The 41527-nt window shown below is 70.6% G+C and carries 45 protein-coding genes; 21 read left to right on the forward strand and 24 right to left on the reverse strand.

From position 1 onward, the window contains the following. Nucleotides 1–384, reverse strand: a 384-nt coding sequence (locus MKK88_RS00480; protein WP_409566599.1) for an ABC transporter substrate-binding protein, incomplete at its 3' end; no start/stop codon positions are given. 285 nt (nt 385–669) lie between these two features. Between MKK88_RS00480 and MKK88_RS00485 the strand changes: the two genes are divergently transcribed. Genes MKK88_RS00485 through MKK88_RS00500 form a run of 4 tightly spaced genes read left to right on the forward strand, consistent with a single transcriptional unit; the run spans nt 670 to nt 4315 of the window. Further along, entirely contained in the window at nt 670–1695 is a 1026-nt protein-coding gene (locus MKK88_RS00485) for a cyclase family protein (protein WP_243996622.1), read from the forward strand. Nucleotides 1696–1707: 12 nt separating this feature from the next. Then, entirely contained in the window at nt 1708–2658 is a 951-nt protein-coding gene (locus MKK88_RS00490; protein ID WP_243996623.1) for a 3-hydroxyacyl-CoA dehydrogenase family protein, read from the forward strand. Next, entirely contained in the window at nt 2655–3413 is a 759-nt protein-coding gene (locus MKK88_RS00495) for an SDR family NAD(P)-dependent oxidoreductase (RefSeq protein ID WP_243996624.1), read from the forward strand. The genes MKK88_RS00490 and MKK88_RS00495 overlap by 4 nt, the downstream gene beginning before the upstream one ends. Nucleotides 3414–3430: 17 nt before the next feature. After that, complete coding sequence (locus MKK88_RS00500; protein ID WP_243996625.1) at nt 3431–4315, forward strand: 3-keto-5-aminohexanoate cleavage protein; 885 nt, start codon at nt 3431–3433, stop codon at nt 4313–4315. 153 nt (nt 4316–4468) lie between these two features. Here MKK88_RS00500 and MKK88_RS00505 read toward each other — a convergent pair whose 3' ends face one another. From MKK88_RS00505 to MKK88_RS00515, 3 genes are all read right to left on the reverse strand, one after another. Continuing rightward, a complete protein-coding gene (locus tag MKK88_RS00505; RefSeq protein WP_243996626.1) occupies nt 4469–5227 on the reverse strand; it encodes an N-acetylmuramoyl-L-alanine amidase in 759 nt (252 codons plus the stop codon). Continuing rightward, nucleotides 5224–5964, reverse strand: a complete 741-nt coding sequence (locus MKK88_RS00510; RefSeq protein WP_243996627.1) for a TerB family tellurite resistance protein — start codon at nt 5962–5964, stop codon at nt 5224–5226. Before MKK88_RS00510 ends, MKK88_RS00505 begins: the two co-directional genes overlap by 4 nt. Nucleotides 5965–6113: 149 nt before the next feature. Then, nucleotides 6114–6383 carry a hypothetical protein gene (locus tag MKK88_RS00515; protein ID WP_007560631.1) on the reverse strand — a complete coding sequence of 90 codons (270 nt, stop codon included), beginning with the start codon at nt 6381–6383 and terminating at the stop codon, nt 6114–6116. A gap of 226 nt (nt 6384–6609) precedes the next feature. Between MKK88_RS00515 and MKK88_RS00520 the strand changes: the two genes are divergently transcribed. Then, complete coding sequence (locus MKK88_RS00520) at nt 6610–7272, forward strand: urease accessory protein UreE (protein ID WP_243996628.1); 663 nt, start codon at nt 6610–6612, stop codon at nt 7270–7272. 354 nt (nt 7273–7626) lie between these two features. After that, a complete protein-coding gene (locus MKK88_RS00525) occupies nt 7627–8430 on the forward strand; it encodes an outer membrane protein (protein WP_243996629.1) in 804 nt (267 codons plus the stop codon). Nucleotides 8431–8685: 255 nt separating this feature from the next. On the opposite strand, the gene MKK88_RS00530 is transcribed toward MKK88_RS00525, so the two are convergent. Beyond that, the gene (locus tag MKK88_RS00530; RefSeq protein WP_243996630.1) at nt 8686–8898 is read right to left on the reverse strand and encodes a hypothetical protein; all 213 of its coding nucleotides are present in this window, start codon (nt 8896–8898) and stop codon (nt 8686–8688) included. Between the two features lie 191 nt (nt 8899–9089). Continuing rightward, nucleotides 9090–9212: a hypothetical protein gene (locus MKK88_RS33675; protein ID WP_279601997.1), complete on the reverse strand. Its 123-nt coding sequence runs from the start codon at nt 9210–9212 to the stop codon at nt 9090–9092. A 193-nt stretch (nt 9213–9405) separates the two neighbouring features. On the opposite strand from MKK88_RS33675, the gene MKK88_RS00535 reads away from it, so the two are divergent. Then, nucleotides 9406–10281 carry an SDR family oxidoreductase gene (locus tag MKK88_RS00535; RefSeq protein ID WP_243996631.1) on the forward strand — a complete coding sequence of 292 codons (876 nt, stop codon included), beginning with the start codon at nt 9406–9408 and terminating at the stop codon, nt 10279–10281. 87 nt (nt 10282–10368) lie between these two features. Here MKK88_RS00535 and MKK88_RS00540 read toward each other — a convergent pair whose 3' ends face one another. The 4 genes from MKK88_RS00540 to MKK88_RS00550 form a co-directional block, all read right to left on the reverse strand. Continuing rightward, nucleotides 10369–12000 carry a methyl-accepting chemotaxis protein gene (locus MKK88_RS00540; RefSeq protein WP_279601998.1) on the reverse strand — a complete coding sequence of 544 codons (1632 nt, stop codon included), beginning with the start codon at nt 11998–12000 and terminating at the stop codon, nt 10369–10371. A 571-nt stretch (nt 12001–12571) separates the two neighbouring features. Then, entirely contained in the window at nt 12572–12775 is a 204-nt protein-coding gene (locus MKK88_RS00545; RefSeq protein WP_243996632.1) for a hypothetical protein, read from the reverse strand. A 464-nt stretch (nt 12776–13239) separates the two neighbouring features. Continuing rightward, nucleotides 13240–13371 carry a hypothetical protein gene (locus MKK88_RS33680; protein WP_279601999.1) on the reverse strand — a complete coding sequence of 44 codons (132 nt, stop codon included), beginning with the start codon at nt 13369–13371 and terminating at the stop codon, nt 13240–13242. A 411-nt stretch (nt 13372–13782) separates the two neighbouring features. Then, complete coding sequence (locus MKK88_RS00550) at nt 13783–14991, reverse strand: hypothetical protein (RefSeq protein WP_243996633.1); 1209 nt, start codon at nt 14989–14991, stop codon at nt 13783–13785. Between the two features lie 1048 nt (nt 14992–16039). Here MKK88_RS00550 and dusA point away from each other — a divergent pair. Continuing rightward, on the forward strand, nt 16040–17059 hold the full coding sequence (gene dusA / locus MKK88_RS00555) for a tRNA dihydrouridine(20/20a) synthase DusA (RefSeq protein WP_313902286.1): 1020 nt from the start codon (nt 16040–16042) through the stop codon (nt 17057–17059). Between the two features lie 10 nt (nt 17060–17069). Here dusA and MKK88_RS00560 read toward each other — a convergent pair whose 3' ends face one another. Genes MKK88_RS00560 through cobS form a run of 3 tightly spaced genes read right to left on the reverse strand, consistent with a single transcriptional unit; the run spans nt 17070 to nt 18849 of the window. Further along, nucleotides 17070–17762 (reverse strand): TIGR02281 family clan AA aspartic protease, encoded by a 693-nt coding sequence (locus MKK88_RS00560; protein WP_243996634.1) that lies wholly within the window; start codon nt 17760–17762, stop codon nt 17070–17072. Continuing rightward, nucleotides 17759–17971 carry a DUF1289 domain-containing protein gene (locus tag MKK88_RS00565; protein WP_243996635.1) on the reverse strand — a complete coding sequence of 71 codons (213 nt, stop codon included), beginning with the start codon at nt 17969–17971 and terminating at the stop codon, nt 17759–17761. The genes MKK88_RS00560 and MKK88_RS00565 overlap by 4 nt, the downstream gene beginning before the upstream one ends. A 53-nt stretch (nt 17972–18024) precedes the next feature. Next, nucleotides 18025–18849 carry an adenosylcobinamide-GDP ribazoletransferase gene (gene cobS / locus MKK88_RS00570; RefSeq protein ID WP_243996636.1) on the reverse strand — a complete coding sequence of 275 codons (825 nt, stop codon included), beginning with the start codon at nt 18847–18849 and terminating at the stop codon, nt 18025–18027. 109 nt (nt 18850–18958) lie between these two features. On the opposite strand from cobS, the gene cobT reads away from it, so the two are divergent. Continuing rightward, a complete protein-coding gene (cobT, locus tag MKK88_RS00575; RefSeq protein ID WP_243996637.1) occupies nt 18959–19990 on the forward strand; it encodes a nicotinate-nucleotide--dimethylbenzimidazole phosphoribosyltransferase in 1032 nt (343 codons plus the stop codon). Nucleotides 19991–20171: 181 nt separating this feature from the next. On the opposite strand, the gene MKK88_RS00580 is transcribed toward cobT, so the two are convergent. Beyond that, nucleotides 20172–21764, reverse strand: a complete 1593-nt coding sequence (locus MKK88_RS00580) for an ABC transporter substrate-binding protein (RefSeq protein ID WP_243996638.1) — start codon at nt 21762–21764, stop codon at nt 20172–20174. Between the two features lie 116 nt (nt 21765–21880). On the opposite strand from MKK88_RS00580, the gene MKK88_RS00585 reads away from it, so the two are divergent. The 4 genes from MKK88_RS00585 to queC all read left to right on the forward strand — a co-directional run bounded on the left by MKK88_RS00585 (nt 21881) and on the right by queC (nt 24831). After that, nucleotides 21881–22570: a GntR family transcriptional regulator gene (locus MKK88_RS00585; RefSeq protein WP_243996639.1), complete on the forward strand. Its 690-nt coding sequence runs from the start codon at nt 21881–21883 to the stop codon at nt 22568–22570. Nucleotides 22571–22669: 99 nt separating this feature from the next. Further along, a complete protein-coding gene (locus MKK88_RS00590) occupies nt 22670–23635 on the forward strand; it encodes a dihydrodipicolinate synthase family protein (RefSeq protein WP_243996640.1) in 966 nt (321 codons plus the stop codon). A gap of 136 nt (nt 23636–23771) precedes the next feature. Further along, complete coding sequence (queD, locus tag MKK88_RS00595) at nt 23772–24128, forward strand: 6-carboxytetrahydropterin synthase QueD (RefSeq protein WP_243996641.1); 357 nt, start codon at nt 23772–23774, stop codon at nt 24126–24128. Continuing rightward, nucleotides 24118–24831 carry a 7-cyano-7-deazaguanine synthase QueC gene (queC, locus tag MKK88_RS00600; protein WP_243996642.1) on the forward strand — a complete coding sequence of 238 codons (714 nt, stop codon included), beginning with the start codon at nt 24118–24120 and terminating at the stop codon, nt 24829–24831. The genes queD and queC overlap by 11 nt, the downstream gene beginning before the upstream one ends. Here the strand turns inward: queC and MKK88_RS00605 are convergent. After that, entirely contained in the window at nt 24818–25384 is a 567-nt protein-coding gene (locus MKK88_RS00605) for a TetR/AcrR family transcriptional regulator (RefSeq protein WP_243996643.1), read from the reverse strand. The genes queC and MKK88_RS00605 overlap by 14 nt on opposite strands. A 127-nt stretch (nt 25385–25511) precedes the next feature. Between MKK88_RS00605 and MKK88_RS00610 the strand changes: the two genes are divergently transcribed. The 4 genes from MKK88_RS00610 to panB all read left to right on the forward strand — a co-directional run bounded on the left by MKK88_RS00610 (nt 25512) and on the right by panB (nt 28834). Next, complete coding sequence (locus tag MKK88_RS00610) at nt 25512–26480, forward strand: quinoprotein relay system zinc metallohydrolase 2 (protein ID WP_243996644.1); 969 nt, start codon at nt 25512–25514, stop codon at nt 26478–26480. Nucleotides 26481–26523: 43 nt separating this feature from the next. After that, complete coding sequence (locus MKK88_RS00615; protein WP_243996645.1) at nt 26524–27351, forward strand: quinoprotein dehydrogenase-associated SoxYZ-like carrier; 828 nt, start codon at nt 26524–26526, stop codon at nt 27349–27351. Nucleotides 27352–27354: 3 nt separating this feature from the next. Next, nucleotides 27355–27951, forward strand: a complete 597-nt coding sequence (locus tag MKK88_RS00620; RefSeq protein ID WP_243996646.1) for a rhodanese-like domain-containing protein — start codon at nt 27355–27357, stop codon at nt 27949–27951. A 64-nt stretch (nt 27952–28015) separates the two neighbouring features. Then, on the forward strand, nt 28016–28834 hold the full coding sequence (gene panB / locus MKK88_RS00625) for a 3-methyl-2-oxobutanoate hydroxymethyltransferase (RefSeq protein ID WP_243996647.1): 819 nt from the start codon (nt 28016–28018) through the stop codon (nt 28832–28834). 6 nt (nt 28835–28840) lie between these two features. Here the strand turns inward: panB and MKK88_RS00630 are convergent, their stop codons facing one another. The 4 genes from MKK88_RS00630 to MKK88_RS00645 form a co-directional block, all read right to left on the reverse strand. Beyond that, nucleotides 28841–29395 carry a sugar O-acetyltransferase gene (locus tag MKK88_RS00630; protein WP_243996648.1) on the reverse strand — a complete coding sequence of 185 codons (555 nt, stop codon included), beginning with the start codon at nt 29393–29395 and terminating at the stop codon, nt 28841–28843. A 139-nt stretch (nt 29396–29534) separates the two neighbouring features. Further along, on the reverse strand, nt 29535–31235 hold the full coding sequence (locus tag MKK88_RS00635) for an SDR family oxidoreductase (RefSeq protein ID WP_243996649.1): 1701 nt from the start codon (nt 31233–31235) through the stop codon (nt 29535–29537). Nucleotides 31236–31284: 49 nt separating this feature from the next. Next, nucleotides 31285–31710 carry a thiol-disulfide oxidoreductase DCC family protein gene (locus MKK88_RS00640; RefSeq protein WP_243996650.1) on the reverse strand — a complete coding sequence of 142 codons (426 nt, stop codon included), beginning with the start codon at nt 31708–31710 and terminating at the stop codon, nt 31285–31287. Nucleotides 31711–31819: 109 nt separating this feature from the next. Beyond that, nucleotides 31820–32815 carry an NUDIX hydrolase gene (locus tag MKK88_RS00645; protein WP_243996651.1) on the reverse strand — a complete coding sequence of 332 codons (996 nt, stop codon included), beginning with the start codon at nt 32813–32815 and terminating at the stop codon, nt 31820–31822. Between the two features lie 225 nt (nt 32816–33040). Here MKK88_RS00645 and thiE point away from each other — a divergent pair, with 225 nt between their 5' ends. From thiE to MKK88_RS00660, 3 genes are all read left to right on the forward strand, one after another. Next, on the forward strand, nt 33041–33745 hold the full coding sequence (gene thiE / locus MKK88_RS00650; RefSeq protein WP_243996652.1) for a thiamine phosphate synthase: 705 nt from the start codon (nt 33041–33043) through the stop codon (nt 33743–33745). Further along, nucleotides 33742–34554: a bifunctional hydroxymethylpyrimidine kinase/phosphomethylpyrimidine kinase gene (gene thiD, locus MKK88_RS00655; protein WP_243996653.1), complete on the forward strand. Its 813-nt coding sequence runs from the start codon at nt 33742–33744 to the stop codon at nt 34552–34554. Before thiE ends, thiD begins: the two co-directional genes overlap by 4 nt. Before the next feature lie 107 nt (nt 34555–34661). Continuing rightward, a complete protein-coding gene (locus tag MKK88_RS00660; protein ID WP_243996662.1) occupies nt 34662–35288 on the forward strand; it encodes a helix-turn-helix domain-containing protein in 627 nt (208 codons plus the stop codon). Between the two features lie 7 nt (nt 35289–35295). Here the strand turns inward: MKK88_RS00660 and MKK88_RS00665 are convergent, their stop codons facing one another. From MKK88_RS00665 to MKK88_RS00685, 5 genes are all read right to left on the reverse strand, one after another. Further along, nucleotides 35296–35877, reverse strand: coding sequence for an ABC-type transport auxiliary lipoprotein family protein (locus MKK88_RS00665; RefSeq protein ID WP_243996654.1), 582 nt, complete (start codon nt 35875–35877; stop codon nt 35296–35298). Nucleotides 35878–35998: 121 nt separating this feature from the next. Then, a complete protein-coding gene (locus tag MKK88_RS00670; RefSeq protein ID WP_243996655.1) occupies nt 35999–37081 on the reverse strand; it encodes an MlaD family protein in 1083 nt (360 codons plus the stop codon). 62 nt (nt 37082–37143) lie between these two features. After that, nucleotides 37144–37929 carry an ABC transporter ATP-binding protein gene (locus MKK88_RS00675; RefSeq protein ID WP_409566600.1) on the reverse strand — a complete coding sequence of 262 codons (786 nt, stop codon included), beginning with the start codon at nt 37927–37929 and terminating at the stop codon, nt 37144–37146. A gap of 35 nt (nt 37930–37964) precedes the next feature. After that, a complete protein-coding gene (locus MKK88_RS00680; protein WP_243996657.1) occupies nt 37965–39116 on the reverse strand; it encodes an ABC transporter permease in 1152 nt (383 codons plus the stop codon). A 51-nt stretch (nt 39117–39167) separates the two neighbouring features. After that, nucleotides 39168–40334 carry an MFS transporter gene (locus MKK88_RS00685; RefSeq protein ID WP_243996663.1) on the reverse strand — a complete coding sequence of 389 codons (1167 nt, stop codon included), beginning with the start codon at nt 40332–40334 and terminating at the stop codon, nt 39168–39170. Between the two features lie 133 nt (nt 40335–40467). Here MKK88_RS00685 and MKK88_RS00690 point away from each other — a divergent pair, with 133 nt between their 5' ends. Continuing rightward, on the forward strand, nt 40468–41496 hold the full coding sequence (locus tag MKK88_RS00690; RefSeq protein ID WP_243996658.1) for a hypothetical protein: 1029 nt from the start codon (nt 40468–40470) through the stop codon (nt 41494–41496). The last annotated feature ends 31 nt before the right edge of the window (nt 41497–41527 follow it).

Raw genomic sequence — 41527 nt, forward strand, 5'->3', positions numbered from 1 at the left:
CGGGGTCTTCAGCCGCGCCGCCCAGGGCATGAGCGCCAGCACGACCTCGGAGATGTAGCTCGCGATGACGAGGTTGACCTTGTCCTCCGAGACCGCCCGCTGGAAGGCGCGGACCGCATCCGAGGCTGACGACTTGTCGTCGTAGGTGACGACCTGGATCTGCCGGCCGTCGATCCCGCCCTTGGCGTTGATCTCGTCGGCGGCGAGCTGCACGGCCTGCGGGATCGAGGCCCCGGCCACGGACTGCGCCTCGGCGATCACGCCGATCTTGATCGGGTCCGCGGCGTGGGCCGGACCTGTGAGCATCGATCCCGCCGCCAGCAAAGCAGGCAGCATGCGCCGGATCTGGGCGCGCCGGACGACGGCACGCGCGGTCTCGGACATCGGCGTTTCCTCAATCTGTGCGCCCGAATTTTTTATTCGCGGGCTTGGCACTGACTGTAGCCGGGGCTCGACGGATCACAAGGGGCGGCCGCCGCGCCGCGGGTGACGTTTCCGGCGAGTCGTTCGCGCCCGGGGCTTCCGGGCTCCGCGGCCCGGGCCTAGGCTCGCGCCCGGCACCGCACGAATGCGGGCCCGATGGCCTCGAATAAGGGCGGATCATCCGGTGAGGAACGCACGCACGTCCGGGCCCGTCCCGGGCCGGGGCTCGGCCCCACGAGTCTGCGCATGAGTCTGCGCTGGACCCGACGGCCCGAGGGCTCGACCTGGGGCGATTTCGGCCCCGACGACGAGTTGGGCCGCCTCAACCTCCTCACCCCCGAGAAGGTGCGCCAGGGCGTCGCCGAGGTGCGGGAGGGCCTGACCTTCTGCCTCAGCCTGCCCCTGGACCTGCCGGGCGGCAATGCCCTCAACCCGCGCCGCCACCCGCCGCAGATCACTCCGACCCGGCGCGCCAACGGCCGGCCCAACATGAACTTCCCGGTCTGCGAGGAGGTCGACGGCGCCACCGACGTGATCTGCGACGACCGGGCGCTGATCCACCTGCAATACTCGACGCAGTGGGATTCGCTCGCCCATGTCGGCTCGCTGTTCGATGCGGACGGGTCAGGCGCGGCGCCGACCTTCTACAACGGCTTCCGCGGCGGCCGGGACATCGTCGGGCCGGAGCGCGCCGAGGCAGCGGACCAGCCCTCCCAGGCCAAAAAACTCGGGATCGAGCGGCTGGCTGAGAGGGGCATGCAGGGCCGGGCCGTGATGATCGATCTGCGCGCCCATCTCGGCGACGCCAAGACCAAGGTCGGCTACGACCAGCTCGCCCGGATCCTGGAGGCGGACGGCGTCGTGGTGGAGCCCGGCGACATGGTCTGCCTGCACACGGGCTTCGCCGAGCGGCTGATCGCCATGGGCGGGACACCCGACCCGAAGCTCGTCCACAATCTCTGCGCCGGGCTCGACGGGCGGGATCCGCGGCTCCTCGACTGGATCACCCGCACCGGGCTCTGCGCGCTGATCGCCGACAACTACGCCGTGGAGGCCTATCCGGCGGGGCCCGGCCCCGCCTGCTGCGCGACGCTGCCGCTGCACGAGCACTGCCTGTTCAAGCTCGGGGTCAATCTCGGCGAATTGTGGCACCTGACGCCGCTCGCCGACTGGCTGCGGGCGCACGGCCGCTCCCGCTTCCTGCTCACCGCGCCGCCCCTGCGCCTGCCCGGGGCGGTGGGCTCGCCGACGACGCCGATCGCCACGGTATGAGGGGAGGGCGGCATGACCGAGATCGCGATCGTCGGCGGCGGCCTGATGGGGCACGGCATCGCCCTGGTGCTGGCGCTCCGCGGGCACGCCGTGCGGATCACCGACACGGCTCCTGAGACCCGCGCGCGGATCCCGGCCCTCATGGCCTCCGCGCTCGCGACCCTGCGGGAGGCGGGCGCCGCCCCGGAGGGCTGGGATGCCGAAAGGCTCAGGCTGGCCGTCCGGGTCGAGGCGGAGCTCGAACCCGCCGTGGCCGGCGCCGGCCTCGTGATCGAGGCGATCACCGAGAACCCGGAGGCGAAGCGCGCCCTCTTCACCGAGCTCGACCGGCTCTGCCCGGCCGACACGATCCTCGCCAGCAACACCAGCTACCTCGACGTCTTCCCGCTGATCCCCGAAGCCCGGCAGGCGCGGGCACTGATCCTGCACTGGTACACGCCGCCCTACATCGTCGACCTCGTCGACGTGGTGCCGGGCCCCGGGACCGATCCGGCCATCGTCGCCGCGATGGCCGATCTGGTGCGCGGCCTCGGGCAGGTGCCGATCGTGCTGAAGCGCTTCATCCCGGGCTACATCGCCAACCGCATCCAGCAGGCGATCAGCGCCGAGGTGTTCCAGCTCCTCGACGAAGGCGTCGCCGCGCCGCGGGACATCGACGACGCGATCATCCACGGCCTGTCGTTACGCATTCCGATCCTCGGCCACCTCGCCAAGGCCGACTTCACCGGGCTGGAACTGACGCAGCGGGCGCTCGCCAATGCGAGCTACGCGCCGCCGCCCCCGCGCACCCGCTCCGAGACCCTGGACGCCCTCTGCGCCGAAGGCCGCACCGGGGTGATGGCGGGGCGCGGCTATTTCGACTGGGGCGGGCGCCCGCCCGAAGAGCTGTTCCGCGAGCGCGACCGCAAGCTCCTGGCGCTCAAGGCCGCGATGGCCGGGATCGGCCGGATGGAGGGGACATGATCGGGGCGGATTTTTCCGGACGGCGCGTCCTCGTCACCGGGGCCTCGTCGGGCATCGGGCTCGCGACGGTGGCGATGTTCGCGCGCAACGGCGCCACGGTGGCGCTGAACCATCTGCCCGACGATCCCCGCGGCCCCGAAGAGGTCGAACGGCTCGCCGGAGCGGGCTTTTCCGTCATCGCCCTGCCCGGGGACGTGTCCGAGCCCGGGGCCGCCGAGGCGATGGTGGCGGACGGGATCGCGCGGCTCGGCGGCCTCGACGTGCTCGTCAACAATGCCGGCACGGCGGGCACCACCACCCCCATCGCGTTCGAGGACCTCGACGCGATGACCGAGGATTTTTGGGCCACCATCCTGGCCACCAACTTGCTCGGCCCGTTCCGCTGCGCGCGTGCGGCGGCAGCAAGTCTCAAGAAAAGCCGGGGCGCCATCGTCAACACCGCCTCGGTCGCCGGGCTCGGGCGGCGCGGCTCGTCGGTCGCCTACTCGGCCAGCAAGGCCGGGCTGATCAACCTCACCCGCAGCCTCGCCCGGGCGCTGGCCCCCGACGTGCGGGTCAACGCGGTGGCGCCCGGCCTCGTCGCCACCCCCTGGACCCAGCCCTGGTCCGAGGAGCGCAAGGCCTCCACCGTCGGGCGCACCATGCTGGGTCGCATGGCCCGGCCGGAGGACGTCGCCGAAACGATCTTCTTCCTGGCCGCGGGGGCGGCCTACATCACCGGCGAGACCCTCACGGTCGATGGCGGGGCCCTGTGAGTTCGAGGACACCAGCGATGTCGCGCACCACCGTCATCACCTGCGCCCTCACGGGCTCCTTCGACACGCCGAAGAAGAACCCGGCGGTGCCGGTGAGCCCCGAGGCCATCGCGCGATCCGCCCTGGAGGCGGCGTCCGCCGGGGCCGCGGTGGTCCACATCCATGTCCGCGATCCCGCGACCGGCGCGCCCAGCATGGAACTCGCCCATTACCGCGAGGTGGTCGAGCGGATCCGCGACAAGAACGATGCCGTCATTCTCAACCTGACCACGGGGGCGGGGGGCCGGTTCGTGCCGGGCGACCCCGATCCGGCCAAAGCCGGCCCCGGCACGACCTTCGTGAGCCCGGAGGCGCGCACCCGGCACGTGGCGGCGTTGCGGCCGGAGATCTGCACCCTCGACATCGCCACGATGAATTTCGGCGAACACCTGTTCCTGAACACGCCCGCCCATCTGCGGGCCATGGCGGGGCAGATCCGGGAGGCCGGCGTGAAGCCCGAGATCGAGGTGTTCGACCTCGGCCAGATCGAGCTGGCCCGGCACCTGATCGCCGAGGGGCATCTGGCGCGCCCGCCCCTGTTCCAGATCTGCCTCGGCATCCCCTGGGGGGCGCCAGCGACGCCCGAGGCGCTGGTGGCGATGCGGGCGCGGCTGCCGGAGGACGCGATCTGGTCGGCCTTCGGGATCGGGCGGCAGGAATATCCGATGCTGGCGGTGGCGGCCGGGATGGGCGGGAACGTCCGGGTGGGGCTGGAGGACAACCTGTACCTGTCCCATGGCAAGCTCGCGCCGAGCAACGCGGCGCTGGTCGAGAAGGCGGTGAGTTTGCTCGCCCATATCGACCGCGAGCCGGCCACGCCCGATCAGGCGCGGGCGATCTTTGGTTTGGCGCCACGGGGATAGAGCGCCCGCCCGCCGAGCCAAACAGGGTCGTCGGATCGGATCCCGCGGGCGCCCCACCGGTTCGAAACGGGGACGCGCGTCACGGGACGGGGCGTTGCCGACCCTGGATCGCGCTCGGCCCATCACCGTGAAAGAGCTGGGCCCGAAGGCCCGTCAGCCCTGCTTCGGCAGGGCCGCGATGAGGTCGCGCAGGGTGGTGATGGTCGACGCGTCGGCCACACCGTCCACCCGCGCCTGCCGGAAATGGCGCTGGAACGCGGTGACCACCGCGTGGGTGCGCGCGTCGAACAGCCCGGTGACCGGCAGATCGTAGCCGTAGAGGGCGAACATCGCCTGCAGGGCCTCGACGGGCTGGCCGGCATCGCCCTGGGCGAAGAAGCGGCCGTCCCGCAGGCTCGTGGGCGGCACGTGGTGGCCGATGCCCGCCGCCGCGAGGCGGTCCCACGGAAACGTCTCGCCCGGATCCTCCTTGCGCTCGGGGGCGATGTCGGAATGGGCGAGAACCCGCTCGGACGGGATCGGCCAGCGGCCCAAAATGTCCCGGGCCAGCGCGATCACCGCCTCGATCTGCGCCTCCGGGTAGGGCGGCAGCCCGCCGGCATGGCCCGGATGGACGATCTCGATCCCGAGGGAGCGGGAGTTGATGTCGGTCTCGCCCCTCCACGTGCCCGCCCCCGCGTGCCACGCCCGGCGCGCCTCCGGCACCAGCTGGACGATGCCGCCATCCTCGAACACGAGGTAATGGGCCGAGACCTCGCTCAGCGGATCGCGCAGCCGCGCCAGGGCGGCGGCCCCGCTCCCCATGCCGGTGTAGTGGAGGATCAGCATGTCGGGCCGGCCCCCACGGCGCTCGCCATGGTTCGGCGAGGGGGCGACGCGGCGGGCGAGGGGGCTGTCCGCACTCAGGCTCACCGCACCCCCCGCTCCGCCACGATCCGATCATAGGCGGCGTTGATCGCGGCGAGCCGCCGGGTCGCGATCGCCACCGCCTCCGTGGGCAGGCCGCGGGCCAGCGCCCGGTCCGGATGGTGCTCGGCCACGAGATCCCGATGGCGGGCCTTCAGGGTCGCCGCGTCGGCCTCCCGGTCGAGGCCGAGGACGGCGTAGGGATCGTCCGGCAGCCGCACGTGCCGGGCGGCGATCCGCTGGAACGCCGCCTCGTCGAAGCCAAAGATGGCGGAGACCGACCGGAGGTAGCGCTCCTCCGCCTCGTGGAGCGCCCCGTCGGCGCCCGCGATCTGGAACAGGCCGTCGAGCACGTCCTCGAGCAGGGCCGGCTCGTCGCCGAAGGTCGCGGCGAGCTGGCGCGCATAGGCCTCGAACCCGTTCGTGGTCTTCTTGGCCAGATCGAACAGCCGCTCGACCCCCGGCCGCGCGGCGGGCTCGACCTGCACGACCCGGCCGAAGGCCTCCACCTCGGAGGGCAGCACGACGCCGTCGGATTTGGCCATCTTGGCGGCGAGCGCTACGAGCCCGGTGGTGAACACCACGTCGCGGGGCGTCCGGCCGAAGGGCGCGCCGACCCGGTCCAGCAGGAAATGGCCCGCGACGCCCCCGACCAGCGCCCCGAGGGGGCCACCGATCGCGAGGCCCAGGCCGGCCCCACCGATCTTGCCCCACACGCCCTGAGATTCGGCCGCCGACGTCATCGGCGACCCGGCTCAGGGGCGAATCGTGGACGCGGTGCAGTCATCGTGGGCGGCGTAGGTCCGGCACCGGGACGCCCCGGCTCAGGGCCGGAATAAACGCTCCTTAGGCCGGGCGGAAGGGCCGGGCCATAGCCCGGCCCCGCTTTGGCTCAGCGGCAGTAGATGTTGCCGTAGGCGTCGCGGTAGGTGCCGTAGGGGCAGCGCGGCGCGGTCGAGGCGCCCACGATGGCGCCACCGGCACCGCCGATCGCCGCGCCGGCGAGCGCACCGCCCGCGCGACCCGTCGCGGCCGCGCCGATCGCCGCGCCGGTGAGCGCACCGAGGCCCGCGCCGCCGAGCGCCCGGTCCTCGGGGGTGTTGCAGGCGCCGAGCGACAGGGCGGCGATGGTGGCGAGGGCGGCGGCAGTGAGCTTCTTCATGGTCCCCAGAACTCCCTTGTGCATCCGGCCTGTGCAGCCGGTCCGGCCAAAGGCCGTGATCGTGGCGGATCGCCCCGAGCTTAGCAGCAATGCAATGGCGACCCTACGGCTAAGGTTCCATCGGAGCGAGACCGGAGTTGCGCCCGGTTCCCGTCTCGCCCTATGCCTCGCGCCTTGAGGCGGCCCCGGCCGGGGACCGCGGCGCCCTGTCCGAGGATCCCATCCCATGTCGACGCCCGAGCCGACCTCCACGCCCACCGCCACCACGATCGTCCGTCGGGCCGCGGTGCGGGCAGACCGCGTCGTCGACACGGTGAGCCTCGACCATGACGCCCGGTCCGCGCTTCCCCAGACCCTGATGGCCGAGGGCGGGCTCGGCTTCACGGTGGCACTCACCAAGGAAGCGGCCCTGGATGACGGCGACGCGCTGCGCCTCGACGACGGCCGGCTCGTCGTGGTGCAGGCCGCTGCGCAGGATCTGTTCGTGGTGCGCGCCGAGAATCCCACCCGGCTGATGCGCCTCGCGTGGCAGCTCGGCGGCAGCCACGTGCCCGCCGAGATCGCCGCGGACGCGCTCTACATTCCGGCGACCCCCGCTGCGGCCGAGCTGGTGCGCGGCCAGGGCTGCGTCGCGAGCCCGGTCTCGCGGCCGTTCCGGCCCGAGCGTGCGGCCCACGATCACAGCACCTGCGGCCACGACCACGGGCATGACCATCACGGGCACGATCATGGCCATGACCATCACGGCCATGCCCACGAGAGCCATGCCCACGAGAGTCATGACCATGCCCATGATCATGGGCACGACCATCACCACCACGATCACGCGCACAATCACGGGCCCGACCATGGTCACGCTCATGGGCCGGGCTGCGGACACGAGCACTGAAAGCACTCGGACGCAGCGGTAGCGCGGGACTGGGATCGCGAAGTCCACGACCAGGAACGGCGCCCGATCGGGCGCCGTTCTTCATTCCGGGGCCGGCAAGGAGGCGTGGGGATATCGAATTCCGCCCGGGATGAGGTCCGTATTGTCAGATCATAACCCTATCGTTCATCGGCTGAAGCCGAAAAACTCTGGATCACGATTGAATTTTAACGGGGTTATGCGGGCCAATAGACTGGATATTATCCGGTAATTTGCCGAATATGCTATCGAATGAACTGTTGCATCACAATCACAGCTTCGCTCATGGGCCGTTGATACATCCGCTCCAGGAACTTCGTCTTTGGAACGGCTCACATGAACAAGCTCGTTGTCTCCGCGGCAGCCTTCGCAACCTTGACGGCTGCGGCCTCAGCTGCCGATCTGCCCCGTCGCGCGCTTCCGCCCGCGCCGATCCCGGTGCCGGTCTTCACTTGGACGGGCACGTATTTCGGCGTCAACGCCGGTTACATCACGACGACCCAGGATACCGCGCTGACGGCGGGCGTCTTCCCGGGCAATAACGGCGTTCGGACCGGGAACCGTCCGGGCGCCCTGCGGCTGCCGCAGGACGGATTCACCGGCGGCGGCCAGATCGGCTACAACTACCAGTTCACCCCCGGCTCGGGCTTCGTGGTCGGCGTCGAGACCGACGCGAACTACACGGACCTGAACCGCACCCGCCGCGTCGTCGGCCGGACCGGCGGCATCAGCACCTATCGGCAGGCGGGGGATTTCCTGGGCACCGTGCGCGGACGTGTCGGTTATGCCTTCGATCACGTGCTCGTCTACGGCACCGGCGGCTTCGCCTACGCGGCCGATACGGAGCGCGCCACCTTCCAGGCGCCGCAGCGTGATCCCGTCTTCTTCGGCAGCCGTTCGCGCATCGAGACCGGCTACGCGGCTGGCGGCGGCGTCGAGTATGCCCTGCCGACCGACTCGTTCCTGAACGTGTTCCGCTCCAACGCCGTCACGGTGAAGGCCGAAGCGCTGTACTACAACCTCGGCAGCAGCAGGGTTGCGCTGCCGGCGATCGGGCGCGGCCAAGGCGCCTACGTCACGCGCTTCCAGAACGAGGGCGTACTCGGCCGCGTGGGGCTGAATTACAAGTTCGGCAGCTGAGGCACACGCCGCCGAAGCGTAGGCCGCTTCGGCGCAGGAGGGGGTGTCAAACGGAGAGTGAGCGGCAAGCCCGCCTGCGAAGCGGTCGGGCACGGCTCTCATCGTCCCTTCGGGCGCGCAGAGACCGGTGCGATGCCGTACGGCATGCCGCCGCAGCCCTCGCCCGGACGGCCCCCGCCCGATCAGATGGACGACGCCCCGGATATTCCCGTCCGGGGCGTTTCGCCTGCACGGATCCCCTGCGGCGGCGCCGGCTCACAGGCGCTTCGGTACCGGACGCCGACAATAGGCGCGTGCCTCACGGGATCCGAGGCCATCCTGCGCCGAGACACACTGATCCAGGGTCAGTCCGATGCTGGCCGCGTAGGTTTCATTCGGTGACAGCGCGTCGCGGGCGAGGTTCGCGAGATAGATCAGGAAGGCGGCGGCCGCGAGCAGCGCGGCCACGACCAGGGCGCGGTTCAGCATCACGGCCGATGGCCAATGCTGGGCCACGATCCGCAGCGGCCGGTCATGGGAAACCGGCAAACAGGAGCGCCAGCGCGAGCAGCGCAAGCCCGGCGCCGATCAGTGCGCCTGCGACCCCATCGGACCCGCGCCGCCCCGGGCGGCCGATCCGGATCACCGGTCACGATCCGCATGCGTCTCCTGCGGCGGGCTCAATGCAGCAATCCCCAGAGCCCGGTCGCCAGGCCGAAGGTGAGCGAGAGCATCGCGGCGCAGAGCAGGACACGGTCGACCAGGCGCGCCGCCCGATCATCAGGCTGACATTCAAGACTCATGGCGCCTCCTCAGCGCCGAGACTGAGCGGTACCTGTTGCTGAGCTGTGTCGACGCAGGGCCCGGCGCGGGATTTCCGCCGCGGCGTCGCGCCTGTGGCCCATCCGCCGCACCGGCCGGACCGGGCATGGCGCCGCGGCGCGGAACACCGCCGAAGGCCTCCCGGTTGGACCGGCATTCAACCGGAGGCGCCACGTGACCACGGATCCGCTGCACAAATATCCCCGCCCGCCCTTCCCGGCGCAGCCGCAGAGCTTCCCCGGCAAGACCGGCGGCATGGAACCGAAGCCCGATCACGGCGAGGCGAGCTACGCGGGCTCCGGCAAGCTCGCCGGCCGGGCGGCCCTGATCACCGGCGGCGACAGCGGGATCGGCCGCGCCGTCGCGATCGCCTTCGCCCGGGAGGGGGCGGATGTCGCGATCTCCTACCTGCCGGAGGAGCAGGCGGATGCCGAGGCGGTGGGTCAATGGATCGAGAAGGCGGGCCGGCGCGCCCTGCTGCTGCCCGGCGACCTGAAGGACCCGGCCTACGGACGCCAGATCGTCGCCCGCACCGTGGAGACGTTCGGGCGCCTCGACGTCCTGGTCAACAACGGCGCGTTCCAGCAGCCGAACCAGGACCTTGACGCCATCGAGGACACCATCTTCGAGGATCATTTCCGCACGAACGTGTTCGGCCCGTTCTACGTGACCAAGGCGGCGCTCCCGCACCTCAAGCCGGGTGCCTCGGTGATCTTCACCTCCTCGGTCAATTCGAAGCATCCGATGCCGACGCTCATGGCCTACAGCGCCACCAAGGGCGCCCTGAGCAACATGGTGCTGAGCCTCGCCCAGCTGCTGGCCGAGAAGGGGGTGCGCGTGAACGGCGTGCTGCCCGGGCCGATCTGGACCCCGTTCATTCCCTCCGGGATGAGCCAGGATGCGGTGACGTCGTTCGGCAGCCAAGTGCCGTTCGGGCGCCCCGGCCAGCCGGCCGAGCTCGCCTCGGCCTACGTGATGCTGGCCTCGGAGGAGAGCAGCTACACCTCGGGCGCGCTCGTCACGGTGGCGGGGGCGATGCCGGTGCTCTGAGACGACCGCGGGCCGGGCGCAGCGCGTCCGCGCGGTCGCGTGGCATAAGCGGGCGGCGGGCCACCGGCGGCCCGCCATTCGCCCGGTTCAGGCGGCGCGCACCTCGGTGAGGAAGCGCAGGACCTCAACGCGCAACGCCTCGGCGCTGCGGCAGACGCCGTCGGCGGCCGATCCGACATCGCCGGCCACGCGGCGCGTCGATTCCGCCGCCGCCGAAGCCGAGACCACGTTCTGGCTCACCGCCCCGGTCCCCTGCGAGGCCGCATCGACGTTCTGGGAGATGTGCCCCGTGGCGAAGCGCTGCTGCTCGACGGCCGCCGCGATCGCGCTCGCGATGGTGTTCATCAGATCCACCGTCTTGCCGATCGATTGAACCGCCGCGACCGCCTCCGTCGTCTCCCCCTGGATGGCGTCGATCTGCGCGGTGATCTCCTCGGTGGCCTTGGCGGTCTGGCCGGCCAGTCCCTTCACCTCCGCGGCCACCACGGCGAAGCCGCGGCCCGCCTCGCCGGCCCGGGCCGCTTCGATCGTGGCGTTGAGCGCCAGCAGATTCGTCTGCTCGGCGATGGCCGAAATGATCCGCACGACCTCACCGATCCTCTCCGCCGCTCCGGCGAGACCGCGAATCTGCCGGTCGGTCCGCTCCGCTTCGCTGACGGCCTGCCCGGCGATCTCGGCCGACTTGGTGACCTGCCCGCCGATCTCCGAGATCGAGGCCGACAGTTCCTCGGTCGCCGCGGCCACGGTCTGCACGTTGGCGGCCGCCTCCTGGGCGGCGTCGGCCGCCGATCCGGCCTGCTCCGCCGCCTCCACGGCGGTCTCCGACATCGCCCGGCAAGCCTCGCGCATCCCGGCCGCGGCGCCATCCACCTGCTGCAGGAGCGCACTCGCGCTCTGGTCGAAGCTTCGCGTCAGATCCTCCATCCGGCGCGCCCGCTCCTCGCGCTTGGCCCGCTCGGCCAGCTGATCGGCCGCGAGGGCCTGCTCCTTCACCATGCTGTCGCGGAAGACCCCGGCCGCCGCGGCCATCTGGCCGATCTCGTCGCGCCGGCCCAATCCCGGGATCGCGGTCGCGATCTCACCCTCGGCGAGCCGGCGCAGGGCCTTGGTGAAGGCGCTCAGCGGCCTGGTGATGCTCCGGGCGACCAGGATGCCCGCCCCCGCGATCGCGAGGAACAGCGGCACCAGCCAGTACAGGGACTGGATCATCCGCTGGCGGCTCACCGCATAGACGTCATCGACGTAGAGCGCCGCGTTGATGGACCATTGCCACGGCGCGAAGCCCAGGGAGTAGGCCACCTTGGGTGCGGGCTCCGTCTCGCCGAGCCGCCGCCAGCTATACTCGGTGAAGCCGCCCCCCGCCATGCCACGCTCGATGATCTGCCCGACGAAGATCGTCTTCATTGCTTCGTCGCTGCGGCTCTTCGTGCCTTCGATCTTGGGATCGGGATGGACGAGGTTGCGTCCGACATGGCCGGGAGCCGTGCCGTAGACGAAGACGTAGTCGCTACCGTTGAACCGGATCGCCCGCAGGACATCGCCGGCCCGCTTTTTCGCCTCGTCCTGGGTCAGGGTCCCGGCTTCGGCCTGCTTGGCCAGCGCGACCACGATGCTGTGCGCCGCTTCGACCTGATTGCGGATGGCGGCCCGGCGATCCTCCATCATGATGCCTTCGACGGACCGGAACTCGACGGCCAAGATCGCCGCGAATGCCAGCAAGACACCACCTAAAATAAAGAATACTTTCTTGCCAATTGTCATAAACGCATATCCTTGAATAAGACTTCAGATTTATTGAGATTGCACCTTCTCCTCTCCCCAGCATATGCAAATCTTGTTTCTCGATTTCAAGTTCTTTCGCAAAATCTTACGGATTATCCATTGACAGGCGAGCCTGCTTACAAGCTTTCAACTTTCGCGAACCGCATCGACAAGACTGGATCCGCGGTCTGGCATGCCCATTTCAGTTTTGAGTCCAGCCTCGAGCCGTGCGTTGCATCACAGCCGGAACCAGGCGCCGGGGGCGAGCCGGGGCCAGCGGGCAGCGCTGTTCGCCGGGCGTCGCGCCGCGCTATCAGTGCCGGCAATCCCAACCCACCGGATAACACCCGACGCAGGCGACGCGCGGGACGACACGGATCGGGCACACGTGACCGCGACCGGCCTCCGCAGCGCAGGTCCGGGCTGGCGCTTTCCATCGCGCCGCTGATGGGCAGGAACGACGGAAGCCGTTTCACGCTCTGCAGAGACCGCTTCCTGCGCGGCATGCTGTCCTGATGCCGTACCGAAATCAGCCGCGGAGTGCCTCGGCCTCTAAAGGCGCGGTCTCCAGATCGCGCGACGGATCGACGTGGTCGTCGATCGGGCGCGGGTCGAGGTCGAGAACGGCTTGGCCGGGATGAACGGTCGGGTGCGGGTCGAGTGGGTCCCACGCGGCTGGTCGCGGGTCGAGCGCGACCTCAACGCGGATCGTCCAGCGTGGAGCACGAGCCAATATGGGCCGCCCAGCGTGCCCGGGAACGCGGGTCTCCAGCGCCAGACCGATGAGAACCGGCCGGGGAGCGGCGACCCCGACCCGCCATGCAACACGATCCAGGTGATGCGGCGGCGTCTCGACGAGCCTGAGCGGGATGCCCGGGCGGTACCGCGTCGGTCGTGCGGCTTCCAACCCGATCCGTCCTGCCGTTGGCGCCCCGGCTTCGGCTGGTGCGCGTTGTGGCCCTTCAGCCCGGGCGGCACCGCCGCGCAGGGCTTTCCGTTCGCGCGACGCTTCCTTCGAACGAACGATGCGACGCAGTTCTGCGCGGGACTATCGAGGCGTCTTCAAAGCCCGATGGCAACAGGACCCGCCGGGCCACGCCGCGGCGGGTTTTCTATAGCCGCGCTGAAACATCGACGGTGAGCGCGTCCGGCTCACCGCGGCGGACTTATGTCGGCCCGGGGCGAAACGACGGTCGATCAATCGTCGACGGTGACGAGCCAATCCTTGCGGTAATCGCCACGATAGACAACCTTGGCCTTGCCGCCAAAGCCGATGGCATAGTCCTGCGCTTCGGCTTCCGTAGAGAAGATGCAGAGCTTTGCAGACATCTGAGCGCTCCTGCGACTGAGTTCGCCCTCAAGATGGCGCATGCTGCGCCAACGACAATCCCGCCGCCGACGTCTCCCGCGATGGCTCGTCCGGGCCGCTCTGACCCGCGGGTGGATAGGCTCATCGCGCGCGCGAAGTCGCGTTGCGGCATGGTCCCGAACCGGGACGATCGGTGCCGGCCGACCGACATCAGCTGCTAATCGCCGCCTGCCACCCTGCCGTCGAGCCACGTTGCGTATCGGCTCGGCTCACACGCTGGTGAGATCGGACGCTCCCCCGCCCCGTGAACAGATCGGGGCGGGGCCGAGCGGGCGATATGTGGCGGCCTGCACGGAGCCCTTGATATTGCCCCCTCATGCGGCGACGCCGCGTCATCGAAGGCAGCCGATGAAATCCGACGACCGTTCGCTTCAGAACTCGCCGGCCAAGCCCGCACGGGCTCCGAGCGCGTTGTTGCCGCCATAGGCGACCCCCGCCGTGATCGCGACCGGCACACAGCAGGTGGGCAGCCGGTGCGCCACCGCCACGCCACCCGCCCATTCCCCGCGATAGGTCGCCCCATTCGTGGCCCAGGTGGTCTTGCCCGGCGCTGAGGGCATCGGGGCCGTCGCCATGGCGATCGCCATCGCGACGCCCTGTCGAGCCTCCTTGCGGGTCTGGATCGCGTAACGCTGCACCGCGTCGACTCGGCTGCCCAAATCCGCGATGCTCGATGGCCCGTAGGCCGACGCGGCGAGATTGCCGTTGGCGTCCGTGGTGACGAAGTTCGTCGGGCCGCTTTGCGCCGCCGCGCTCGCCCGCGAGGCGATGCCGGCCATCGTGTAGGTGTTTCCGGCCGTGCCGATCGCGACCTGATTGGCCCGCGTCGTCTTGACGTCGGTGCCGATCGCGACCGCATTCGCCTGATCGGCACGCGCGCCGCTGCCCAACGCGAGACCGCCATCCCCGCCCGCCGACGCGTTCGCGCCGATCGCCGTGGATCCCGACCCGGCTGCGTTGGCGGCGAAGCCCAGGGCGGTACTTCCGTCACCGCGCGCGGTCGACGCCGTGCCCACGGCCGTGCTGCCGATCCCCTGGGCGCTGGCCGCGTAACCGAGGGCGACGCTCCCGGTCCTCGTGGCGCTGGCGCCGGTCCCCACGGCCAGCGATGCCGTACCGAGTGCGCTCGCTCCGGAGCCGATGGCCTGCGCATCGTCGCCGCCGGCGCTCGGACCAGCCAAGCGGCTGGTGTTGTTGGCCGCGACGCCCGTGAGATCCGAGAACGAAGAGAGTCTAAGATCGGTGACGACAGATTGGCCCTGAGACTGCGTGACCGCACCCGTCACGCTTGACCCGCCCTGGCCCCCGCCGGGATCGACCGTCGTCCCCGTACCGGATGTCCCGAGCGTGATGCCTGTGCCGAGCAGACCGTCACCCGGTCCCGTCGTGCCGACAAGCAGTCCGGTACCCAGAACGCCGGTCCCGGTTGCTCCGACATTCAAACCGGTTCCCAGCACACCGCTGCCGGGTGCGCTGGTGCTGATCCCGAGCCCGGTCCCGACAAGGCCCGTCCCGGACGCACCGAGGGTGAGGCCGCTGCCGACCAGACCGCTGCCGAGAGTTGTGGTCCCGACGGACAATCTCGGGCTAAGAATGCCTCCTCCGGTTGTATCAAGGGTACCCCGGAGCAGTTGTGCATGGGCCGGAGAAGCAGCCAGGGCGCCGAGAAACCCGCTGGAGAGCAGAACGAGGCTGACGCTTGAGCGTCGACGAGAACAGTTCGTATTGCTGTCACGGCTCGACATGACGAAGGATTCCCCAAACATCTGCAAATCTCGCGCGGATGCAGTTCCCGACGCTCTCGGCCAACTGGGGGCAGCGCCGACTTGAACACCTTGTGGTTGAATAGTTGATTTCGTCTTAAGGTTGTAAATCCCGCTCTATACAACCTGATTGCGCGGCGGCGGCTGCCCGCGTCCGGCACCCGGTGTCTCCGACACCGCTCGCACGAGCCCCTTCCGGACCGGCGTCGCACCACCGGCCGGCTCGCGTGGAGGCGTTCCGAACACCGCCTTCATCGACACCCTCACCCTGGCTGTGCGGAGGTCAGAGAACGTCGCCGCTGCGGCCTCCTTCGGCGCCTTGGAGTCGAGCGGCCTGCGGCAGCTGCGCCGGGCGCCCGTCAGGACGGCGGACGTGCGCGCGGGGCCATTGCCGATCGTCGACGGATCGCGTCCCTTGCCCGGCCCGGGGGTCAAGGCCGTCATCCCGCGCCGGGCGGGCAGGGCGGCGAGCGGACGATCCCTGATGTCCGCGGCACCTGAGCCCTGGTCCGGCCGCTGCGCGTGCGCGCAACGGCGATGTCCCGGTCGATCGCCGCAGCGAGGGCCGGATCCTCGGTCTTCATCTGGGCAAGGGCATCGGGCGTGCCCACCGTCCGCGTGACGTTGCTTGAGCCACGCTCCCGTGGCGGGGCGCCGGCGGACGGTCCGGGTCTCGCGGTGGGCCAGCCGGTCCTTTTGACGTGGATCCAGCCGTGATATCTCCGTCGTCCCACACCTTCCGCGCGCTCGACGAGGCTCTCTATCGCGCCCCCGCGCTGGAACGGTACGGGGGCGAGGCGGGACAGCTAAGCCGAACTCTGATGAGGCCGAGACCCGGCGGGGAACAGCACGGAAGCGACGGCAAGTGACTGGCGGACCGGAAGAACCCAGAAATCTCAACGGCTGGCGCTTTTCCATCGCGCCGATGATGGATTGGACAGATCGCCATTGCCGGGCGTTCCATCGGACCCTCTCCGCCCGCGCGCGGCTCTACACCGAGATGGTGACCACCGGCGCCGTTCTGCACGGGCCGCGCGAGCGCCTGCTCGGCTTCTCGGCGGTGGAGCATCCGATCGCCGTCCAGCTCGGCGGGTCGGACCCGGCGGAGCTCGCGCAGGCCGCCCGGATCGCCGTGGATTTCGGCTACGACGAGGTGAACCTCAACGTCGGCTGCCCCTCCGACCGGGTGCAGGAGGGGCGCTTCGGCGCCTGCCTCATGCGCGAGCCGGCCCTGGTGGGTGATTGCGTCGCCGCGATGAAGGCCGCGGTCGCCGTGGCGGTCACCGTCAAGTGCCGGATCGGCGTCGACGATCAGGACCCCGAGACGGCCCTCGATGCCCTGGCCGATGCGGTCGTGGCCGCCGGCGTCGACGGGCTGATCGTCCATGCCCGCAAGGCTTGGCTACAGGGCCTGTCGCCCAAGGAGAACCGCGACGTGCCGCCGCTCGATTACGGCCGGGCCGCGCGGCTGAAGCAGCGGCTGCCGCTCCTGCCGATCGCGGTCAATGGCGGCCTGCGCGATCTGGACGCCGTGCAGGCGCGCCTCGCCGAGGTCGACGGCGTCATGGTCGGCCGCGCCGCCTATACCGAGCCGGCGCTGCTGCTCGGCGTCGATCCCGACGTATTCGGCGTGCCCGCACCGACCGCCGATGCCTTTGCGGCGATCGAAGCGTTCGAGCCCTACGTGGCCGGAGTCCTGGCCCAGGGTGAGCGCCTCCACGCGGTGACCCGGCACATGCTCGGCCTGTTCAACGGCCGGCCCGGCGCCCGGGCCTACCGGCGCCACCTCTCGACCCACGGCATGCGGCCCGAGGCCGATCTCGCCACCCTGCGGGAGGCCGTGGCACTGGTCTCCCGGGGGGCGCCGGAGGCAAGGGCCGCCTGAGCGACGGGCTCTACGGCGGGTTCAGGATCAACCGTTCGCCGCGGACCTCGTAGCCGGAGAGACGCGTCAGGAAGGTCTGGCCGAGGAGATTGGCGGAGAGTGCCCCGGGCTTGGCCACCATGGCGTTCACCCGCCGCTCGGTGATCGTGCCGACGCTGAGGGAGTCGAGTTGGACCGGCGCCGCGTAGGTGATGCCGTTGGCGGTGGAGACGCGGGCTGTGAACGCGGAGGAATCGGGCGTGAGTCCGAGGGCGGCGGCGTTCTCGGCGGTCAGGACGACGCTGCTTGCGCCCGTGTCGAACAGGAAGGGCTGCGCGCGGCCATTGACCTCGGCGTCGACCCGGAAGTCGCCGTCGGCCCGCCGGACGATCGTGACGGCGCCGTTCGAACCCGTGGTCGCGGTCCCGGGCCGCACCGCGCCGAGCACCTGGGAACTCACGCCCTGGATCCGATCGCGCTCGGTGTAGCCGATCACGAGGGCGAGGCCGATCAGCGCCCAGGCGAGCAGTGCCCGCAGGTTCGCGCCGAGTTGCGCCGTGAACTGCCGCCAGAACCCGGCCACCACCAGGATCAGGATCGTCCCGGTCCAGGCGAGGCTCGCCAGCTGATCGGGCCCGATCATGCCGCCGACGCTGTCGCTGCCGTCGCTGAGCACGAGGGCGACGAGGACCAGCGCGATCGCGGCGAGCCCGAGGCAGATCATGACGGCAATGCCCCCTCGGGGGGGATCAGGTGCGCCGCGCGCATCCGAGCTTCCAGCCCGGCCATGATGGTCCGGCGCTCGACCTCCGACAGGCCGCCCCAGACGGCGATCTCGCCGCGGGTCCGGCCGCAACCGCAGCACAGGCCGGTCGCGGCGTCGAGCACGCAGACCTTGGTGCAGGGCGAGGAGGGTTTTGGCGCGGGTGGCATCGAGAAACCTTGGCGGAGGGATCGTGGCCGGGTGATGACCTTCCGCTCATGCGCTAATCTGCCGCCGCAGCCACCAGCGCCACCAGGGCGGCGATCTCTGCCACCTGCTGGCAGGCGCCGATCACGTCCCCGGTCTGGCCGCCGATTTTGTCTCGCGCCAGCCGGGTCAGGCCCCAGGAGGCCAGGCCCGCGCACAGGATCATCAGCGCGACGCCGCCGAACGGCAGGCTAAGGAGGCACGCGGCCAGCGCCAGCGCCAGACCAAGGCCGAGGGCGGTGGCGAGGCTCGCCCGGCTCGGGCGCCCGACCGAGGCGGAGAGGCCAGCCGGACGCGCCGGCGCCAGCAGTACCATCGGGGCCAGGGCGGCGACCCGCGACAGGGCGGCGGCCAGGATCAGGGCGGTGACGGCGGCCAGGCCGGTGCGGTCGAGGAGCGTCGCCAGGGCGCCGATGCGAAGCGCCAGGGACAGGACGAGGGCCGCCCCGCCATAGGCGCCGATCCGGCTGTCGCGCATGATCTCGAGGCGGCGCTCCCGGGTGGCGCCGCCGCCGAAGCCGTCGGCCACGTCGGCGAGCCCGTCCTCGTGCAGGGCGCCGGTCGCCACCACCAGGGTCGCGACCGCGAGCGTCGCGGCCAGGAACGGCCCGAGCCCGATCCACCACGCCGCCGCCAGAACGAGGGCGGCCGGCAGGGCGAGGACCAGTCCAGCCAGCGGCAGCATCCGGGGGAGGGTGGTGAAGTCGGGGCTGCGATGCGGGTCCGGCTCGCCGGGCAGTTGCGGCACGGGCAGGCGGGAGTAGAAGCGCAGGCACCCGGCAAGGTCGTAGAGAGCGCCGCGCCCCGGCCAGTCGGCCTCTCCGCCGGTCTGCCTGTCCATCGCGGTCTCCCGCATCCGCCCACCGCGCCGCTCGTCTGGCGCACGCCGGTCCAGTATACGCGACCCGATCCGGCCCCGTCCCCGGGCACCCACAGGAAATCATCGGCCCATGCCCGATCCAGGCCCGTTCGACGACATCCGCAACCTGCTCAAGGCCATGCCGGGTCCCGACCGCGACGCGCAGGAGGCCGTGGCGGCCCGGGATGCGACCCTGACCAAGCCCGCGGGCTCCCTCGGCCGGCTGGAAAACCTCGTGTCCTGGCTGGCGGCGTGGCAGGGCAAGGCGCCGCCGAGCTTCGACCGACCGCTGGTCTGCGTCTTCGCCGGCAGCCACGGGGTGACGCGCCGGGGCGTCTCGGCCTTCCCGGACGCGGTCAACCGGCAGATGCTCGACAATTTCGCGGCCGGGGGCGCGGCGATCAACCAGATCTGCGCGGCCTACGGGCTCGGCTTCAAGGTGTTCGACCTCGCCCTCGACATGCCGACCGGCGACATCACCGAAGGCCCGGCCCTCGACGAGCGCGCCACGGTCGCCACGATGGCGTTCGGCATGGAGGCGGTGGCGGCCGGCACCGATTGCCTCGGCATCGGCGAGATGGGCATCGGCAATACCACCGTGGCAGCCGCCCTCTACGCCGCCCTGTTCGGCGGCGATCCGGCCCACTGGGTCGGGCATGGCACCGGCGTCGACCGGGACGGGCTCGGGCGGAAGGTCGCGGCCGTGGAGGCGGCGCTCGCGCACCATGCCGGGCATCTCGATGACCCGCTGCAGGTTCTCGCCCGCCTCGGCGGCCGGGAGATCGCCGCGATGGCGGGGGCGATCCTGGCGGCCCGGCTGCAGCGGATCCCGGTGGTGATCGACGGCTACGTGGCGACCGCCGCCGCTGCCGTGCTGCACGCGGCCGACCCGAGCGCCCTCGACCATTGCCTCGCCGGCCACGTCTCGGCGGAGGGCGTCCACGCCGAGGTGCTGGAGCGGCTCGGCCTCGTGCCGCTGCTGGCGCTCGGCATGCGGCTCGGGGAGGCGTCCGGTGCCGGCATGGCGATGGGCTTGCTCAAGGGGGCCCTCGCCTGCCACACCGGCATGGCGACCTTCGCCCAGGCCGGGGTTTCCGGGAAGGACGCGGCGCCCACCGCTTGATCCGCCGGGGCGTCGCCTCATCGCGAAAGTCCCGGATTCCAAAGGATGAGTCCTTTGGCGGGTGCAGGGCAGCGCCCTGCGGTACGGATCCTTCACCCCCTCCAAGGGGGTGAAGGATCCGTTCATCGGGGTTTCACCCCGACACCCCACCAAAGGGACTTGGTCCCTTTGGAATCCCCGATCAGCCGGTTTTCTCGATGTTCCAGAAGAACTGGACCGGGGCCATGACCATGCCCTTGAGCTTCGTGCTCACGGCCATGGGCTGCTGCACCAGACCCGCCGGAGCGTAGGGCACGACCGCGAAGGCCCGCTCCTCGATCTGCGCGGCCAGCGCCTTCTGGCGCGCCTCGTCGCCGGTCGCGATCCAGTCGCTGCGCAGGCTCTCCAGGATCGGATCGTCCGGCCAGCCGAACCAGGCGGCCGGGCCGTTGGCCCGGATCAGCGGATGCAGGGCCGGGTTCAGCACGTCGGCCCCCGACCAGAGCGTGTGGAAGACCGACCAGCCGCCGGCATCGACCGGCCCGCGATTGCCGCGGCGGGCGATGAAGCTGCCCCAGTCGGTCGAGACCAGATCGACGTTCATCCCGAGCTGCTTCAGCAGATCCTGGGTGACCAGCGACTGATTGTAGGCGATCGGCTGGTCGGCCGGGGCCAGCAGCACGACCTTCTCGCCCTTGTAGCCGGCCTTGGCCAGCATCGCCTTGGCCTTGCCGAGATCCTCCTGCATGGCGGCGGCTCCGCCGGCCCCGGTCGACATCGGCGAGCCCGGCGTGAAGAAGGTCTTGGCCTCCTGGTAATAGTCCGGGCTGCCGACCACCGCCTGCATGTAGTCGTCCTGCTTCATGGCCATCATCACGGCCCGGCGGATCTCGGGATTGTTGAACGGCGGCTGCGTGTGGTTGAACCGCATCAGCAGGATCAGCCCGAGCGGGACGTTGCGGATCTCGATGCCCGGCTTGTCCTTGAGGACGGGGATCAGGTCGATCGGCGGCTGCTCGTACCAGTCGACCGCCCCCTGGATCATCGCGCCGACGGCCGCCGAGGCCTCGGTGATGGCGAGCCACTCGATCCGGTCGACCTTGGCGACCTTGCCGCCGGCCGCCCAGGAGGGCGCCTCCTCGCGGGGCCGGTAGCCGGCGTGGCGCGTGTAGATCGCGTTCTGGCCCGGGATCCATTCCCGCGCCTCGAAGCGCCAGGGCCCGGAGCCCATCGCGTCGGCGATCGGCTTGGAGGCGTCCTGAAGCGCGATGCGCTCCGGCATGATGAAGGGCACATTGGAGGACAGCTTGCCCAAAGCCGCCGGCAGCAGGGGGAACGGCTTTTTCAAGCTGATGGTGAAGGTCCGCGCATCCGCCTGGCCGTATTCCGCCACGAAGCCCGCCAGGGTCTGGCCGAAGGCATCGCGCTTCGCCCAGCGCGCGATGGAGGCGATGCAGTCCTTGGCCTCGACGGGGGACCCGTCGTGGAAGCTGAGGCCGTCGCGGAGATGGAAGGTCCAGCGCAGGCCGTCAGGCGCGGTCTGCCAGTCGCTGACCATCTGGGGCTGGATCCGGAAGTTCTCGTCGGTGGCGAACAACGTGTCGTAGACGAGATAGCCATGGTTGCGGATGACGTAGCTCGTGGCGACGATCGGATCGAGGGAGGGCAGGGGCGTCGACGGGATGAAGCGCAGCACGCTGCCGCCGGACTGAGCCCGGGCGCGGGACGGGCGGCCGAGACCGGTGGCGAGCGCCGAAGCGGTGCCCGCCAGAAGCTGGCGGCGGTGGAGCGTCATCGCAGTCGACCCCTCTCGTGATCGGGCCTCGAAGCCCGAGTCATTTTATACAATTTCAAGCCTCGGGCCTGCCGTCAAGGGTCCTGCGAGGCCCGAGCCGGACAGGGAGCGAGACGATGAAGAACCGGACCATGGCGGGTTCGATCGGGTCCGAGATTCGGCGGCGCATCCTCGACGGGCGCTATCCGGCCGGGTCGCAACTGCGCCAGGACGGGCTGGCCGCGGAGTTCGGCGCCAGCCGGATCCCCGTCCGGGAGGCCCTGTTCCAGCTCGAAGCCGAGGGCTTGGTGCGGATCCATCCGCATCGGGGCGCGATGGTGGCGCCGCTCTCACCCGCCGATGCGGCCGAGGCCCTGGAACTCCGCGCGGCCCTCGAGCCGCGCCTTCTAGCGCTGTCCGCGCCGCTGCTGACCGAGGCGGATTTCGAGCGTGCGAACAGGCTCTTGGACGATTATGCGGCGGCCCTGCATGAAGGCGCCACGGCACGCTGGGGGACGCTCAACACGGAGCTTCACCTCCTCCTGTACAGCCGGGCGAACCGCCCCCGCGCCTTCGGCCTCGTCGGCTCCCTGCTGGCGGAATGCGACCGCTACACCCGCCTGCAGCTCTCGACGGATGCGGCGGAGCTGGAGCGGGCCGACCGCGAGCACCGGGAGATCGTCCGGCTCTGCCGGAACGGTCACATCTCGGCCGCCTGCGCCCTGCTGGTCGACCATATCGGCCACGTCGCCACCGCGCTGATGGCCTTTCTCGGCGAGGCGTCCGGCGAGACCCGGACGCCTGCTATGCAGCAAGCGATTGTATAAAATCCTTGCCCGAATCGTCCGGTGCTGCCATGGAGAGGCCCGCCGTCCGGCGCGCCCCCGCCGCGGTCCCGATCCCCCTTCCGACCGGACGAAACGCCGATGGCCTCCGACCGACAGATCTTCTCCGGCACGATCCCGGCCCTCATGACGCCCTGCCGACCGGACCGGTCGCCGGATTTCGAGGCGTTGGCCCGGAAGGGGAAGGAGCTCGTCGCCGCCGGGATGTCGGCGGTGGTCTATTGCGGCTCGATGGGCGACTGGCCGCTCCTGACCGACGAGGAGCGGATGGCGGGCGTCGAGCGGCTGCTGTCGGACGGCGTCCCGGTCATCGTGGGGACCGGCGCGCAGAACCCGAAGCGGGCGGCGGCGCTCGCGGCGCACGCCAAGGCGGCCGGCGCTCAGGGCCTGATGATCATCCCGCGGGTCCTGTCGCGGGGCAGTTCGGCGGCGGCGCAGGAGGCCCATTTCGCCGGCATCCTCGAGGCGGCGGTGGACCTGCCCTCGGTGATCTACAACAGCCCGTATTACGGCTTCGAGACCCGGGCGGAGCTGTTCTTCAGCCTGCGCGCCCGCTACCCGCACCTCGTCGGCTTCAAGGAATTCGGCGGCGCCCGGTCGCTCACCTACGCCGCCGAGCACATCACCGGCCAGTCGCCCGACATCACCCTGATGGTCGGCGTGGATACCCAGGTGGTGCACGGCTACGTCAATTGCGGCGCCCGGGGCGCGATCACGGGCATCGGCAACGTCCTGCCGCGGGAGGTGCTGCACCTCGTCTCGCTGTGCGAGATGGCGGCCACGGGCGACGTCCAGGCCCGGCGGCGGGCGGAGGAACTCGATGCGGCGCTCGCGGTCCTGTCGAGCTTCGACGAGGGTGCCGATCTCGTCCTCTACTACAAGTATCTGATGGTGCTGGAGGGGAACCCAGAATACGAACTGCACTTCAACGCCTCCGACGCGTTGAGCGCCGGACAGCGCCATTACGCGGAGACGCAGCTGCGCCTCTTCAAGGCGTGGTACGCGCAGTGGCCAGAGGCGTGCGCGCAGGACGCAGGCCGGGCCTGACCGGTCGATCCGGCAGCCTGCCTCGCCCGGCAGGCGCGGGGTCTGCAACACGGGCCGGCACCGCGCGCCTTTGCGTGGAACGGCCCGTCGGCGTTATGGCGGGTACGCGATCGTCCTCAGCCCGCGAACCCCGCTCATGAAGATCACCCAGGCCTTCACCTTCGAGGCAGCCCACCGGCTGCCGAACGTGCCCGAGACCCACCGCTGCCACCGGATGCACGGGCATTCCTACCGGGTCGAGCTGACGGTCGCCGGCCCGGTCGATCCGCAGACCGGCTGGGTGATCGACTTCTACGACATCGAAAGCATCTTCGGACCGCTGCTGGCCCGGCTCGACCACCATTGCCTCAACGAGATCGAGGGGCTGGAGAATCCGACCGCCGAGAACATCGCGGCCTGGATCTGGCATCGGTTGCGGCCGGACCTGCCGGGGCTCGCCCGCGTGCGGGTGGCCGAGACCCCGATGTCCTGGGCGGAATACGATGGCGACTGAGACAGCCGGCGATCGGTCGGCCCTGGTTCTGTTCTCCGGTGGGCAGGATTCGGCGACCTGTCTCGCCTGGGCCCTCGACCGGTTCGACCATGTCGAGACTTTGGGCTTCGATTACGGCCAGCGCCACCGGGTCGAGCTCGACCGCCGTGCGGCCCTGCGGGCAGGCACGACCCGCATCAATTCCGCCTGGGCGCCCCGCCTCGGCGAGGACCACACGGTCGCGCTCGACGCGCTCGGACAAATCTCCGAGACGGCGCTGACCCGGGAGGCGGCGATCGGCTACGAGGCCTCGGGCCTGCCCAACACCTTCGTGCCCGGCCGCAACATCGCGTTCCTGACCTTCGCGGCGGCGCTCGCCTACCGGCGGGGCCTCCGCCACGTGGTCGGCGGCATGTGCGAGACCGACTATTCCGGCTATCCCGATTGCCGCGACGACACCATCAAGGCGCTGCAGGTGGCGCTGAATCTCGGCATGGAGCGCCGCTTCGTGCTGCACACGCCCCTGATGTGGCTCGACAAGGCGCAGACCTGGGAACTGGCCGAGACGCTCGGCGGGCGGGCGCTGGTCGACCTGATCGTCGAGGAGAGCCACACCTGCTACCTCGGCGAGCGCGGGCAGCGCCATGACTGGGGCTACGGCTGCGGCACCTGCCCGGCCTGCCGCCTGCGAGCGGACGGGTTCGCACGGTTCAGCGCGGCCTGAGCCCGTCGACCAGCACCGCCAGAGTCCCGCGGAAGGCGTCCGGGCTCGCGAACAGGCGCTCCATCAGCAGCGCCCCCTCCAGGGTGGCGATGACGTAGCGGGCGAGCGCCGCCGGATCTGTCCCGGCGCGGACGCTGCCATCTGCCTGGCCCGCGCGCAGGACCGCCTCCAGCCACGCGAGGTGATCCGCGAAGAAGGCCGCGATGGCCCGGCGCAGACGTTCGGGCAGCGCCTCGCCCTCGATGGCCAGCGCCGCGCAGAGGCAGCCGAGCCCCTGCTCGACGCCGCCCAGATAGAGTTGACCATAGGCCTCGATCCGCCCCGGCCCGTCCGCCACCTCCGTCCGGATCGCCTCCAGGGCGGCGGCGTAGCGGGCCGCATAGGCCGCCACTAGGGCGGCGCCGAGATCCACCTTGCTGGGGAAATGGTGGTGGATGCTCGCCTTGCGAATCCCCACCGCGGCCGCGAGGTCGGCATAACTGAAGCCGGCATAGCCCCGCCCCCGCACAAGCGTTTCGGCCTGGATCAGCAGTTCGGCGCGGGTGTCCCTCATCGCGGCCTCATCCGGGGCGCGGCTCACGCGAACGTGCAGCCCGTACCCATACCTCACCCTGTCTGCCACTTGACGGGTCGAAAATCTACCTACCTAATGGTAGACAAGAACAACAGGAGGATCGGGCATGACGGCTCCCGCCGTCCATCCCAGGGCGTTCCCAGGAGGCCGCGCGCTGTCGCGGCGCAGCGCCCTGTTCGGCGGCCTGTGCCTGTGCTGCCTGCCGACCCTCGGCCGCGCGGCGGAGTCCTTCACGATGGCGGAGGTCGGCCCCGGCATCTTCGTGCGCAAGGGCCTGATTGCTGACGCCACGCCCGAGAATGCCGACGCCATCGCCAATATCGGCTTCATCGTCGGTCAGAACGGCGTGCTGGTGACGGAATCCGGCGGCAGCCTCGCCGATGGCCAGTGGCTGCGCGCCGAGATCGTTGAGCGCACGCAGAAGCCGATCACCCATGTGGTCCTGACCCATGTCCATCCGGATCACGTCTTCGGGGCCGGCGCCTTCGTGCAGGACAAGCCGGTCTTCATCGGCCATGCCAAGCTCACCGAGGCGCTCTCCGCGCGGGGCGAGTTCTACCGCAAGCGCCTGATCGACCTGCTGGGCGAGGACCGCACCGGACCGGTGGTCTACCCGACGATGACGGTGGCCGACACGGCCGAGATCGATCTTGGCGACCGCCGCCTGACCTTCACGGCGCATGGGCCGGCCCATACCACCTCGGACCTGTCGATGATCGATTCGGGCAGCGGCCTGCTGTTCCCCGCCGACCTGCTGTTCGTGAACCGGATCCCGTCCCTCGACGGGAGCCTGAAGGGCTGGCTCACGGAGGTCGAGCGCCTGAAGGCCATGGGCCCCACGCGCGCCGTACCGGGCCACGGTCCGGTCGTGGTGGATCTCGCCCCGGCGCTCGCCGACCTCACCGGCTACCTGACGACGCTCCGCGACGGCACCCGGGCGGCGATCGCCAAGGATGTCTCCATCGAGAAGGCGGTCGATACCGTCGCGCGGGATCAGCGGGACAAGTGGGCCCTGTTCGACACCTATAATGGCCGCAACGTCACCGTGGCCTATCAGGAACTCGAGTGGGAATAATTTTTTTGAAGTCCCCATATTTGATACAATCGGGAGGCACGCCATGACGTTCAGGATCGGACAGACACTTTCCAGCCTCGCCCTCGGCCTCGCCGTGGCGACGACGGCGCTCACCCCCGTGGCCTGGGCAGCCGGCGCCTCCGATACCGATCAGGAGCGGGCCGCCCGCTGGCAGGAGATCGCCAAGTCGATTTTCGGCGACCGCCAGATCGCGCAGACCGACAGCCTCGTGAAGATCGACGCTCCGGCGCGCGCCCTCGACGCCGCACTGGTGCCGATCACCCTGACCATGCCCAATGACGGGCAGATCAAGGCGGTCTCGCTGATCATCGACGACAATCCGGCGCCCTACGCGGCCAAGTTCGAGTTCGGCCCGGCCGCCGACCCGGCGGAGCTGAAGCTGCGCGTGCGGGTCAACAACTACACCGACATGCACGCCGTGGTGGAGACGCAGGACGGCAAGCTCTACGAGGCCAAGCAGTTCGTGAAGGCGTCCGGCGGCTGCTCGGCCCCGATGGGCATGAGCGACGAGGAGGCCATGAAGGGCATGGGCGACATGCGCATGAAGTTCGCCGAGACGGGCGCCGGCAAGCCGGTCGAGGCGACGCTGATGGTCCGCCACCCGAACTTTTCTGGCATGCAGATGAACCAAGTGAGCCGCGAATACACGCCGGCGCGCTACATCGACAAGCTCACCGTCTCGGCCGGCGACCAGAAGGTCTTCACCCTGACGGGCGACATCTCGATCGCCTCCAACCCGGTGATCAACTTCGCTTTCAAGCCGGACGGCAAGCCGATCCAGGTGGCGGCCTCCGACAACCAGGGCGGCCACTGGCAGCACAGCTTCAATCCGCCGGCGCCGACGAACTGAGCGATGGGTCAGGGACGCATGATCGGTCGGATCGCGGCGGCGCTGACCGCCCTCTGCTGCCTCGCCGCGGCCCCGGCCGATTCGCCCGTCAACGTGCCCGAGCCGGAGGGGCTCTACGCGGGGCCGCCGCATGGCTACACGCCGCCGACCCTGAAGGGCGCCGCGGTGGTGGATGCCGATGCCCTCGCCGCCCTGATGGCGGGGCCGGACAAGCCGGTGCTGATCGACGTGGCGGCTCCCGACCGCAAGCCGTCGAACTTCCCGGCCGGACGCCTGTGGCTGCCGGTGCATCCCTCGATCCCCGGGGCGGTCTGGATGCCGGAGGCCGGGGCCGAGCCCCTGGCGCCGGAGCGCGAGGCGCTGTTCTACGAACGCGTCGCCGAGCTGACCGGAGGCGACAAGGCCAAGCCCATCGTGGTGTTCTGCCACGTCGAGTGCTGGGGCAGCTGGAACGCCGCCAAGCGGCTGGCTCGCAAGGGCTATACCGGCATCCGCTGGTTCCCCGAGGGCGTCGAGGGCTGGCAGGAGAAGCACGAGACGACGAATCTGCGCGTCGACCCCGCCTGGAAGGCAGCGAGCGAAAAGCAGGCGGGCCGCTGACCCGCGGCGCCCGGCGGTGTAAGAGGGGGAGGGAGACGCGCGGACACCAAAAGGGATCTGAACCATGTCGCAGGTCGTGCAGTCGCGCCGGCTCCGGGCGATCGATATCGGCAAGCGCAAGGCCGAGGGGCGCAAGATTATCGCGCTCACCGCCTACCACGCCCACACCGCCGGCATCGTCGATCCCTATTGCGACTTCATCCTCGTGGGCGATTCCCTCGGCATGGTCATGCACGGGATGGAATCGACGATTCCCGTCACCCTGGAAATGATGATCCTCCAGGCGCAGGCGGTGATCCGGGGCACGCAGAAGGCGCTCGTCGTGGTCGACATGCCGTTCGGCTCCTACGAGGCGAGCAAGGAGCAGGCCTTCCTCAACGCCGCCCGGGTGCTGAAGGAGAGCGGCGCCGGCGCGATCAAGATGGAGGGCGGCGCGCATTTCGCCGAGACGGTGGCGTTCCTCGTCCAGCGCGGCGTGCCGGTGATGGGCCATATCGGGCTCACCCCGCAGGCGGTGAACACGATGGGCGGGTTCAAGGTGCAGGGCCGCGCCCCCGATGACGAGCGCCGCCTGCTGGAGGATGCCCGCGCGATCTCCGAGGCCGGGGCCTTCGCGATCGTGCTGGAGGGCATCGTCGAGCCGGTGGCCCGGGCGATCGCGACCTCGCCGCGGGTGAGCGCAGCGACGATCGGCATCGGCGCCTCGGCGGTCTGCGACGGGCAGATCCTGGTTCTGGAGGACATGCTCGGCCTGTCCGAACGCACGCCGAAATTCGTGCGGCAGTTCGGCAGCCTGCGGAGCCATATCGAGGAGGCCGTGAAGGCCTATGCCGAGGAAGTCCAGGCCGGGCGGTTCCCGGCCGCGGACCACACCTACGGTTAGGCCCACTCAGCCCAGCGGCCGGGCCGGGTTGCCGACGACGGTCGCCCCCGCCGGCACGTCGCGGGTGACGACCGCGCCCGCGCCGATGATGGCATCGTCACCCACCGTGACGCCGGGCAGGATCAGCGCGCCGCCGCCGATCCAGACATTCGCCCCGACCGTGATGGGCCGGCCGGATTCGACGCCCGCCCGCCGCAACTCCGGATCGCGCGGATGGTCGGCGGTCAGGAACTGCACCCCGGGGCCGACCTGGGTAAGGGTGCCGATCGACACGGGGGCGACGTCGAGGATCACGCAGTTGAAGTTGAGGAACACCCCGTCGCCGACCGCGATGTGCTGGCCGTAATCGCAGAAGAACGGCGGCCGGATCACCGCGCCCGCGCCGACATGGCCGAGGAGTTCGCGCAGGAGGACACGCCGCTCGTCGGGGGAGGCGGCCAGGGTGGCGTTGTAGCGGACCATCCAGGCGCGGGCACGCCGCGCATCGGCGGCGAGTTCCGGGTCGCCGGGCCGGTAGGGCTCGCCGGACAGCATCTTTTGCTTCTCAGTCTTGGCTGTCATGCGGTCGATGTCCTGCGTGGGTCCCGGACAGGATGGGATGCGGGTCGGCGAGGGGCTCCAATGCGGGCAGGCTCCACCCCCACCCCGGCCGTCCCTCACGGGATGATCACCCGCGAAGCGGGCACAGCAATGCGGGGGCTCACGGAAGCCGGTCGGCTTCGGCGTGGGCTGCGGGACGCGCCATCGTCGCCGGTTGAAGCGTTCCGCGATAGGCGACGATCAGCCCGACGAGCGGCGCTTGGATCGTGATGTCGAAGGCGAACGCCCCGTCTCTCTCGGTCTCGAAGCACGCGCCTGTCGGCAGCAGATATCGCGGCATCGGAACTTTCAAAATGGACCATCGCCTGGGTACGAACAGGAGGCGCGGCCCGTCTCGAACGAGGGCGACCGCGAAGACGGCGAGGCCGAACCGCTCGATCAACAGGTAGCGATCCCGGCCCGTGCCGGCCGATTGAAGCGACGCGAAGGTCTTCCCGCCGATGGTCCGGGTCCACCGCTCGCCCCCGGGCACCGGAGCGAACGTGACCGTCGCGGGAACATCCTCGGCCGCGTCCGGAAATCCGAGCCGCGCACACAGGAGCCGCGCGATGGGCCCGCGCCCGCGCCGGACCGTCGCCGAGCCGGTCCAGCGCCGGGGGCCGGACCCCGCGTGAAGCTCGCGGACACGCGCGGGCAGCGCGTCGAAGGCCGAGCCGAGAATAGCGCGATAGATCGTCCCGCTATCATCCTCGTCCCGGAAACCGAAGACGATCGCCCGGCGGGCGAACAGCGCCTCGTAATCGTCCAGTTCCAGGGCGCGGACCGCCGATCGGGCACCGGTGACGGGCCGCTCGCCGCGCAGCATCTTCCGGATCAGCGCCTCGATCGCCATCGACGGGATCAGCGGACCGTCGTCGCCCTCGGCCAGGAGATGCCAGCTGCGCACGACATCCCGGTTTCCGCAGCGCCCGCGGACGGACACGACCATGCCTCCGCGATGCTCGCCGTACCGCAGCCGGTTCAGCACCGCGTAGAACAGTCGCGAGAACGGCGTCAGGGCGGGCAGCCGGAACCGCGCCCGGGCCTTGGCCAGGAGGTTGAGCACCCGGTGCAGAGACTCGGGTACCGGTCCGGCGCCCATCCAGATGTCGGTCATCGCGGGGTGCTCGGGCGGAAGAACCAGCAGGTCCGGCACGTCGACCAGGGAGAAGCGCAGGTTTCGCAGGGGCAGACGCCCCGGCACCGCGACCGTGAATCGCCGGCTCTCGGTCAGGCCCCTCGCCTCGAACGGCCGCCCGCCGCGCCGCAACTTGACCGGACCGCCGGCATATCCGACCACCGCACGCATGACGTTGAGGCCGATCCCGGCATAGGGCGAGGGGGCGATGCCGCCCTCGACGGCGTGGATCTCCATACCCGACGCCATCCTGCGCAGAACGGCCGCGGTCAGCACGGGAAAGCTGCTGACGCCGGAGAGGACCACGACGCCGGCGGCCTTCGCCGCCGCGTCGAACGTGGACACCCCGAAGACGAAATCCGCCCCGTCGGCGAAGTCGAGATAATCGACGCCCGCCGCGATACAGCACGCGATCACGCGGTACGGATCGGCGCCGTAATCCTGAAACGGACCGGAGGCGTCCACGACGAGGTTCGGTCTTTGCGCGCGAAGGGCCTCCCCGATATCCGCACGGTCGAGGGCGAGGGGCTCGACCAGCGTCCTGCCGCGATGCTGCGCACAGAACGCCTGTGCCCGCTCCAGGCTGCGCCCGCAGATGACAAGATGGAGACCCGGGACATCGTGCAGAAGCTGAACGAGCCTGCCGCCGAAGACCCCATAGCCCCCCAGGATCAGGACCTTCATCGATCGGCGTTCCCGTCAGGAGGAGTTCAGGATCGTACGATCGATTGCCTCACAGGATCCGATCGCGGTACCGATCGGGGGCGATCCAGCAGGTGTCACGTCGGCCGAACCAGCGGTAGCGGTTTCGCGCGATGAACCGGTAGACGCGATCCCGCAGCCAAGCCGGGACGATCCGGAAGATCCGCGCCAGCCTCCAGGGATACCCGAGCGTCTCGTAGATGCTGATGACCGCATCACTGTCCTGGCGAATCCGATCGCCCTCCACCACCAGCAGGCTTACCGGATCCTCGGGATCCATGCCGTGCCTGCGATAGAGGGATTGGCCGATCGCGCTCTGCATGGAGGCGAGGCGAAATCGCGCCGCGCGATCGCGCGTCAGGATGAACTGGGCGTTGGCCGAGCACAGCACGCATTCGGCGTCGAACAGGACGATGGGACCAGCGGGATCCGCTGCCGAGCAGGCTCTCGTCGTCATGCAGACAGTCTAACCGATGGGGTTGCCGGAGGAGAAGCTTGCTCACCGCCGCACGCGTTCGTCGCATGCCGGCAGACGTCACGGGCTCACGCCTCGGAGCCCCACCCCATCACCCCACCCGCCGCGACGGCAGCCGCAAGCCCGGGGCCGGGCGCTCCAACAAGACCTCACGCCGGAACCGCACCAGCCGCGCCGGCCTCCCGGCGGCGCCGCTGGTGACGCTCTCGGTCTCCTCCACCAGCCCCTGCTGCGCCACGAGCCGGCGGAAATTCTGCTTGTGCAGCTGCGTGCCCGAGAGTGCTTCCACGGTGCGCTGGAGCTGGAGCAGGGTGAATTCCGGCGGCATCAGCTCGAACACCACCGGGCGGTACTTGATCTTGCCCCGCAGCCGGCCGATCGCGGTGGCGAGCACCCGCCGGTGGTCGAACGCCATCGGCACGCCGGTCGGGTCGTTCGGGAGCGCCGGGCCGGCATTGCCGCCGGCCTCCGGGATCAGCCCGGCCTCGAACAGCAATTCGTAGCGCTCCAGCACGCGCTCCTCGTTCCAGGTGCCGCCGTTCATGCCGAAGGTCAGGCCAAGCCGGTCGAGGCGGCGGGTCCGGGTGGCGCAATCCGCGGGCTCGGCCGCCCAGGCGGCGAGCCGCGCCTCGATCGCGTCGAGCTGGCGCGGACGGCCCTGGCGGAAATCCTCGTAGGGCAGGTAACGGTACCAGTTCTGCCACGCGGCTTCCGCGAGGCCCGCCGGCCGCTCCTCGCGCACCAGCGCCAGATAGGCCACCGACAGCGAGTGCACCCCCGATTGCGCGGCGGCGCCCGAGCGGTCGCGGTCGCCGAAGGTGTAGAGTTGCTCCACGTAGCCGAGGCGCTGGTGCGTCTGCCGCTCCACCCAGGCGCGCAGGCCGCGCTCCAGGGTGGCGTGCTCGGGGACGAGCGGACCGGCCGGCAGGCCGTCGCCGCGGCCCGGCGCCTGATCGGGCACGCGGATCGTCAGGGCACGCGGCTCCCCCCTGGTCGCGGCGACGATCACCGCGACGAGGCCTACGGAGGAGCGCTCCGGCAGGGCCTGCGCCCCGCGCGCACCCGTCTGCACCGCGGCACCGTCCATCGTCCCTCGACCACCTCGCCTGTCGAATGCGCTTTGGGGCCAATCGTTTCCGCACGCCCCGGCGCCCACCAGCGGATCCCGCCTATAGGGGGGCAGGACCGCCGCGCGTCAACGCCGCCGTATGACGCTCGGGCGGCCGCAGGGTCCGACGCCGCTTGCCAAGGCGGCGGCGGCTGACCAAACAGGGGCCATCCGAACGGCCAGGATGGAGCCCGAGCGACAGCGATGCCAGCCAGCGCGAACGCCGCACCGACCGGGGGACCGGCGGTCGATCTGCGGCTCTACGGCCTCCTCGATGTCGGTGTCTGCGGCGGCGATGGCGACCGTCTGGCGCGGCTCGGCGCCGAGGCGGTCGCGGGGGGCTGCACCCTGCTGCAATACCGCGAGAAGGACATCGCGGATGCCCGCGCCGCCCTGGCGCGGATCCGGGCGATCCGGGAGGCGGTCGGCGGGCGGGTGCCGGTGCTGGTCAACGACCGGGTCGACCTCGCCCTCGCGGCGGGGGCGGAGGGGGTGCATCTCGGCCAGGGCGACCTCCACCCGGCCGATGCCCGCCGGCTCCTGGGACCGGGGGCGATCATCGGCCTCACCGTGAAGACCACCGCGCAGGCCGACGAGCTGTACCGGTTGCCGGTGGATTATGCCTGCATCGGCGGCGTGTTCGCCACCACCAGCAAGGACAATCCCGACCCGCCGGTCGGCCTCGACGGGTTCGCCAGCATTGCCTTCCGGGCGCGGCTCGCCCGGGGCGCGGGCCTGCCGCTCGGCGCCATCGCGGGGATCGGGCTGGACAACGCCGCCGCCGTGGTCGCCGCGGGGGCGGACGGTGTGGCGGTCATCACCGCCCTGTTCGGCGCGGAACCGGTGCGCCAGCGCGCCCGGGACCTACGCGCCCGGATCGACGCCGCCCTGGCGGAGCGGGCCCGATGAGCGCGACCCCAATCGCCGTCACCATCGCGGGCTCGGATTCCGGCGGCGGCGCCGGCATTCAGGCCGATCTCAAGACGTTCTCGGCGCTTGGTGTCTACGGCGCCAGCGTGATCACGGCGCTCACCGCGCAGAACACGCGGGGCGTCCAGGGTATCCACGACGTGCCGGCGGATTTCGTCGCCCGGCAGATCGACAGCGTCTTCTCCGACCTCGCGGTGACGGCGGTGAAGATCGGCATGCTGTCGCGGTCCGAGGTGATCGTGGCCGTGGCCGAGGGGCTGGCGCGCCATGCCCAAACAATCCCCGTCGTCCTCGACCCCGTGATGGTGGCCACCAGCGGCGACCGGCTGATCGCCGACGACGCCGTGGCGACGCTCCGGGACCGGCTGCTGGCGCGGGCCGACCTGATCACCCCCAACCTGCCGGAGGCGGCGGTGCTGCTCGGCGAATCCGTCGCCGAGGACCCGGCGACCGCCGCCGCCCAGGCGCGGCGGCTCGTGGCGCTCGGGGCCCGGGCGGTGCTGATCAAGGGCGGGCACGGGACGGGGCGCGAGAGCATCGACCACCTCGTCACGGCGGACGGGACCCTGCGGACCCTCGTGGCGCCGCGGATCGCCACCGCCAACACCCACGGCACCGGCTGCACCCTCTCATCCGCCATCGCGGCGGGTCTGGCCCGCGGCCTGTCGCTGCCGGCCGCAGTGGCGGAGGCCAAGACCTATCTCACGGCGGCGCTCGCCGCCGCGGATGAACTGGCGATCGGCGCCGGGCACGGGCCGGTCCATCATTTCCACGGCCTTTGGGGATAGATCGGCGCACTGAGGCGCTGTCCGCCGCCTTGCAACCGGATGACGATTGCGTTTGAAGAAGCGCACGATCGTTCGGATAACGGAACGGCGCAGGCGGGCCGGTGGCGATGCAGGATCAGGCGGAACGGCCAGACCGGGGACGCGGGCGCGACCTGCTGACGGGCGCGCAGGCGCTCTCCGGGCAGCTCGGCAAGACCATCCAGCGGCTGCGCAAGGCCTACAATCTGTCGCTCTCGGAACTCGCCGAGCAATCGGGCGTGGCCAAGTCGATCATCAGCCAGATCGAGCGCAACGAGACCAACCCGACGCTCGCCACGATCTGGCGGCTCTCCCAGGCCCTCGACGTGTCGATCGAGCGGGTCCTGGCGACGGGCGACGAGGAGCCGTTCATCGAAAAGACCTCCCGGGCCGATACGCCGATCCTGGTCTCCGAGGACGGGAAGGTCCGGCTCGCCATCATCGGCTGGCTGAAGACGATCGAGTGGCTGCAATGGTACGAGGTTACGGCCGACCCGGGCGGGGTCCTCGATTCGGACCCGCACCAGCGCGGTTCGGTGGAATCGCTGTCGGTCGCCGAGGGGGCGTTCGAGGTGGAGATCGGCGGCACCGTGCAGCGGGCGCGGGCGGGCGAGACCCTGCGCTACCGCTGTGACCGGCCCCACCTCGTGCGCTGCACGGACGGCCCGGCCCGGGCCACCATGGTGGTGATCATGAAGGCGGCCGTGATGGAGTGACACGGGCTCACCGCCCCGTATTCACCCACCGCACCACGTCGGCCAACACCATCATCAGCGCCTGGTCGAGGGCGCGGGCCCCGTTGCCGGCGTCGATCTTGGCCACCGGCACCCGGGCCACGAAGATCCGCGCGGCCGTCACCTTGCCGGTGCCGTCGGCCACGAGCTTCAGCGCCAGATCCACCACCGCCTCGCCGGTCGCCGCCTGGACGTCGAAGGCGCGGATCTCGCTGATCAGCTGGTAATCGGCCACGATCTTGTCGCCGGGGCGGCTCACCGAGCGCAACCGCCCGGAATTCTCCAGGCTCTGGATGATCCGGGACTGGATCAGCCGCGGCAGCCGGTCGGCCCATTGGCCGCCGCCCAGGAAGGCGAGCGACCCGCCGCCCTCGCGCACGATGATCCGATCCGCCTCGAAGGGCTGGATGCCCACCGGCTCCGAGACCGTGATCGACCGGCCGGCCGCCACCGGCCGCCCGGCCGGGGGCAGGGCCGCGAGATCGAAGGTCAACGGCGCCGCGCCGCCGCCGCAGCCACCCAGCAGGGCGGCGAGCAACACAGCGGCGGCGATGTGGGACGAGCGGACCATACACATGACCTGAGAGACCCCGCCGACGAACGGCGGAGTTGTAAAAGCTATGCCGTTAAAACTAGCCCGCATCGGTATCCGTGCCGTGCGCCGGGACACATCGACCCGGCGGGCCGTGATTTCAGCGTCCGCCGTTGTATTCCGGCAACGATGGTTTGCCGCCGAATATCACCTGACTCGGATCCCGCTCCAGGCTCCGCACGGTGCGGTTGAGGGTGCTCAGCGTCCGCTGGCCATCCCCCGACAGGGCCTCGACCTCCCGGCGGCCGGTGCCGCTCAGGCGGCCGAAATTGGTCGAGATGCTGGCGGTGCGCTTGTCGAGGTTCTCCGACATCACCCGGAACGCCTTGCCGGCGTCGCGCACCGAGATCGCCGCCGCGCGGATCTCCGCGAAGGTGCTGGAGCCCTCCTGCCCCGAGGCCGAGCCCAGGAAGCCCTGGGCGCCGTTGAGCACCGCGTCGATCTTGTCGGCCGAGGCATTGAGCTTGCCGGCGAGCGAGCGGGCGTCGTGCACGGCGCCCTCGATATCGGGGCTGGATTTGGACAGGGCCTCCGAGAATCGGTCGGCGTTGTCGATCACGTGGCCGAGTTTTGCCCCGTCCACCGCCTTGACCAGGGCCGAGATGTTCGGCCCGGCATCGGCCAGCGTCTTCGAGAAGGTCTCGACGTTGGTGAGCGAGCGGTTGATCGCGCCCTCGTTGGCGGAGACCAGCCGGTCGAGCCGGGCCAGCATGTCGTCGGCCCGCTGCGCCACCTGACGGGCGAGCGCCATCATGTCCTGCATGTCGGAGGAATCGGCGAAGATCGTCGGCGGCTCGCCATTGGCCATCGGGGTCAGCACCGGCGCGTCGGCGTTGCCGCCGGAGAGCGAGATCACCGAGACGCCGGTGAGCATCGCCGAATCGAGCCGGGCGCGGGTATCGGCCCGCAGCGGGGTCGCGGGATCGACCTTGATCTGGGCGAGCACCCGGCGCGGATCCTGCGGGGCGAGGCGGATATCGGTGACCTCGCCGACCTTGATGCCGTTGAAGTTCACGCTCGACCCGCGCGACAGCCCCCCGACCGAGCCGGAGAAGACGATCCGCACCGTCTGGCTGACCTGCCGGGACGAGCCGCCGGAGAGCCACAGCACGGTGCCGAAGCCCGCCAGGATCACGGCGATGGTGAAGGCCCCGATCAGGGCGTAGTTCGCGCGGGTTTCCATGCGCTCAGCCTGTGTGTCTGCCCGGCGGATTGGCGCGGGGCGGAATGGGATGGGGGCGGCGCTCAGGCATGCAGGGCCGTGCCGCCCGTGGCGATGGTACGGGCGCGCTTGCCGTGGAAGTAGGAGCGCAGCCAGGGATGGTCGCTCGCCAGCATCTCCTCGATGGTGCCGGCCGCGATGATCTGGCCGTCGCCGAGCGCCGCGATCCGGTCGCAGGCGGTGTAGAGGCTGTCGAGGTCGTGGGTGACCATGAACACGGTTAGGCCCAGCGTCTCCTTCAGGGTCGAGACGAGGTCGTCGAATTCCCCCGCGCCGATCGGGTCGAGGCCCGAGGTCGGCTCGTCGAGGAACAGGATCTCGGGATCGAGCGCCAGGGAGCGGGCCAAGGCCGCGCGCTTGATCATGCCGCCCGAGAGTTCGGAAGGCAGCTTGTCGGCGGCGTCGGGCTTCAGGCCGACCATCTCGATCTTGAGCCGCGCGAACTCGTCGAGCAGGCGCTCGGACAGGTTCAGGTGCTCGCGCATCGGCACCTGGATGTTCTGCTTGACGGTGAGCGCCGAGAACAGCGCCCCCTGCTGGAACAGCACGCCCCAGCGCTGCTCCATGCGCCGCCGCTCGGCGTAGGTGAGTTCATCGACGTCCCGGCCGAACACCTCGATCGTGCCCGCCCGCTTCGGGTTGAGGCCGAGGATCGTCCGGGTGAGCACCGACTTGCCCTGGCCCGAGGGTCCGACGAAGCCCAGGATCTCGCCGGCGCGGATGTCCAGGCTCAGGCCCTTGAGGATGTTGCGGTCGCGGAAGCCGACCACGAGGTCGCGCACGCGGATGATCGGCGCAGGGGCGGACATCGGGGTATCCATCGGGGCGGTCATCGGGCCGGGTCTTAGAAATCGATCGCGGCGAAGAACACCGCGAACAGGCCATCGAGGACGATGACCATGAAGATGGACTTCACGACCGAGGCGGTGACGTGGCGGCCGAGGGATTCCGCCGAGCCCTCCACGGCAAACCCCTCGATCGTGGCGATCACCCCGATGGTCAGCGCCATGAACGGCGCCTTGATCAGACCGACCATCACGTGGTGGACGCCCACCGCCGCCTGGAGCCGAACCAGGAACTGGTCGAGGGTCAACCCGCCGTAGAGCATCGCGGTCAGCCCGCCGCCCGCGAGCGCCGCCAGGTCGCCGATCAGCGTCAGCATCGGCAGGCCGATCATCAGGGCGAGCACCCGGGGCACGATCAGGATCTCGACCGGGTCGAGGCCCATGACGCGCAGGGCATCGACCTCCTCGCGCATGCGCATCGAGCCGATCTCGGCGGTGATCGCCGAGCCGGAGCGGCCGGCGACCATGATCGAGGTCAGCAGCACGCCCATCTCGCGCAGGATCAAGAGGCCGATCAGGTTGACCACGAAGGTCTGCGCGCCGAAGCGCTGGAGCTGGAAGATGCCCTGCTGGGCGACGATGCCGCCCACGAGGAACGAGATCAGCACGATGATCGGCGTGCCGTTGAGCGCCACCTGCTGGATCTGGTTGACGAGGGCGTTGCCCCGGAAAGTCCCGGGCCGCACGGCGACGCGCCCGCAGGCGGCGATCAGCTCGCCCAGGAAGGCGAGGGCGGTGACGAATTCCTGGCCGCCCTGCACGGTCTGCCGCCCGGTGGCGTCGAGGGCACCGACGATCACGCCGTGCCGCCGCGGCGGCGGCGCCTCGGGCTCGCGCAGGCGGACCTCGCCCAGCAGGGTCCGGTGCTCCGACCGAACCGCGTGATAGGTGAGGGCGCTCCCGGCCTGCTCGATCTCCGCGCGGGTGCGCTCGAGGACCCAGGCGCCGAGCGTGTCGAGGCGCTCGATTCCCGACAGGTCGAGGGCCACGGGGTCCGCCCGGCCGGCAGCCGCGATGCGCGCGGCCGCGGCCTCGACGGCGGGCGCCTGGTCGGCGGTCCAGCGGCCGTCGAGCTGCAGCCGGCCGTGTTCCGCCGGCTCCCGCACCGATGCGCCGGCCGAGATGACGGGAACTCTGTCCTCGCTCAGCAAGACCCTCTCTCCTCGATCGAGGCACCACCCTGCCGGGCGGTTATGTCGACATTACGGTTGACGATCCGTCTCCGATGTCGCGCCGCGGGAGGCCAGCGCCAGTCCGAGGCCAACGCCGGCCAGCGGCGCCATCAGCAGGAAGGCGAGGGGGCCGCCAGCCCGGTAGGCGAGGCCGCTCACCAGGGTGGCGACCACGGAGATGCTGGCATTGACCGCGCTGAGCGTGCCCTGCGCCCGACCCCGCGCGCCGTCCGGAGCGTAGGCCGAGACCGCCGCCATGGCGCCGAGCTGCGTCGCCCCGAAGGTCAACCCGTGCAGAGCCTGCAGCGGCACCAGGGCGGCGAGGCGGTCGCCGATCAGGAACATGCCGACCGCCCGCAGGATCGCGGCGGCGGCGCCGAGGCTCAGGAGCCGCACCGGGCGGCGCCACGCGGCCGGCAGGGCCGGCATGACGGCGAGCAGCACGATCTCGGACAGCACGCCGACCGCCCAGAGCGACCCGACCCACGCCGCCGGGATGCCCTGGCTCGTCCAGTAGATGCTGCCGAACCCATAGATCGCCCCATGGCTCGCCTGGATCGACGCAGCCGCGCCGATGCAGAGCCAGAGCTTCCGCGGCAGCTTCGGCCGGCCGGTCCCGTCCTCGGCCTGCTTCAGGCCCGTCATCGCCTGACTGCGCCACGCCACCAGGGCAGCCCCGAGGGCGAGGCCGGTGAGCAGCAGCGGCACCGCGAGCCGGCCGCCGAGCGCCGAGAGCAGGAAGCCCCCCGCCAAGTTCGCCAGCAGGAAGGCGATGGAGCCCGCCATCCGGATCCGGGAATAGGCGAGGCGGTTGTCCTGCCGCACGGCCGCGAGCGTCAGGTAGTCGATGCAGGGCACCAGCGGCGAGCCCGCGACCGCGTTCAGCACGATCAGCAGGGCGAGCAGGGGCCAGCCGATCCCGGCGGCCCCCGGCATCAATGCGTAGGTGAGGCTGAGCGCGAGGCTGCCGGCGAGAATCATCCGGCGCGGCCCGAGCCCCCGGTCGAGCAGGCTCATCAGCGGCGCCGTGGCGGCGATCCGGGTGGCGATCGGCAGGGCGAGGAGCACACCGATCACCGCGGCATCGAGCCCCAGGGCATCGAGCCAGAGCGGCATGAACGGCATGGCGATGCCGATCTCGGTGAAGACGACGGCGTAGAGCAGCGACAGGCGCGCCGGGCCGGACGGGCGAGGCAACATCGAACTCGGGGCGGGGGATTCAGAGGGCACGCGCGGAGGGATCGGCCTCGGGCGCCCCGTAAGTGACCGTTAAACGGATCCTGTCAAATTGCGCTCGCCTCGCGGTTGCAGACTGCGTTCAGGAAAACCCATGTCCGGTCCCGCAAGCCCGAGCCCGAACGCATCGGCCGAGTACGAGGCCATCGCGGCGACCATCTCGGGCACCGAGCGCGGGCGCTGGTTCCTGGCCGAACATGCCCGCCGTAACCGGGGGGCCGAGACCGAGATGCTGCTCGGGGCGATCGCCCGCCTGGAGCGGACCGTCACCGCGGATCGCGGCCACGAGGCCTTCGGACATCTGCGCGGCAACCTCGTCGACATGGCCGACGCGATCAGCCGGACGAAGGCGGAGATCGCCGCGATCAGCGCCGCCAACCACGAGCAGACGCGCCTGACCGAGGCGTCGCTCGCCCTCGACGGCATCGTGCGCGAGACCGAGCGGGCGACCTCGGACATCCTCGGTTCCGCCGAGGCGATTCAGGAGGCGGCCTGGACGCTGCGCGAGCAGGGCGCCAACGAGGCGGCCTGCGACGTCCTCGACCACCACGCCACCGGGATCTACACGGCCTGCTCGTTCCAGGACCTCACCGCGCAGCGCATCGCCCGGATCGTCTATACCCTGCGCTACCTGGAGGACCGCCTGTCGGCCATGATCGCGATCTGGGGCGAGGAGGCCGAGCCGGTTCCGTCACTGAGCGAAGCCGGGGCCGCGGAGATCGGCGCGTCCGATCTCAACCAGAGCGACATCGACCGCTATATCGGCATGGATGTCCCGGCCGTCACGGCCGCCGCCCTCGTGGCCCGGCCGGGGAGCCTGCCGCTGCACGAGGACCTCGTGTTCCTGCCGATTGCGGGCGAGCCCGACACCGAGGTGGCCGGGCCAGAAAGCATCATGGCCGAGAGCATCATGGCCGAGAGCGTCATGGCCGAGAGCGTCATGGCCGACAGCGTCGACGACGCCCCGGCCCGCGACCCCCCCGAACTCGCCTGGGCCGGCCTCGCCGCGGCCACCCCCGAACCCGATGGGGTTCCGGCGCCACCGGGAGCCCTGGACACGGCGCTTAGGCCCGCCCCGATCGGCGGGCTCTCGCCCCAGCAGCGGCTGCCGCCGTTCGCCTGAGACACCGACCGGGGAGCGCCCGGACCCCCCC

This window comes from Methylobacterium sp. E-005 (assembly GCF_022829725.1).
Classification (GTDB): Bacteria; Pseudomonadota; Alphaproteobacteria; order Rhizobiales; family Beijerinckiaceae; genus Methylobacterium.

Bases quoted from the DNA above. Each gene is read 5' to 3' on its own strand.
- MKK88_RS00485 (WP_243996622.1), top strand. From the start codon at position 670: ATGAGTCTGCGCTGGACCCGACGGCCCGAGGGCTCGACCTGGGGCGAT.
- MKK88_RS00490 (WP_243996623.1), top strand. From the start codon at position 1,708: ATGACCGAGATCGCGATCGTCGGCGGCGGCCTGATGGGGCACGGCATC.
- MKK88_RS00495 (WP_243996624.1), top strand. From the start codon at position 2,655: ATGATCGGGGCGGATTTTTCCGGACGGCGCGTCCTCGTCACCGGGGCC.
- MKK88_RS00500 (WP_243996625.1), top strand. From the start codon at position 3,431: ATGTCGCGCACCACCGTCATCACCTGCGCCCTCACGGGCTCCTTCGAC.
- MKK88_RS00510 (WP_243996627.1), bottom strand. From the start codon at position 5,964: ATGACGTCGGCGGCCGAATCTCAGGGCGTGTGGGGCAAGATCGGTGGG.
- MKK88_RS00515 (WP_007560631.1), bottom strand. From the start codon at position 6,383: ATGAAGAAGCTCACTGCCGCCGCCCTCGCCACCATCGCCGCCCTGTCG.
- MKK88_RS00520 (WP_243996628.1), top strand. From the start codon at position 6,610: ATGTCGACGCCCGAGCCGACCTCCACGCCCACCGCCACCACGATCGTC.
- MKK88_RS00525 (WP_243996629.1), top strand. From the start codon at position 7,627: ATGAACAAGCTCGTTGTCTCCGCGGCAGCCTTCGCAACCTTGACGGCT.
- MKK88_RS00530 (WP_243996630.1), bottom strand. From the start codon at position 8,898: ATGCTGAACCGCGCCCTGGTCGTGGCCGCGCTGCTCGCGGCCGCCGCC.
- MKK88_RS33675 (WP_279601997.1), bottom strand. From the start codon at position 9,212: ATGAGTCTTGAATGTCAGCCTGATGATCGGGCGGCGCGCCTGGTCGAC.
- MKK88_RS33680 (WP_279601999.1), bottom strand. From the start codon at position 13,371: ATGTCTGCAAAGCTCTGCATCTTCTCTACGGAAGCCGAAGCGCAGGAC.
- MKK88_RS00560 (WP_243996634.1), bottom strand. From the start codon at position 17,762: ATGATCTGCCTCGGGCTCGCCGCGATCGCGCTGGTCCTCGTCGCCCTC.
- MKK88_RS00565 (WP_243996635.1), bottom strand. From the start codon at position 17,971: ATGCCACCCGCGCCAAAACCCTCCTCGCCCTGCACCAAGGTCTGCGTG.
- cobS (WP_243996636.1), bottom strand. From the start codon at position 18,849: ATGGACAGGCAGACCGGCGGAGAGGCCGACTGGCCGGGGCGCGGCGCT.
- cobT (WP_243996637.1), top strand. From the start codon at position 18,959: ATGCCCGATCCAGGCCCGTTCGACGACATCCGCAACCTGCTCAAGGCC.
- MKK88_RS00580 (WP_243996638.1), bottom strand. From the start codon at position 21,764: ATGACGCTCCACCGCCGCCAGCTTCTGGCGGGCACCGCTTCGGCGCTC.
- MKK88_RS00585 (WP_243996639.1), top strand. From the start codon at position 21,881: ATGAAGAACCGGACCATGGCGGGTTCGATCGGGTCCGAGATTCGGCGG.
- MKK88_RS00590 (WP_243996640.1), top strand. From the start codon at position 22,670: ATGGCCTCCGACCGACAGATCTTCTCCGGCACGATCCCGGCCCTCATG.
- queD (WP_243996641.1), top strand. From the start codon at position 23,772: ATGAAGATCACCCAGGCCTTCACCTTCGAGGCAGCCCACCGGCTGCCG.
- queC (WP_243996642.1), top strand. From the start codon at position 24,118: ATGGCGACTGAGACAGCCGGCGATCGGTCGGCCCTGGTTCTGTTCTCC.
- MKK88_RS00605 (WP_243996643.1), bottom strand. From the start codon at position 25,384: ATGAGGGACACCCGCGCCGAACTGCTGATCCAGGCCGAAACGCTTGTG.
- MKK88_RS00610 (WP_243996644.1), top strand. From the start codon at position 25,512: ATGACGGCTCCCGCCGTCCATCCCAGGGCGTTCCCAGGAGGCCGCGCG.
- MKK88_RS00615 (WP_243996645.1), top strand. From the start codon at position 26,524: ATGACGTTCAGGATCGGACAGACACTTTCCAGCCTCGCCCTCGGCCTC.
- MKK88_RS00620 (WP_243996646.1), top strand. From the start codon at position 27,355: ATGGGTCAGGGACGCATGATCGGTCGGATCGCGGCGGCGCTGACCGCC.
- panB (WP_243996647.1), top strand. From the start codon at position 28,016: ATGTCGCAGGTCGTGCAGTCGCGCCGGCTCCGGGCGATCGATATCGGC.
- MKK88_RS00630 (WP_243996648.1), bottom strand. From the start codon at position 29,395: ATGACAGCCAAGACTGAGAAGCAAAAGATGCTGTCCGGCGAGCCCTAC.
- MKK88_RS00635 (WP_243996649.1), bottom strand. From the start codon at position 31,235: ATGAAGGTCCTGATCCTGGGGGGCTATGGGGTCTTCGGCGGCAGGCTC.
- MKK88_RS00640 (WP_243996650.1), bottom strand. From the start codon at position 31,710: ATGACGACGAGAGCCTGCTCGGCAGCGGATCCCGCTGGTCCCATCGTC.
- MKK88_RS00645 (WP_243996651.1), bottom strand. From the start codon at position 32,815: ATGGACGGTGCCGCGGTGCAGACGGGTGCGCGCGGGGCGCAGGCCCTG.
- thiE (WP_243996652.1), top strand. From the start codon at position 33,041: ATGCCAGCCAGCGCGAACGCCGCACCGACCGGGGGACCGGCGGTCGAT.
- thiD (WP_243996653.1), top strand. From the start codon at position 33,742: ATGAGCGCGACCCCAATCGCCGTCACCATCGCGGGCTCGGATTCCGGC.
- MKK88_RS00660 (WP_243996662.1), top strand. From the start codon at position 34,662: ATGCAGGATCAGGCGGAACGGCCAGACCGGGGACGCGGGCGCGACCTG.
- MKK88_RS00665 (WP_243996654.1), bottom strand. From the start codon at position 35,877: ATGGTCCGCTCGTCCCACATCGCCGCCGCTGTGTTGCTCGCCGCCCTG.
- MKK88_RS00670 (WP_243996655.1), bottom strand. From the start codon at position 37,081: ATGGAAACCCGCGCGAACTACGCCCTGATCGGGGCCTTCACCATCGCC.
- MKK88_RS00675 (WP_409566600.1), bottom strand. From the start codon at position 37,929: ATGTCCGCCCCTGCGCCGATCATCCGCGTGCGCGACCTCGTGGTCGGC.
- MKK88_RS00690 (WP_243996658.1), top strand. From the start codon at position 40,468: ATGTCCGGTCCCGCAAGCCCGAGCCCGAACGCATCGGCCGAGTACGAG.